The sequence below is a fragment of the Methylobacterium sp. J-092 genome (genome assembly GCF_022829325.1).
In the GTDB taxonomy this organism is placed as follows: Bacteria; Pseudomonadota; Alphaproteobacteria; order Rhizobiales; family Beijerinckiaceae; genus Methylobacterium.
In genome coordinates this window covers 55,292-109,878 of sequence record NZ_JAKSXU010000202.1, presented here as the reverse complement: position 1 = coordinate 109,878, position 54,587 = coordinate 55,292, and the positions used below count along the sequence as shown (strand labels likewise).

Sequence of the window (54,587 nt, the reverse complement as noted above, 5' to 3'; positions counted from 1 at the left end):
GGCGTTCTGGCAGAACGCCGTGCGCAACCCGTTCTACCGCCCGGTCAAGACCTCGACGACGGTGCGGATCGATGCCGACGTGCTGGGCTGGCTGCGGGCGCCCGGGCGCGGCTACCAGACCCGCATCAACGCGATCCTGCGCCGCGAGATGCTGGCGGCGTTGAAGAAGGGCTGAGGCCCTCACTCCGCCGCCTCGCGCGCGGCCGGCGCCTGGCCGGCGCCGTAGGAGCGGGTCGGCGCGACGAAGCCGCAGGACGTGCCGTCCACGACCTTTACTTGATCCTCCCACGGCAGCCTGTACCGGCCGGCGGCGAGGTCGTGCATGTAGGTGTAGGGGCAGTCCTGCGCGCCGCCCTTCACCGCTGTGTAGCCGCGGTGGCCGAGCTGGTAGATGTTGTTCTCGACGCCCCAGTGGATCCGCGCCTCGCGCACGAGGTCGGGCCGGACCTCGGCGGTGATGATCTCGTCGACGCGGCCGGTGGTGCCGTGGGCGAGGATCGCCCCGTCGAAGTTGCAGACCATGCCCTCGCCCATCGAGTCGAAGGTGCCGTCCGAGCCGCACAGGCAGACGTTGGCGGTGACCATCAGGTTGCAGAAGGCGTTCGACTGGTTGGTGAAGCGCCAGGATTCGCGGATCGGCGCGGTGTAGCCGGCCGTGCGGATCATGATCTCGGCGCCCTTGTAGGCGCATTCGCGCGCCATCTCCGGGAACATTCCGTCGTGGCAGATGATCAGGGCGAGCTTGGCGCCCTTCGGCCCGTCGATCACCGGGATGCCGAGGTCGCCGGGCTCCCACGGCTCCACCGGCACCCAGGGGTGCATCTTGCGATAGTACAGCTTCACGTCGCCGGCATCGTCGATGATCAGGCCGGTGTTGTAGGGCGCGCCGTGCGGGTTGAGCTCCATGATGGAGAAGCAGCCCCAGATCCGGTTGTCGACGCAGGCCTTGCGGAAGGCGGCGACCTCCGGCCCGTCCATCCGGCACATCAGCTCCGGCCGGGTGTCCATCGACAGGCCGTGGAGCGCGTATTCGGGAAACACCACGAGATCCATGCTCGCCATGTTGGCCCGCGCCTTGGCGACCATCGCCACGATCCGGTCGGCCTGCGCGCCCAGGTCGGCCGGCGTCTCGACCTTCGGCAGCTTCAGCTGCACGAGGCCGACGACGACGCCGTTCGGGGATTTGTTCAGCCCACCGAGACCGTTCATGCGAAACCTTATTTCGAGAGGGAGAGCTCGCCCGGCGCGCCGGCCAGCGCCCGGTCGGGCGACGAGGTGGCGATCAGCAGGGCCAGGGTGAGGACGTAGGGTGCGGCGTAGTACAGGTAGTAGCCCTGCGTGACGCCGACCGATTGCAGCGCCGGCCCGAGCGCCCCGGCGCCGCCGAACAGCAGGGCGGCGGCGAAGCACGCGAGCGGGTTCCAGCGGGCGAAGATCACCAGCGCCACCGCCATCAGCCCCTGGCCCGAGGAGATCCCCTCGTTCCACGAGCCCGGATAGTACAGCGACAGGTAGGCGCCGCCGATCCCGGCGAGCACGCCGCCGGCGGCGGTCGCGAAGAGCCTCACGCGGTCGACGTCGTAGCCCATGGCACGCGCCGCGTCGGCGCTGTCGCCGACGACGCGCACGATCAGCCCGGCCTTGGTGTTGCGGAACGCCCACCACAGGAACACCGCGAGCGCGGCGCCGACGAGGAACAGCACGTTGACGCGCAGCGCCGCCTGGATCTGCGGCACGTCCGACCAGAACCCGAACGGGATCGCCGGAAGCGGCGGCGCCGAGGGCTGGATGAAGGCCTTGCCGAAGAAGAAGGCCAGCCCGGTGCCGAACAGCATCAGGGCGATGCCGACCGCCACGTCGTTGACCCGCGGCAGGCGGCAGACGAACCCGTGCAGAAGCCCGAAGGCACCGCCGGCGAGCCCCGCCACCGCGACGCCGGCCCAGGGCGAGCCGGTGAGCACCGCGGTGGCGTAGGCCGACATCGCGCCGAACACGAGGGTGCCCTCGAGGCCGAGGTTGATCCGCCCCGAGCGCTCGGTGATGGTCTCGCCGAGGCTGACGAACAGGAACGGCGTCGAGACGCGGATCGCGCCGCCGACCACCGCGATCAGGACGCTCCAGAGCCCGAGATCGCCGCTCATCGCCCGCCCTCCGCCGCGCTCATGCGGGCGCTCATGCGGGCGCTCCCGCCGGCAGCGCGGCGGCGGCGCGCTTGGTGGCCCACAGGTGCGGGCTGAACAGGTGCAGGCGCCCGTAGAGCGTCTCGCTGGCGAGCACCACGAGGAACAGCAGCCCCTCCAGCACCAGCACGGTGGCGTCGGGCAGCTGCATCCGGCGCTGGATCAGCCCGCTCGACGCCTCGATCCCGCCGAGCAGGAACGCGACCGGCATGATCGCGATCGGGTTCTGGCGGGCGAGGAAGGCGACGAGGATGCCGGTGTAGCCGTAGCCGGCGGCCAGCGTGCCGTTGGCGGTGCCCTGAACCGCGACCACCTCGAAGAACCCGGCGAGCGCCGCGAAGGCGCCGCCGAGGGCGGTGAAGCCGACGATCAGCCGCCCGACCGGCAGACCCTGGATCTGCGCCGCGCGCACGTTGCCGCCGGCGATTCGCGCGGCGAAGCCCAGCGTCGTGCGGTCCATCAGCACGTAGGCGACGAGGCAGGATAGGACGCCGACGCCGAGGCCCCAATGCACCCCGATCCCCGGCATCGGCGCGAGCATGAAGGCGTCGCCGACGGGCAGCGTCGAGGGCTTGTTGAGGCTCGCCGGATCGCGCAGCCAGCCCTCGATCAGGTGGTTGGAGAGCGCGATGGCGATGTAGGACAGCAGCAGGCTCGAGATCGTGGCGTTGACGCCGCGATAGGCCTGCAGAAACCCGACGGCGCCGATCCAGACCGCGCCGACCAGCGCCGCGGCGAGCGCCATCAAGGGGATCGCGAGACCGGGCGGAAGGGCGGCCAGCGGCTGGGCCGCGGCGGCGGCGCTGAGGCCGCCCAGCACGATCGCCCCCTCCCCGCCGATCACCACGAGGCCGAGGCGGGCGGGCAACGCGACGCAGAGCGCGGCGAACAGCAGGGGCGCGGCGCGTTGCAGGCTGTTGCCGAGCGCGAAGGACGAGCCGAAGCCGCCGCGATAGACGATGTCGACGAACTGGAGCGGCGACTTGCCCAAAGCCGCCAGGAACAGCCCGAACAGGACGAAGCCCGCGAGCGCCGCGCCGACCGGGATCAGGAACGCCTCCGAGCGCCGCGCCAGCCAGGCCCGGGCCTGAAGGCCGCGCGCCGGCGGATCCGCCGTCTCGACCGGTGCCACAGCGGCGTCCGCGACCATCCCGCACCTCCGAACCGGTTCCACCATCCTGCGACGCGTGCGGCAGGAAGCGTGCCAGCCCCGCAACCGGGCCGGTGCAAGCCTTCGCCGCCCCTTCCCTCCCCCTCTGCGGGGGAGGGAGAGCGTCGAACCGTGCCTCAGACCGAGCCCTTCACGCCCGCGACCAGGTAGTTCGTGCTTTCCAGCTCGGCCGCCTTCTCGGGGTAGCCCTTTCCGGCGGCGAGGATCTCCTTGCCCGCATTGTCCTTGAGCGGTCCCTTGATGATCTGGTAGCCGCCCTTCATCATCTCGGCCTTGACCGCGTCCGCGTTCTTGCGCGCCGCGTCGCTGACGCCCGGGCCGTAGGGGCTCATCTTGACGTAGCCGTCGGCGAGGCCGCCGCGGACGAAGTTCTCCGGCACCTTGCCGGCCTGCATCGCCTCGACGAAGCCCTTGTAGATCGGCAGCCAGTTCCACTCCGCCCCGGTGAGGTACTTCTGCGGCGCCAGCGGCGACTGGTCGACGTGGTAGCCGCAGACGAAGGCGCCCCGGCGGGCGGCGGTCTCCACCGTCACCTTCGGGCTGTCGACGTGGCAGGTGACGACGTCGGCGCCGCCGTCGATCAGCGCGTTGGTCGCCTCGGCCTCCTTGACCGCGAGCGACCACTCGCCGGTGAAGATCACCTGGCAGGTGATCGACGGGTCGACGCTCTGCGCGCCGAGCAGGAAGGCGTTAATGTTGTTGAGGACCTGCGGGATCGGCTTGGCGGCGACGAAGCCGAGCTTCTTCGACTTGGTGGCGTGCCCGGCGGCGATGCCGTTGAGGTACTGCCCCTGCGCGATGTAGCCGAAGTAGGAGCCGGCGTTCTTCGGGTCCTTGTCGGTCCACAGGCCGCCGCAGTGCCGGAACTGGATCTTGGGGTTCTTCTTGGCCTCGGCGACCATGTAGGGGCTGTAGTAGCCGAACGAGGTCGGGAGCAGCAGCGTCGCCCCGTCGAGGTTGATCATGCTCTCCATGGTCTTCTCGACCGCGTTGGTCTCGGGGACGCGCTCCTCCTCCGTGACCTCCAGGCCGGGCATGCCCTTCAAAGCCTTGGCGGCGAGGGCGTGGGCCTGGTTGTAGCCGTAATCGTCCTTCGGCCCGACATAGATGAAGCCGGCGGTGAGCGTGCCGGCGGCGTGCGCCCGCGAGAGGGGCGTCAGCGCGAGCGCGGCGGCGCCCCCGAGGAGGTGCCTGCGCGAAAGCGAATGATCTGCCAAGGCCGTCTGCTCCGTCCCGAATACGGGGCGAAGTCTAGGCTTGGCCGCAACACCGGCGAAGCCGAGATTTTCGGCATAGTCGGCGTCGTCGCGGCTCAGCGCGACGCCTGATCGACTTGGATCAGGCGCCTAAAATCAGTCCTGCCACTGCGAATCTTTTCGGCAAAGCTCGTGGCGGCGTTCGGACCGACCTCAGCGGCTGCGATAGGCCCGCGCGTCGCGGCCGTCGCGCAGGGAACCGGTGACGAGGCCGTCGTCGACCCCGTAGACGCTCCGCGCGTCGCCACGCGGGGTGCGGCCCGCGGCGTCGAGGGCGTTCGGGATGGCGGCGCGGCCTTCGAGGCCGCCGGGCGCGAGCGCGGGCGGGATGCCGGCGGGCGCGTTGTAGCTCTGGGCGAAGGCGGTGGTGGACAGGGCGAGCCCGAGGGAGGCGGCGAGGATCAGGCGTGCGGTCATGGGAGGCATCCGAGGTTCGATCGGTCGGCGACCCCGTGGTCGCCGACGCTCTCGGACCTAGATTTTCACCAGACCTGCCTTTGGAAAGGGCCGTGAATGCTGAAGTTTTAGCCTGATTTCCAGGGAATACCCGCCGCGGGCGGATCGAACGGGCCGGCCCGGCCGAACTCTAAGATTAAAAGGCGCATTTAATCAGATACTTAACAGAGCGATCGGTCGCCGCTGCCCTGTTATTCGGCATGTGGCACGCTTCTTTCGCGGAGCGTGCGGTTCGGCACCCGGCTCGTCGCTGCGGGTGCCGGGCTAGCCCCGGCCGATGGTCGCCACGATCTGCCCGTGCGGCTCGTCGGTCGGCAGGAACACGGTGTTGGCGTTCGCAAGCCCGAACGGCGCCAGGTTGATCGGGATGTAGTGCTTGTTCGGCATGGCGAACCCGATCTCGCCGACCTCGGGAATCGCGGCCAGCACCGTCTCGCCCATCCGGTACATGCTGTCCTGCACGCCAAGGCTGTAGGTGGTGCCGAACACGGTGAGCAGGTGGGTGAGGATGTCGGCGTTGGCGGCGGCGTAATCGGCCGGCGGCCGCGTCCAAGTCCAGGTCGCGTCCATGGCGGTGGCGGCGATGCGGTCGGTGGTGTCGGGCAGGGTGCGGTAGCCGTCGTCGACGAAGTCGGACCAGCCCGATTGCGTGGTCTTCATGAAGGTGAAGTTGCGCAGGCCCGATTGCAGCGCGCGCGCGCCCCGGCTCGCGACGAGCCGGACGAAGCCGGTGCCGTTGGCGTCCAGCGTGAAGGTGTGGCCGTGCGGCTCGCCCGCGACGGCGTAGCGGAGCCAGCGCGTCTCCAGCCCCTCGATCGTGACCTCCTCGATCTGGGGATAGGTGTCGAGGAACACCGCCGCGACCGCCTCGACGAAGGCTTCCTTGTCGAGGGACAGGTTCTTGGCCGCGGTGACGTTGACGATGTTCTTGACGCTGTCGGTGGCGACGCAGGCGCGGTTGTCGCCCGCGGTCCAGGCGGCGTCGAAGGCGCCCTTCATCAGCACGGTGAGGGTGAGCTCGCGCGGTGTGTGGTGGTCGCCCTCGCGGGTCAACCGCATGACCCGGACGCGGCCCTTGCCGTAGGTCGAGGCGATGAGCGGCATGGAGGTCTCCGGTTCGGGTGGAGGTTCGTCGGAGCGTCTTCGCCGGATCGCGCGGACGGACGCGATCCCGCGACGGGCGTCAGTGCTCGGAGGCCGCGGCCTGGCGCAGGGCCGCGTCGCGGGCGTCGGCCGGGCTGCCGAGGCCGTTGAAGAACAGGTTGAGGACCACCGCGGCGATCGCGCAGAGCAGGATGCCGGATTCGAGCAGCGGATGCAGCGCGTGCGGCATCTGCTTGAAGAAGTTCGGCGCGACGAGCGGGATCATCCCGAAGCCGACCGAGACCGCGACGATGAACAGGTTGTTGCGGTTGCGAGCGAAGTCGACCGCGCCGAGGATGCGCGCCCCGGTGGCGCCGACCATGCCGAACATCACGAGGCCGGCGCCGCCGAGCACGCATTGCGGCACCGCCTCGACCAGGGCGGCGAGCTTCGGGATCAACCCGAGCCCGAGCATGATCACGCCGCCGACCACGGCGACGTAGCGGGTGCGCACGCCGGTGACGCCGACGAGGCCGATGTTCTGCGAGAACGAGGTGTAGGGAAACGTGTTGAACACGCCGCCGATGATCGTGCCGAGCCCGTCGCCGCGCAGGCCCTTGGTCAGGCGCCTCTCGTCGACCGGGTCGGCGCAGATCTCGGCGAGCGCCAGGAACATGCCGGTCGACTCGATCATCACCACGATCATCACGATGCACAGCGTGACCACCGAGACCGGGTCGAAGGTCGGCAGCCCGAAGGCGAAGGGGCGCACCACGTCGAACCACCCGGCGGCGGCCACGTGCGAGATGTCGACCAGCCCGAAGACGCCGGCCACCAGCGTGCCGACGACGATCCCGATCAGCACCGAGGCGGAGGCGACGAAGCCGGTGCCGTAGCGGGTGATCGCCAGGATCACGCAGAGCACGAAGGCGGCGATCCCGAGGAAGACCGGCGCGCCGTAGCTCGGGTTGCCGACCCCGCCGGCCGCCCAGTTCACGCCGACGCGCATCAGCGAGATGCCGATGACGAGAATGATCGTGCCGGTGACCACCGGCGGGAACAGCGGCAGCAGCCGCCCGACGAGCGGCGCCACCAGGAACGCGAACAGCCCGGCGGCGATCACCGCGCCGTAGATGCCGGTGAGCCCGATCTCCGGGCTCGCGCCCATGGCGATCATCGGCGTGACGGCGGCGAAGGTCACGCCCATCATCACCGGCATGCGGATGCCGATGCCGGGCAGGCCCCAGCTCTGCACCAGGGTGGCGAGGCCGCCGGCGAACAGGTCGGCGCTCACCAGCATCGCCACCTGCTCCGGCGCCAGCTTCAGGGCGCGCCCGACGATCAGCGGCACCGCGACGGCGCCGGCATACATCACCAGCACGTGCTGGAGGCCGAGGAGCCCGAGCGCGAGGGCGCCGACCCGGGCGACCGGCGCGGTGGCGGGCCCGAGCGGCACCGGACCGCTCTCGGGCAGGACATCCGGGTGGGCCGTGTTCGACATCGGCGAACGCTCCAGCAGGCCGCCGGATCGGTCCGGCTGCCGAGGACAGATCCTCGCGCAAGGCATGTGCCAGCGCAGGCCCCGCAGGGGCGGGCGATCGCGCGGCCGACGCGCCCGACGGACGCGCCGCTTGGCCCGTTGCCTGCTACCCTCGGCCGCGAGACCCGACGCGCGAGGCCCGATGACGATTCCCCTGGTCGACCTGAACGCGATGGCGGAGGCCGACTTCGTCGCCGCCCTCGGCGCGGTGTTCGAGCACGCGCCCTGGGTGGCGCAGCGGGCGGCCGCCGCGCGCCCTTTCGCCACCGTCGACGCGCTGTACGGCGCGATGCGCGCCGCGGTGGAGACGGCGCCCGACACGGCGCGCCTCGCGCTGCTGGCGGGCCATCCCGAGCTGGCGGGCCGCGCGGCGCGCGACGGCGCCATCGCCCCCGATTCGATCGCCGAGCAGGCGGCGGCCGGGCTCGACCGGATGTCGGACGCGGAATACGCGCGCTTCGAAGCGCTCAACGCGGCCTACCGCGCGAAATTCGGCCTGCCCTTCATCCTGTGCGTCAAGCGGCACGGGCGCGCCGCGCTGCTCTCCGCCTTCGCGACGCGTCTCGACTCCGACGCCGCGACCGAGCGGCGGACCGCCGAGGCCGAGGTCCTCCGCATCGCCGCGATCCGCCTGAACGCGCTGGTCTCCGGCGAGGGGCCGCTCAGGACGATGGGGCGGATCTCGACGCACGTGCTCGATACGGTGAGCGGGCGCCCGGCGGCCGGCGTCGCGGTGAGCCTCCACGAGATCGTCTCGGAGACCGAGACGGCCCTGGTGGCGCGGGCCGTGACCAATGCCGACGGGCGCACCGACGCGCCGCTCGTCGGCGGCCGGCCGGTGCCGATCGCGGTCTACGAGCTGCGCTTCGCCCTCGGCGACCATTACCGCCGGCTCGGGCTTCCGCTCGCCGAGCCGCCCTTCCTCGACGTCGTTCCGCTGCGCTTCGGCGTCGCGGAGCCGGAGGGGCACTACCACGTGCCGCTGGTGGCGACGCCGTGGAGCTTCCAGACCTATCGCGGAAGTTGAGCCGCACCGCGGAAAATCGTCTTCCTGGGGCGCACCGCGGCGGGGTTCGCGCGTTGTCGGCGCAGATCCCACGAGGAGCCGCCATGCTGCGTTCCGCCCAAGTCCTGATCCTCTCGCTCTGCCTCGGCTGCGGCTTGGCCGGCGCGGCCTCGGCCCAGTCCGTCGGCGCCCCCGCCGGGCGCGTCGCCGCGACCGCCCCGGGCGGCACGATCGGCAAGGCCGGGGCGCGCAACCGGATGGAGGCGATCCGCAGCGGCGACGCCTACGGCCGGCGCCGGATGCGCCACCACCGCCGCCACCGGCGCTGAGCCGCCCGCGCCCCTCACGCGATCACGGAGATCCCATCGATGCGCCTCGCCACCCTCACGGCCCTGACCCTCGCCGCCGGCCTCGGCCTCGGCGGCTCCGCCTTCGCCCAGTCGACGGGCGCCCCTGCGGGGCTCGACCCCGCGACGGCGCCCGGCGGCACCGAAGGGCGCGCGGGCCCACAGAACGAGATGAACGCCGTCCGCGACGGCGACGCGGTGGCGGTTCCGCCGCCGGCGGGCGGCGTCACGACGGAGGCGCCGCCGCGCCGGGACGACGTGCCGCCGCGGCCCCGCTACTGAACCGGACGCGCGGGCGGCCCCCCGCTCGCGCGCCGGAGACGGCGGCCCGCTACTGCGGCAGCTTGTCGTCGATGCCCTTCACGTACCAGTTCATGCCGAGGATCATCGGGTCGGGCGCGTCCTCGCCCGCCTTCACCGCGACCGTGCCGTCCTGCTTCGTCACCGGGCCGGCGAAGGGGTGGACCTTGCCCGACACGATGCCGGCCTTGGTCTCCTCGGCCATCGCCTTCACGTTGTCCGGCATGTTGGTGAAGGGCGCGAGCACGACCATGCCGTCCTTGATGCCGCCCCAGGTGTCGTGGCTCTTCCACGAGCCGTCGAGCACCGCCTTGGCCTCGCCGATCACGTAGCCGTCCCAGTCGTCGGTGATCGAGGTCAGCTGCGCCTTCGGGGCGAAGCGGAACTGGTCCGAGGACTGGCCGAAGGCGAGCTTGCCGGCCTTCTCGGCCTCCTGCAGCGGGGCCGCGGAATCGGTGTGCTGGGTCAGGATGTCGGCGCCCTGCGCGAGCAGGGCCTTGGCGGCCTCCGCCTCCTTGCCCGGGTCGAACCAGGTGTTCACCCAGACGATCTTGAGCTTGACGTTGGGGTTCACCGACTGCGCGCCCAGCATGAAGGCGTTGATGCCGCTCACCACCTCGGGGATCGGGAACGAGGCGATATAGCCGACCGTGCCGGACTTCGAGAGCGTGCCGGCGATCTTTCCGCAGACGTAGCGGCCCTCGTAGAAGCGGGCCGAGTAGGTCGAGACGTTGGCGCTGCGCTTGTATCCCGTGGCGTGCTCGAACTTCACGGTGGGGAATTTCTTGGCGACCTTCAGGGTCGGCTCCATGAAGCCGAACGAGGTGGTGAAGATCAGCTTGGCGCCCGAGCGCGCCAGCTTCTCGATCGAGCGCTCGCTGTCGGCCTCGGGCACGCTCTCGAGAAACGTGGTCTCGACCTTGCCGGGCATCGCCGCCTCGAGCGCCTTGCGGCTGAGGTCGTGCTGGTAGGAATAGCCGTAATCGGCCACCGGGCCGACATAGACGAAGCCGACCTTGAGCTTGTCGTCGGCCCGCGCGGCGGGTGCGAGCAGAAGAGCCGCCAGGATGGCGCCGGTGATCGTCCGCATGGTCGTCGATGTCCCCAAGGTCGATACCCCCAACATGGCCCCCGCCTTCTAGCGGTGGGGCGTGAATTCGCGGCCCAGGGCGGCGGGCGCCAGCGAGCCGCCCTGGCGCCGCCCGAGGGACAGCAAGACCAGGGCCAGGATCGTCGCAACGTAGGGCAGCGCCGACAGCGCCTGCCCCGGCAGGCCGAGGCCCGCGGCCTGGGCGTGGAGCTGGAGCACCGTCGCGCCGCCGAACAGCAGCGCCCCGGCGGCCACCCGCAGCGGGCGCCACGAGGCGAACACCACCAGCGCCAGGGCGATCCAGCCGCGCCCGGCGGTCATCCCCGGCGACCAGAACGGGGTGTAGGCGAGCGACAGGTAGGCGCCGGCGAGCCCGGCGCAGGCGCCCCCGAACAGGACCGCGAGGACGCGGACCTTGCGCACCGGCAGGCCGAGCGCGTGCGTCGCGGTGTGGTCGTCGCCGATGGCGCGCAGGACCAGCCCGGCGCGGCTCCGGCCGAGGAACCACCACACCCCGAGCACCAGGGCGACCGCGACGTAGACGAAGGCGTCCTGCCCGAAGAGCAGGTCGCCGACGACCGGCAGGTCGCTCAGCCCCGCCAGGTGGAGGTGGGGCGCCGGATCGCGCTTCATCCCGACGTAGCCGGTGCCGACGAGGCCCGAGAGCCCGAGGCCGAGGATCGTCAGGGCGAGGCCCGAGGCGACCTGGTTGGCGGCGAGCCCGACCGTGAGGATCGCGAACAGACCCGACAGCGCGAGCCCGGCGCCGGCGCCGCCGAGCGCGCCGGCGAGCGTCGAGCCCGTCTCGGTGGCGACCGCGAAGCCGGCGGCGGCGCCGAGCACCATCATCCCCTCGGTGCCGAGGTTGAGCACCCCGGAGCGCTCCGCCACCAGCTCGCCGATCGCGGCCAGGATCAGGGGCGTGGCCGCGGTCAGCACGGTGACGAGCACCATCTGGACGATGTCGAGGGTCATGGCCGCCTTCTCACCATGCCCGGCGCCTCACGCGGTCCGCCGGGGGCCGCCCGGCACGAGCCGGACGCGGTAGCGGGCGAGCACGTCCGCCCCGAGCACGAAGGCGAGCAGCAGCCCCTGGAACGCGCGGGTGAGGTCGAGCGGCAGCTTCAGGTCGATCTGGGCCGACTCGCCGCCGATCGTGGTCAGCGCGATCACCCCGGCGGCGACCAGGATTCCCGGGGGGGACAGCCGCCCGAGGAAGGCGACGATGATCGCGGTGAAGCCGTAGCCCGGCGAGATCGTCGGCTGCAGCTGGCCGATCTTGCCGGCCACCTCGCAGATGCCGGCGAGCCCGGCCGCCGCCCCCGAGATCGCGAAGACGGCGAGCGTCAGGCGCGCGTCGCTGAAGCCCGCGAACCGCGCCGCGCGCGGCGCGGCGCCGACGACGCGGACCTCGAAGCCGAACAGCGTCCGGGCGAGGACGAGCGTCGCGACGATCACGGCGGCGAGCGCGATGAGCACGCCGGCATGCAGCGTGTCGCCCTCCATCAGGTAGGGCAGCCGCGCCGCCGGATCGAACGGCACGCTCTGCGGAAAGTTGAAGCCCGCCGGATCGCGCAACGGCCCGCGGGCCATGTAGTCGAGCAGCAGCTCCGCGACGTAGACCAGCATCAGGCTGGTCAGGATCTCCGACACGCCGAGGCGGACCTTCAGGAGCGCCGGGATCATCGCGTAGGCGAGGCCCGCCAGCGTGCCGGCGGCCAGCATCGTCGGCAGGATCCAGGCCGTGAAGCCCTCCGCCCCTTGCGTCGCGACGCCGATCCAGCCGCCGGCCAGGCCGCCGACCACGAACTGGCCCTCGGCGCCGATGTTCCACAGGCTCGCCCGGAAGCAGAAGGCCAGCCCCGTGGCGACCAGCGCCAGCGGCGCCGCCTTCAGCGCCACCTCCTGCAGCGACCACACCTCGCTCAGCGGGGTGACGAAGTAGGTCGTGAACGCGGCCCCCGGCGCGACGCCGAGCAAAGCCACCGCGATCCCGCCGACGAGCACGGCGCCGGCGAAGGCGATGACCGGCGACAGCGCCGAGAGCACGGCCGAGCGCCGGGCGCGCGGGCTCAGATCGAGGCGCATGGGAGGCTCTGAACAGTCGGAAAGAATCGCGGGCGGCTCCTCCCTCCCCCCTCTGCGGGGGAGGGCGGGCCTCGCGTCAGCGAGGGTCGGGAGAGGGGAGCGACGGTGCCGGATACGGCGCTCCCCCCTGCCCCCCTGCTGCGCAGGGTACCCTCCCCCGCTTCAGGGGGAGGGAACAACGCCGCAGCTTCACGCATGCGATCCGCCCATCAGCAAGCCCACCGCCTCGCGGGTCGTCTCGCCCGCCGGGACCGGCTCGGAGAGGGTGCCGGCATGCAGCACCGCGATCCGGCTCGCGATCTCGAACAGCTCGTCGAGGTCCTGGCTGATCACCAGCAGCGCGGCGCCGCGGGCGGCGAGATCGATCAGCGCCTGGCGGATGCGGGCGGCGGCCGAGGCGTCGACGCCCCAGGTCGGCTGGTTGACCACCAGCACGCCGGGCTCCGCCTGGATCTCGCGCCCGACGACGAACTTCTGCAGGTTCCCGCCCGACAGGGTGCCGGCGGCGGGGTCCGGGCCGGCCTTGCGCACGTCGAAGGCCGCGATCACGGCGGCTGCGAGCGCGCGCGCCGCCCCGCGCCGGAGCAGGCCGAAGCGCGCGAGCGGCGCGGTGGCGTGGCGCGAGAGCACCGCGTTCTCGGACAGGCTCATGCCCGGGGCGGCCGCGTGGCCGTTGCGCTCCTCGGGCACGAAGGCCGCGCCGCGCCGGCGCCGCGCGTTGATGTCGAGCCGCCCGACGGCCGCGCCGTCGACGACGACCGCCTCGGCCCGCGCCGCGGCGGTCTCGCCCGAGAGCGCGGAGAAGAACTCCGCCTGCCCGTTGCCGGCGACGCCGGCCACGCCGAGGATCTCGCCGCCCCGGACGGTGAGGCGGATGTCGGCGAGCGCGGTGCCGTGCAGGCCGGGCGCCGGCAGGGACAGGCGATCGAGGACGAGGCGCGGCGGGCCGAGCGCGGCGCCGGCGCGGCCGGTCACCGCGCCGACCTGCGCCCCGACCATCAGGGCGGCGAGCGAGCGGGCGCTCTCCCCCTGCGGATCGCAGGCGCCGACGACGCGCCCGTGGCGCAGGATGGTGGCGCGGGTGCACAGGCGCCGCACCTCGTCGAGCCGGTGCGAGATGTAGAGCAGCGCCCGGCCCTCGTCGCGCAGCCGCTCCAGCACCGAGAACAGCTGCTCCGCCTCGCCCGGCGTCAGCACCGAGGTCGGCTCGTCGAGGATGACGAGGCGCGGGTCCTGCAGCAGGCAGCGCACGATCTCGATGCGCTGGCGCTCCCCGGCCGAGAGCGACCAGACCGGCCGGGCGGGATCGAGGTGCAGGCCGTAGGCCGCCCCGAGCGCGGCGATCCGCTCGGCGAGCGCCCTGCCCGAGAGGGTCTTCGGCATGACGAGGGCGATGTTCTCGGCCACCGTCAGGTTCTCGCAGAGCGAGAAGTGCTGAAACACCATCCCGATGCCGATGGCGCGCGCCGCCTCGGGGTCGGGCAGCTGCACGATGTCGCCCTTGTGGGTGACGACGCCCTCCGTCGGCTCCAGCAGCCCGTAGAGGATCTTCATCAGGGTCGACTTGCCGGCGCCGTTCTCGCCGAGCAGCGCGTGGATCTCGCCGGCGCGGATCTCGAGGTCGACGCCGTCGTTGGCCGTGAAGTCGCCGAAGCGCTTGACGATGCCGTAGGCCCCGTAGAGCGGCGCGGTGCCGGCGGCGGGCGACGGCACGGCCGCCATCAGGCGCCGCCGAGGAGGCTGAGGGCGAGCCGGCCGTGGTCCTCGCGCAGCTTCCGCGTGTCCATGCCGACGGGGTTTCCGTCGACCACCCGCCACCGGCCCGCGACCATCACCCGGTCGGCGCGGTGCGCGCCGCACAGCACGAGAGCGGCCAGCGGATCGTGCGCGCCGGAGAAGCGCAGCGCGTCGAGGGTGAACAGCGCGAGGTCGGCCTCGCGGCCCGGCTCGATCCGGCCGATGTCGTCGCGCCCGAGGCAGCGGGCCGAGCCCTCGGTGGCCCAACGCAGGGCGTCGAGATGCGTCACCGCTTCGGCGCCGTAGGTCAGGCGGTTGATCATCAGGGCGTGGCGCACGCCCTCCATCAGGTTGGAGCTGTCGTTCGAGGCCGAGCCGTCGACGCCGAGGCCCACCGGCGCGCCCGCCGCCTCCAGCTCGCAGGTGCGGCACTGGCCGGAGGCCAGCGTCATGTTCGAGGTCGGGCAGTGGCAGACGCCGACGCCGGCCTTGCCGAGCCGGCGCACCTCGTCGTCGTTGAAGTGGATGCCGTGCGCGAGCCAGGCCCGCGGGCTCATCCAGCCGACCTCCTCGAGGTAGTCGACCGGCCGCTGGCCGAACATCTCCAGGCAGTAGGCGTCCTCGTCCAGCGTCTCGCCGAGATGGGTGTGGAGCTGGCAGTCGTGGCGGTCGGCGAGCGCCGCGCTCTCGCGCATCAGCCGCTTGGTGACGTTGAAGGGCGAGCACGGCGCCAGCCCGATCCGCACCATCGCGCCGGGCTTCGCGTCGTGGAACAGGTTCAGCACCCGCTCACTGTCGGCGAGGATGGTGTCGTCGTCCTGCGTCAGGCATTCGGGCGGCAGGCCGCCGTCCTTCTCCGACAGGCTCATCGAGCCGCGGGTGACGAAGGCGCGGATGCCGAGGCTGCGCGCCTCGTCGACCTGCACGTCGACGGAATCCTCGAGCCCCTTCGGGTAGAGGTAGTGGTGGTCCCCCGCCGTGGTGCAGCCGGAGAGCAGCAGCTCGGTGTAGGCGAGCCGCGTCGCGAGCCGGAACGCGTCGGGGGTGATCTTGTCCCAGACCGTGTAGAGCGCCTTCAGCCACGGGAACAGCGGCTTGTTGATCGCCAGCGGGTGGGCCCGCGTCAGCGTCTGGAAGAAGTGGTGGTGGGTGTTGATCAGCCCGGGGATGACGACGTGGCGCGACGCGTCGAAGGTCTCGTCCACCGGCGCGGCGGGCTGCGCGCCGGCCGCCACGCGCTCGACGATGCGGCTGCCCTCGACCACGATGCCGCCGCCGGCGCCCTCGGCGAGGATCGCCAGCGGATCGCGAATCCACAGGCGCCGGAGCGTTTCGTCCCCTCGGGGCCTGGCGTCGGATCCCGTCATGCCGTCTCCCATCCCGTCACGGTCGTGCGATCGGCGATCCAACCGGCGATCAGAAGATGTGGAACGCGACGCCGGCGAGGAAGCTCTTCTCTTCCGTGCCCTTGAACGTCGCCGTCTCGACGTTGCCGAACTTGTTCAGCCAGTACTGGAAGCCGATGAAGGCGTCGACCTTGTTGGGCTGGTCGTAGATCAGCTTGCCCACGTCGAGCACCAGGTTGGTGCGCGACAGGAATTCGAGGCCGCGCTTCGGGTTGAAGGCGAAGTCGGCCACGTTCTGCACGCCGCGGCCCTTGGGCAGCACGATGTTGTTGAAGCCGGTCAGGCTCAGCGGCAGGCTGGTGAAGGCGAGGGGGAAATTGTAGACCACCTCGAATTCCGGCACCACGTCGAAGCTCTGGTCGCGATCGGGCTGCAGGTTGAAGCCGTTGCGATTCCATTCCTTGTAGGCGTGGACGAGAGGTTCAGGAACCCGGCCGGCACGTCGAAGGAGAAGTTGAGGCCGCCGACCACGTCGCGCTTCTTCGAGCCGAACGCGTCGTTCTGCGAGTTCGCGTCGAAGCCGAAGGCGAGGGAGATGTCCTTGACGATGCCCGGCAGCGTGAACGCCTTGGAGTTGGTCAGCGCGTTGAGGCTCAGGGTGCCGCGATAGAGGCCGTAGGCTTCGGTGTTGCCGTAATCGGCGAAGAACGGCGCGCCGACGCTGCCGGGCGGGTTCGTGGTGCCGGCCGGGAATTGCGACCCCGACTTGAGGATGTCGAGCGAGAAGAAGTTCGTGCCGTAGGCCCAGGCGTCGGCATGCGAGATGTTGTAGATCTGCTTGGGCGCCTCGCGGCTGACGAACGAGCCGTCGGCCTTCTGGATCTGGACGCCCGGCGACACGGTCGGGAACTGGTAGCGATAGCTGAACTGCGTGTCGGCGAAGAGGAAGAACGGCGCTTCCTTGGCCGGCGCCTCGACGGGCGCCTTGTCCTTCTTCGCGTCGAGATCGGCCGCCGCGCCGTATCCCACCAGACCGAGCGACATGGCCGCTGCAACGAGTCCCCGAGCGATCATGTCTGCCCTCTCCGTGCCGAAAATCCGGTGAGCAGGCAGCAACCGATATGCCAGCGCGTGCCACCTGGGCGAGAGGCGGCGGCCGAGTCATAATTCGGCAACAGGTTTGCCGGCCGAGCGCAGGCGCCCGCTCCGGCGGGTGCGGCGGCGGCAACCCTGAAACGCGCGACGCGGCGGCCGGGCTCCCACCTCCGGCGGCGCGTCGTCCGCCGACGAACGCGCCACCGCCCATGACGTCGGCAGCATACGCACAACATTCGAGCAATGTCGGGCAGTATTTGCGGATGCATTCCGCGCCATCGCCCGACATCGTCGCGTCGTGCGCCGCCGAGCCGGCCGCAGGACGGGAGATTCGCGCCGATGGTGACCGTGGATGCCGAGCCGGGCCCGCTGGCGATCGACCTAGCGACGACGGCGCTGGTCATCATCGACATGCAGCGCGACTTCCTCGAGCCCGGCGGCTTCGGCGAGAGCCTCGGCAACGACGTCTCGCTGCTCGCCGCCGCCGTGCCGCCGGCGCAGGCGCTGCTGGCGGCGGCGCGGCGGGCCGGCCTCCTCGTGGTCCACACCCGCGAAGGGCATCGCCCCGACCTGTCGGACGCGCCCGCCGCCAAGATCGCCCGCGGCACGCCGTCCGCCCGCATCGGCGCGCCCGGGCCGATGGGGCGCATCCTGATCCGCGGCGAGCCCGGCCACGACATCGTCGCCGACCTCGCGCCCGCCCCCGGCGAGCCGGTGGTCGACAAGCCGGGCAAGGGCGCGTTCTACGCCACCGACCTGGCCGAGATCCTGGCCGCGCGCAGCGTCGCCACGCTGCTCGTCTGCGGCGTTACCACCGAGGTCTGCGTCCACACCACCGTGCGCGAGGCCAATGACCGCGGCTACCGCTGCCTCGTGGTGTCGGATGCCTGCGGCTCGTACATCCCGGCCTTCCACGCGGCCGGCCTCGCGATGATCGTGGCGCAGGGCGGCATCTTCGGATGGGTGTCGGATTCGCATCGCGTCGTCGCCGCGATCGCCGCCGGCCGCACCGCATGATCGACCACGCCCCGAGCCGCCAAGCTTGGCCCGGTTATTGCCCGGCGAGCGCGACAGATGAAGCAGGAGTTCGTTGGATGCGTACGGTCTTGGCAAGCACCCTGTGTCTCGCGTTGCTGACGACGTCGGGCCTCGCGCAATCCTACACCGCGCCCGCGCCGACCGACGTCCCGTCAAGCGGCACGAAGAGCCTCAACAAGGCCGACCGCAAGATCGCCTGCACCCAGGAAGCCGACCGCCGCAACATGCGCGGCCTGAGCCGGCAGCAATATCGCGCCGCCTGCCGCAACCGCCCGATCCCGCGGGGCTGAGCGGCCGCGCCTTGCCGAGCGGGCGATCGGGTTCTATCCGCGCCGGGCCGTGACCGATCCACGCCCGAAGCGAGTGCCCCGGTGGACGCCCCGACACGCTACGCGCTCTACGTCACGCCGGAGCCCGGATCGGCGCTCGCCGCCTTCGGCGAGGCGGTCCTCGGCGATGCGCCCCTGCCCGGATGGGACGCGGCCGCGCGCGCGGCGCTCGCCGCCGTCACCGCGGCGCCGCGGGTCTACGGCTTCCACGCGACGCTGAAGGCGCCGATGCGCCTCGCCGCGGGCCGGACCGAGGGCGACCTCCTCGCCGCCTGCGCGGCGCTGGCGCAGCCCCGCGCGCCCCTGGCGGTCGGGCCCCTCGCGGTGACCCTGCTCGGGGACTTCGTCGCCCTGGTGCCCACCGCGCCGCCGCCCGGGCTCGGCCTGCTCGCGGCCGAGTGCGTTGCCGCCCTCGACCCGTTCCGGGCCGGCCTCACCCCGGCCGAGCGGGTGCGCCGCCAGCCGGAGCGCCTCGACGCGCGCCGCCGCGCGCTCCTCGACCGCTGGGGCTATCCCCACGTCTTCGAGGCCTTCCGCTTCCACATGACCCTGACCGGCCGCCTCGCCGGCGACGCCCGCGAAACCTGGCGCGCCCGCCTCGCGGCGGCCTGCCCCCCGACGTCGCTGACGATCGACGCGATCACGCTGCTGCGTCAGGACGGCGCGGCGCCGTTCCGCATCCTGCGCCGGATCCCGTTCAGGCCTGCACCGGCCTCGCCTTGAGCACCCTTCATCGGGTGGATGAGCGGTCCCGGCTGCGAAAGGTTTCCCTGCCGCCTGCCTGTCCGAGCATCGGCAAACGGCTTCAGAACGCCCTCAGCCGAAACTTTTGGATCTTGCTGTCGTCCTTGCTCCTTGCCGCCTGCACCTCCCGGTAAAACCCGAGAAAGGACGAGCCCGCGATCAAGCTGATACGGTCGCTTCCCCAGCCGTGACTCGGATCCGACAGCTTCGAACGGATCGACTGGAACTTGCCGGTGTAGGTCTCAGGGGAGGCATCGGTGCCCTCCAAGGTCACGAGGGCTTCGGCTTTCCGATTGGCGAGACGCCCCTCGATGCGCACGTCGGGAGAATAGCCCGGGGCACCCGGTTTCAGATGCGCGAAGAATCGGTTGGCCGACAGCGTGACGGCGGCGTCTCCTTCCACCGTCACCCAGCCCTTCTCGGTCGGCGTCACCCAAGTCCAGTGCCACGGTGCGTCCTCGGCATTCGCCGCGGCGGCGCGGCCGAGCACCAGGGCGGCGGCGAGGAAGCCTCCGATCGACGAGCGCGACAAAGCATCTCTTCCTGAAAAACTTTCAGGGATCGACGTTCGAGGCGATCGCTCCGCCTCCTTCGCATCCGAATCGAATAGCGTGCGTCGCAGGACCGCCGTCAGGGCGCTGGTTCGGAACATCGTGATCGTCATTCGACGGGAACGCGAATCGCGTGCACCGCCAGAGCGGTATATCCGACGACGGCGCCGAGCCAGACTAAAATCCTGCGCGCCGTCCGATCGGGCGCCTTCATCCCTTGGCACCGAAGGCCCATGATCCCGTCTCCGAAGCCGAGCGTCGGCGCGCGGGGCATGGGCTTTGCCGGAACGGCAGGATCGGCGCCCGTTCACGACGAAACCGCGGGTCGCGGCGCGGCTGTCATCCTATCGTCGCGCGCGACGGGTCTACCGGCGCATCCCTCGCGGCGGACGGCACGCATGCTCATCGTCGATAGCCTCACGCGGCGCTACGGACCGCACCTCGCGGTCGACCGGATCTCGCTGCGGATCGAGCCGGGCAGCTTCGTCGGGGTGATCGGGCGCTCGGGCGCCGGCAAGTCGACCTTCCTGCGCATGCTCAACCGCCTCGCCGAGCCCTCGGCCGGGCGGATCCTGTTCGACGGGCTCGACGTCACCGCGCTCCGGGGGCGCGACCTGCGCCGCTGGCGCGCCCGCTGCGCCATGGTGTTCCAGCAGTTCAACTTGGTCGGCCGCCTCGACGTGCTGACCAACGTGCTGATGGGGCGCCTCGCCCACGCCCCGAGCCACCGCGCGCTCCTGAAGCTGTGGTCGGCCGAGGACCGGGCGCGGGCGCTCGCGGCGCTCGAGGCGTTCGACATGGCGGGCTTTTCCGCCCACCGCGCCGACCAGCTCTCGGGCGGGCAGCAGCAGCGGGTCGCGATCGCCCGCGCGCTGGTGCAGGAGCCCGACATCATCCTCGCCGACGAGCCGGTGGCCTCGCTGGACCCGCGCAACACCAAGCTGGTGATGGATGCGCTCGCCGACGCCAACCGGCGCCTCGGCATCACCGTGCTGTGCAACCTGCACTCGCTCGACCTCGCCCGCGCCTATTGCGACCGGCTCGTCGGCCTCGCCGACGGCCGCGTCGTGTTCGACGGCGGCGCCTTCGACCTCACCGAGGACGTCGCCAAGCAGCTCTACGGCCTGGAGGCCGGCGAGGTGATGGACCGGGCGCCGCACGCGGTCGAGCCCGCCGCCCTCGTCGCCTGACCCCGGACGAACCCCGTGCCACGCCCCTTCCCGGAGATGATGATGCTCGACCGTCGCACCCTCGTCGGCGCCCTCGCGGGCGGCCTGGCCGCGCTCGCCCTGCAGCCCGCCCTGGCTCAGGATTGGAAGGCGACGGTGCCCGAGATCACCCTCGGCGCGATTCCCGTCGAGAACGCCACGGGCACCACCGACCGCTACGCGCCGCTCGCCGCCTACCTCACCAAGGCGCTCGGGGTGCCGGTGAAGCTGCGGGTCGCCAACGACTACGCCGCGGTGATCGAGGGCCAGCGCGCCGGCAACATCCAGATCGCCTTCTACGGCCCGGCCTCGTTCGCCCGCGCGGTGATGACGGGGGTGAAGGTCGACCCGATCGTCAACCAGAAGCACGATAACGGCGCCTCGGGCTACTACTCGGTGCTCTACGTGCGCGCCGACAGCCCGTACCGGACGATCGCGGACCTGAAGGGCAGGAACCTCGCCCTGGTCGACCCGAACTCGACCTCCGGCAACCAGGCCCCGCGCTTCTTCCTCAACAAGAGCGGCCACGACGTCGACGCGCTGTTCGGCAAGACCGTCTACGCCGGCAGCCACGAGAACGCGGTGCTGGCGCTGACCCAGGGCACGGCCGACGCCGCCGCCAACCTGTGGAACTCCGAGACCGATTCCGTCGTCACCCGCATGGCCGCCAAGGGCATGCTGAAGAAGCCCGACGGCACGCCGCTGAGCCCGTCCGACTTCCGCATCGTCTTCAAGTCCGCGTTCCTGCCCGAGGGCCCGTTCGCGATGCTGTCGAGCCTGCCCGCCGACCTGAAGCGCAAGATCGTCGAGGCCTTCGTCGCTTTGCCGACCGCCGACAAGGCCGCCTTCGACCGCCTCTCCGACGGCAAGGACCTCGGCCTCACCCCGGTGACGCTGGAGGATTACCAGCCGATCATCGAGATGCTGAAGTTCAACGACGCGCAGCGCCGCAAGTCCTGATCCCGGGACCGGACGGGTCGCCGCCGTGAGCGGGCGGATCGCGCCGCTGCCGCCCGAGCGGGCGGCGGCCCTGGCCGAGGCCTACGGGCGCGCGGTCGCGTCGACCCGGCGGCGGAGCCTGGCATTCCTCGCGGTCGTCGCCGGGCTGCTGGTCCTGTCGGGCCTGATGGCCGAGGTGCGCCCGCTGGTGCTCGCCGACAACATCGGCAACCTCACCGCCTATCTCGGCCGCATCCTGCCGCACCTGACCCTCGCCGACCTGCGCGGCGACCTCGCCGAATGGTACTGGGGCCTGCCGAAATGGGCGGCGCTCCTCGGCGAGACCGTGCTGATGGCCTATCTCGGCACGCTGCTCGGCGGCGTCGGCGCCTTCCTGCTGTGCTTCGGCGCGGCCGCGAACCTCGCCCGCACCCGCGCAGGCCGCTTCCTGACGCGCCGCGCCCTCGAGGTCCTGCGCACGGTGCCCGAGATCGTGTTCGCCCTGCTCTTCGTCATCGCCTTCGGCCTCGGCCCGATGGTGGGCGTGCTGGCGCTCGCCCTCCACACCACGGGGGCGCTCGGCAAGCTGTTCTCCGAGGTGGTCGAGAACATCGACATGAGGCCGGTCGAGGGGCTGACCGCATCGGGCGCCTCGCGGATCCAGGCGATCCGCTTCGCGGTGCTGCCGCAGGTGCTGTCGAGCTTCGCCTCCTACGGGCTGCTCCGCTTCGAGATCAACGTGCGCGGCGCCGGGGTGATGGGCTTCGTCGGCGCCGGCGGCATCGGCCAGGAGCTGCTGGTGGCGATCCGCAACTTCTACGACGCGGACGTGAGCGCGATCCTCCTGATGATCGTCGCGACGGTGATGGCGATCGACCTCGGCACCGAGCGGCTGCGCCACCACCTCATCGGGGCGGAGGGCGCGCGATGAGCCGGCCGCCGCGTCCCGTGGACGTCGCCGCCCTGCGCCGGCGCCACCCCGACGCGTTCCGGACCGCGTGGGGCGCGCGGCTCGCGACGCTCGCGACCCTGGCCGCTCTCCTCGGGCTCGCAGCGTTCGCGATGGTGCGCCTCGACTTCTCGGCCACCCGCATCGTGAGCGGCCTCGGGCGGCTCGCCGAGTTCTCGCTGATGATGCTGCCGCCCTCGGCCGGCGGCCGCTTCCCCGATTTCCTGCACGCGCTCGGCGAGACCCTGGCCATCGCCTTCCTCGGGACGCTGGCCGCGGCGCTGGTCGCCTTCCCGCTGGCGCTGCTCGCGGCCCGGAACGTGGTGCCGAACCCGTTCGCGCATTTCGCGGTGCGCCGCGGCCTCGACGTGGTCCGCTCGGTCGACGTGTTGATCTGGGCGCTGGTCTGGATCAACGTCGTCGGGCTCGGGCCGTTCGCCGGTGCGCTGGCCATCGCCTGCTCCGACGTCGGGGCGCTCGGCAAGCTGTTCTCGGAGGCGGTCGAGACCGTCGATCGCCGCGACGGCGAGGGCGTCGCGGCCTCCGGCGGCGGCGCGCTCCACCGCATCCGCTTCGGCCTCGTGCCCGCCGTCCTGCCGGTGCTCGGCAGCCAGGTGCTGTACTTCTTCGAATCGAACACCCGATCGGCGACGATCATCGGCATCGTCGGCGCGGGCGGCATCGGCCAGTACCTGAGCGAGCTGATCCGGGTGCTCGAGCTGCAGCAGGTCGCCTGCCTCGTGCTGATGATCCTCGTCGCCGTGGCGGCGATCGACGCCGTGTCCGGCCGGCTGCGCCGGGCGCTGATCGGCGGGCCGGCGCGGTAGGCCGGGTGCCGCTTCCCTACAGAAAGCGGCCGGGGTCGAACGGCGCCAGCGGGATCTCGGGCGCCTCGCCGCCGACGAGCTGGGCGACGAGGCGCCCGGTGCGCGCCGACCCGACGAGGCCGACATGGCCGTGGCCGAAGGCGTAGACCACGTCCCCGGTGCGGCGGGCGCGGCCGATGCAGGGCCGCCCGTCCGGCATGCTCGGGCGATGGCCGAGCCACATCCGGATCCGCTCGGCCGGCACGGTCGCGGGCAGGTCCGGGAACATGCCGGTCAGGTGGTCGCGCAGGATCTCGGCGCGCTTCCAGTTCGGCGCCGCGTCGAGCCCGGCGAACTCGACCTGGCCCGCCGCGCGCAGGCCGCCGTCCATGGCGTTGACCACCATCTTGGCGTCCGAGGCCATCACCGGGGTGCGCGGCCCCGCCTCGGCGCCGGCGATCATCACGTGGTAGCCGCGCTCGCTCTCCAGCGGCAGCCGGTCGCCGAGGCTCGCGGTCAGCGCGCCCGAGCGGGCGCCGGCGGCGACCACCGCCCGGTCGCACGGGATCGCGCCGGCCTCGGTCTCCACCGCGACGAGCCGACCCGCGTCGAGGCGGAACCCGGTGGCGCGGGTGCGGGCGTAGGTCGCGCCGCGGGCGCGGGCGAGGTCGGCGAGCCCGGCGACGTAGCCGCCCGGGTCGCGGCAATGGCCCGCCTCCTCGACCATCACCCCGAAGGTGTAGCGGCGATGCAGGGTCGGCTCGCGCTGGCGCAGCTCGTCGGCCGAGAGCTCGAGCCATCGCACGCCGACCGCGCGGCGGATCGCCCAGGCCGCGGCGTCGGCCGCGAAGGCCGCCCGGTCGGGATAGACGTGCAGCAGGCCGCGCCGCTCGATCAGGTGGCCGAGGCCGGCCTCCTCGGCGAGGCCGGCATGGAGGCGGGGCGCATCCGCCAGCAGGGTGCGCATCGCCCGCGCCGTCTCGGCGATCTGCCGCCCGGTGCGCGCCGCCCAGATGTAGCGCACCAGCCAGGGCAGCACCCGGGGCAGGTAGCGCCAGCGGATGGCCAGCGGCCCGAGCGGGTCGGCGAGGTAGGACGGCACGCGCTTCCAGATGCCGGGCTCCGCCGGCGGGATCACCGAGTGCGACGAGAGCCAGCCGGCATTGCCGTAGCTCGACGCCTGCTCCCCGCCGGGCACGCCCGGATCGACCACCGTGACGCGATGGCCGGCGCGCAGGCATTCGAGCGCGCTCACGGTCCCGACCGCCCCCGAACCGATGATCACGACGTGGCGGGCCGATGGCTCGGTCATGGGTTGCGTATCCTGCCGGGGGGGCGCGTGCGCCTCGCATCCGGGGTCAGTAGTCAACCCGGGCACCTGCGAGCAACGCCGCCCTCGGCGGCCCTGCCCATGCCGGGGAGCATAGGGCGTCGCCTTGCGCCGCGACGCGCTTGCTTCGAAGGCTGCCGACGAGGGAAGGGAAATTCCTTACCTCAAGCGGCCGAGGCCGCGATGGGTCCCCTCGTACGAGAGCGCAGCAAGATCACCGCGAAGGGCCAGACGACCGTCCCGAAGGCCATGCGCCAGGCCCTGGGCGTCAGCTACGGCGGCGAGATCGCCTACGTCGTCGACGAGGGCGGCGTGCGCCTCACCCGCGTCGAGGTCGAGGAGGCGGACCCCGTGATCGAGGGATTCCTGGCCTTCCTCGCCCAGGACATGGCGCGCCGGCCGCAGGCCATCACGCCCTTCCCCGCCGATCTGATGGAGCGCATGTCGGCCCTCGCCGAGGGGATCGACGCCGATCCCGGCGCGGACATCGACGGTCCCGTGGCGCTCTGATCGATGACGGTCGTCGGCGCGTGGACGATCTTCGCCCATCCGCTGCTGCTCGACCAGCTCGAGACGCTGACCGCCGCCGTGGAGAAGGCCAAGGCCGACGACCCGGACGGGTACCGCAGGACCGCCAACGCGAAGCTGCTCGCGGTCTTGCGGAGATTGATGTTCGAGACCGTCCCGCAGGACCCGTCCCGGGCCGAGTACCGCCAGGGCGCCCCCCTCGGCGCGTCCCGAAAGCATTGGTTCCGGGCCAAGTACGGCAACGGCCGCTTCCGCCTGTTCTTCCGCTACGACAGCCGGACCAGGATCCTGATCTATGCGTGGGTGAACGACGCGGAGACGCTGCGCACCCACGGCGCGAAGACCGACGCCTATGCCGTGTTCGAGCGGATGCTCGACATGGGCCATCCCCCCCGACGATTGGGCGACGTTGCTCGCGGCGGCGTCCGCAGGGCCGCCGAAAGCGCGCCTGAAGACCGCAGCAGCGAAATAGCCGACCGACGGTCCGCAAGGGCGCCCCTGCCGGGCGCTTCGCGCGCAGGAGCGGCACTCAGGCTTGGTTCAGTCCCTCGTCGCGGCCGGCGGCATCGCCGCTAATCCACCACCAGCTCGACCCGGTCGGCGACGAACACAGAGGCCGCGGCCAGGATGCGTTCGCCGGCGGCGTCGACGTTGACGCTGGCGACCGTGAGCAGGGTCCGCCCCGGCGCCACGTCGAGGCGGCTGGCCTCCTCCGCGGTGGCGGCGCGTGCCCCGATCCGCGTCGAGAGGCGGGTGTAGTCGGCGATGCCGAACCCGGCGAAGGCGCGGGTGATCGAGCCGGAGGCGGCGTAGGCCTCGGCGAAGCCGGCGAAGCGCGGCAGCGGCAGGGCGATCCGCGCCGCCGAGATCGGGGCGTCGTCGGCCCGGTGCAGGGTCAGCATCTCGATCACCGGATCGCCGGCCGCGAGCCCCAGGGCCTCCGCCGTCTCGAGGCTCGCCGGCACCGTCGCCGCTGCGACGAGGTCGCCCCAGGCCTGGCGGCCGGCCCGGGTGACGATCTCGGAGAACCGGGTGCGCGGCCCGATCGGATAGGGGATCGGCCCCGGCTCGACGAAGGTGCCGCGCCCCTGCGTCGCCCGCACCAGGCCGCGCTCGGCCAGCGTCCCAAGGGCGCGGCGCACGGTGTGGCGGTTCACCCCGAACCGGGCCGCCAGCGCCGCCTCGGTGGGAAGCTGGCTGCCGGCCGGAAATTCGCCGCCCGCGATCGCGCCGCCGATCGCGTCGGCGATCTGGCGCCACGCGGCCAGGCCCGCGCCGCGCTCGACGGGGCCGGCGCGGGCGGATGTCACCGGGGTGTCGCTCGCCTCGTCCATGACGGATCGCATCGTCCCTTGCGTCCACGTTCGGATTTGTCTATATCTATAGACAAATCGGAGGCCTTCGAACGCGAATGCCGCGCGCCAGCCAAACAGCACCCGACCCGGCAACGCCAGAGGTCGAAGCCCGTCGCGCCGCGATGGCGCGTGCCGGGGCGGCCTCGCTCGCCGAGCTCGAGGCCGTTCTCGCCGAGACCGGGCTGTCCTGCGAGGCCGAGGATCTGCGCGCGCCCGAGACCGGCCTCGTCATGGCGCGCGGCCGCATCGGCGGCGACGGGCGCGCCTTCAACGTCGGCGAGGCGACGGTGACCCGGGCGGCGGTGCGCCTGCCCGGCGGCGAGACCGGCTTCGCCTACCATCTCGGCCGCGACCGTCCGCGCGCCCGGCTCGCCGCCATCCTCGACGCGCATTGGCAGCACCCGGCGCGGCGCGGGGCGGTCGAGGCCGCCCTGGCGGGGATCGCCGAACGCCGCGCCTCGGAAGCGGCCGCCGCGGCGCGAAAGGTCGCGGCGACGCGGGTGAACTTCTTCACCCTGGCGCGGGGCGAGGATTGATGGCGCTCGCCCGCGGCTTCGCCAACCCGGTCCACGACGCGCAAGGGGCGTTCCGCACGCTGATGGATGCGCTCGCCCGGCCGGGCCGCATCGGGCGGCTCGCGAGCGACCTTTCTCCGCCCGCCCCGCTCACGCCGGAACTCGCCGCCGTCGCGCTGGCGCTGACCGATGCCGACACGCCGGTCTGGCTCGACGCGCCGCTCGCCGCGAACCCGGCGGTGGCCGCATTCCTGCGCTTCCACACCGGGGCACCGATCGTCGCCGAGCCCGCCGACGCGGCCTTCGCGCTGATCGCGGATCCTGCCGCCTGCCCACCCTTCGCGGCGTTCGCACAGGGCTCGCCCGACTATCCCGACACCTCCGCCACCCTGGTGCTGGCCCTCGACCGCCTGTCCGAGGATGGCGCCGCCTTCGAAGGCCCCGGCATCCGCGGCCGCATCCGGCTCGCCGCCGCGCCGCTGCCGGCGGACTGGCCGGCGCGCCTTGCGGCGAACCACGCCGCCTTCCCGCGCGGGCTCGACCTCGTTCTCACCGCGCCGGGCGTCGTCGCCGGGCTGCCGCGCTCGTCGCGGCCCGTCCCTTCGCCCGCCCCTTCGCCCGTCCCTTCGGAGGCGTAGACCGATGTACGTGGCGGTGAAGGGCGGCGAGGCCGCGATCGACAACGCCCACCGGCTGCTCGCCGAGACGCGCCGGGGCGACCCGTCGGTGCCCGACCTCACCGTGGCGCAGATCCGCGAGCAGATGCGGCTGCTGGTCGACCGGGTGATGACCGAGGGCTCGCTCCACGATCCGGATCTGGCCGCGCTCGCCCTCAAGCAGGCCCGCGGCGACGTCGTCGAGGCGGTGTTCCTGGTCCGCGCCTACCGCACCACCCTGCCGCGCTTCGGTGCCACCCTGCCGGTGGAGACCGCGGCGATGGCGGTGTCGCGCCGGGTCTCGGCGACCTTCAAGGACCTGCCCGGCGGGCAGGTGCTCGGCCCGACCTTCGACTACACCCATCGCCTGATCGACTTCTCCCTCGCCGAGGGCATGGCGCCCGAGCCCGGCGCGGAGGCCGAGCCCGGCCCGGACGCGGCCGCCTGCCCGCGCGTGACCGACCTCCTCGGCGAGGCCGGCCTGATCGAGCCGTCGCCCCGGGACGAGGGCGCCCCCGTCGGCGACCTGACCCGCGAGCCGGTCGACTACCCGGCCGACCGTGCGGTCCGGCTGCAGACGCTGGCGCGGGGCGACGAGGGCTTCGTGCTGGCGCTGGCCTACTCGACGCAGCGCGGCTACGGCCGCACCCATCCCTTCGTCGGCGAGGTCCGCTTCGGCACCGTGGCGCTGGAGCTCGTCCCCGAGGAGCTCGGCTTCCCGGTGGAACTCGGCACCGTGGCGATGACCGAGTGCCAGATGCTCGCCCAGTTCCACGGCGGCGGCGACGTCCCGCCCCGGTTCACCCGCGGCTACGGGCTCGTCTTCGGCCAGGGCGAGCGCAAGGCGATGGCGATGGCCCTGGTCGACCGATCGCTGCGCGCGGCCGAGCTCGGCGAGGCGCTGGTCGCCCCGGCGCAGGACCAGGAATTCGTGCTCGCCCATTGCGACAGCCTGCAGGCGACGGGCTTCGTCGAGCACCTCAAGCTGCCGCACTACGTCGACTTCCAGGCCGAGCTGGAGCTGCTGCGCCGCCTGCGCGCCGAGCACGCCGCCGCGCGGACGGGAGAGTCCGGGCCGGACGAAGCGCTTCGGGAGGCCGCCGAATGAGCACGCCCGCCGCGCGGCCGGAGACCGGCTACAACTTCGCCTACCTCGACGAGGGCACCAAGCGGATGATCCGCCGGGCGATCCTCAAGGCGATCGCGATCCCCGGCTACCAGGTGCCCTTCGCCGCCCGCGAGATGCCGATGCCCTACGGCTGGGGCACCGGCGGGGTCCAGGTCACCGCCGCGATCCTGGGGGCGTCCGACGTGCTCAAGGTGATCGACCAGGGCGCCGACGACACCACGAACGCGGTCTCGATCCGGCGCTTCTTCTCGGCCACCGCCGGCATCGCCACCACCACGCGGACGGTGGAGGCCACGGTGATCCAGACCCGCCACCGCATCCCGGAGGCGCCGCTGAGGGAGGGCCAGGTCTTGGTCTACCAAGTGCCGATCCCGGAGCCCCTGCGCTTCCTCGAGCCGCGCGAGACCGAGACACGCCAGCTCCACGCGCTCGCCGAGTACGGGCCGATGCACGTCAAGCTCTACGAGGACATCGCCCGCCACGGCCACATCGCCACCACCTACGCCTACCCCGTCGAGGTCGCGGGCCGCTACGTCATGGACCCGTCGCCGACGCCGAAGTTCGACAACCCGAAGATGGACGACTGCCCCGCCCTGCAGCTCTTCGGCGCCGGCCGCGAGAAGCGCATCTACGCGGTGCCGCCCTACACGCGGGTGCGCAGCCTCGACTTCGAGGACCATCCCTTCCAAATCCAACGCTTCGACCGCCCCTGCGCCCTGTGCGGGTCCGACGATGTCTACCTCGACGAGGTCGTCCTCGACGATGCCGGCGGGCGGATGTTCGTCTGCTCCGACACCGATCATTGCGAGGACCGGCGCCGGTGCGGGTTCGGGCCGGTGGCTCCCCCTCCCCCCTCTGCGGGGGAGGGTGGCCCGCCGAGCGGGTCGGGAGAGGGGAGCGCGGTATCCGGCACTGTCGTTCCCCTCTCCCGACCCTCGCTCACGCGAGGCCCACCCTCCCCCGCACCCAAGTCGGGCCTGCCCGACTTGGGCACACGGTGTGCGGATCTCGAGCAAGCCCGAGATCCGCCGGGGGGAGGGAAGAACGGAGCGGAGGAACGATCATGACCGCCCCCCTGCTCACGGTCTCCGGCCTGACCAAGCGCTACGGCGCGCGCACGGCCTGCGACGGCGTCGGCTTCACTTTGGAGGCGGGCGAGGTGCTGGCGGTGGTCGGCGAATCCGGCTCCGGCAAGTCGACCCTGCTCGGCCTGGTCGCCGGCGAGGTCGCGGCGGATGCGGGCTCGGTCGCCTACCGGATGCGCGACGGCGCCAGCCGCGACCTCGCGACCTTGAGCGCGGCCGAGCGCCGGGCGCTGATGCGGACCGACTGGGGCTTCGTGCGCCAGGACGCGTCGCAGGGCCTGCGCATGGCGGTCTCGGCCGGCGGCAACGTCGGCGAGCGGCTGATGGGCGTCGGCGAGCGCCATTACGGCCGCATCCGCGCCACCGCCCTCGACTGGCTCGGCCGCGTCGAGATCGCCGCAGACCGGATCGACGACCCGCCGACGCGGTTCTCCGGCGGCATGCGCCAGCGCCTGCAGATCGCCCGCAACCTCGTGACGAGCCCCCGCCTCGTGCTGATGGACGAGCCGACCTCGGGCCTCGACGTCTCGGTGCAGGCGCGCCTGCTCGACATGGTCCGCGGGCTCGTGGCCGAGCTCGGGCTCGCGGTGATCATCGTCACCCACGACCTCGCCGTCGCCCGCCTGCTCTCGCACCGGGTGCTGGTGATGCGCCACGGCCGGGTGATCGAGACCGGGCTGACCGATCAGGTCCTCGACGACCCGCAGGCCGCCTACACCCAGCTCCTCGTCTCCTCGGTGCTCGCCGCATGACCCCGCCGCTGATCGCCTTCGAGGACGTGGGCAAGCGCTTCACCCTGCATCTGCGCGGCGGCACGGTGCTGCCGGTGATCGCGGGCGCGAGCCTCGCCGTCGCGGCGGGCGAGTGCGTGGTGCTCGGCGGCGCGTCCGGCACCGGGAAATCCTCGCTCCTGAAGATGGCCTACGGCAATTACCGCTGCGAGCACGGCGCGATCCGGATCTGGGACGGAGCCCGCACGGTGGACGTCGCCACGGCCGAGCCGCGCGCGATCCTGGCCCTGCGCCGGCACGTCGTCGCCTACGTCTCGCAGTTCCTGCGCGTGATCCCCCGCGTCGGCGCCCGCGCGATCGTCGAGGCGGCGGGCATCGAGGGCGGCCTCGCCGCCGATGTGGCGCGCGCGCGCGCCGCGGCGCTGCTCGCGCGCCTCGACCTGCCCGAGCGCCTGTGGGACCTGCCGCCGGCCACCTTCTCGGGCGGCGAGCAGCAGCGGGTGAACATCGCCCGTGGGTTGATCGCCGACCGGCCCCTCGTGCTGATGGACGAGCCGACCGCCTCGCTCGATGCCCGCAACCGCGACGTCGTGATCGCGCTGATCCGCGAGAAGCGGGCGGCGGGCGCGGGCATCCTCGGCATCTTCCACGACGCCGACGTACGCGAGGCGGTGGCGACGCGGATCGTGGACGTGGCGGATTTCCGCGCGCCGATCGCGGCATGAGCGGGCGCGGCATGAACGGGCGCGGCATGAGCGGAGACGGCGGAGCGATGGCGGACCGGGTCGAGATCCTCGAGAACGCGCGCCTCGTCCTGGCCGACCGCGTCGTCGACGGCTGGCTCGCGATCGTGGACGGCCGCATCGCCGAGCACGGCGCGGGCCGGGCGCCGGAGCGCGGCCGGGACCTCCGCGGCGACCACCTCGTCCCCGGCCTGGTCGAGCTGCACACCGACCACCTGGAAAGCCACTACGCGCCACGCCCCGGCGTGCGCTGGCATCCGCTGGGCGCCGTGCTCGCCTACGATGCGCAGATCGCCGCCTCGGGGATCACCACCGTGTTCGATTCGCTGCGCGCCGGCACCGACCCGGACGGCAGCGGCCTCGGCTCCGAGCTCGACGCGCTGGCGCAGGCCATCGCCGACGCGCGCGCCGCCGACCTGTTCCGGGCCGAGCACCGGACGCACCTGCGCTGCGAGATCCCGTCGGCCGACGTGATCGACACCGTCCGCGCCTTCGTCCGGCGTCATCCCGTCGGCCTGATCTCGCTGATGGATCACACGCCGGGGCAGCGGCAGTTCCGCGACATGGCGAAGTATTATCAATATGCCGGCCGCGGCGGCCGGCCGATCGAGGCGATCCGGGCCGGCACCGAGCGCAAGATCCGCGACGGCGCCGCGCTCAACGCCCGCAACCGCCCGATCCTCGTGGCGCTGGCCCGGGAGCAGGGCATCCCGCTGGCGAGCCACGACGACACGACGCTGGCCGACGTCGCCCAGTCGCGGGCCGAAGCGGTCGCGCTCGCCGAGTTCCCGACCACCCGCGAGGCGGCCGAGGCTTCGCACGCGGCCGGCATCACCGTGATGATGGGCGCGCCCAACCTGATCCGCGGCGGCTCGCATTCCGGCAACGTAGCGGCGCACGCTCTCGCCGAGGCCGGCCTGCTCAGCATCCTGTCCTCCGACTACGTGCCGGCGAGCCTGCTGATGGCGGCGTTCCAGCTGCCCGAGCGCGTGCCCGGCATCGACCTGGCCGCCGCCATCGCCACCGTCACCGCCAACCCGGCCCGCGCCACCGGCCTCGACGACCGCGGCCGGATCGCGCCCGGCCTGCGCGCCGACCTCGTCCGCGTGCGGACGGCGCAAGGGGTGCCCGTCGTCCGCGAGGTCTGGCGCGCCGGCGCGCGGGTGGTGTGATGGCGGGCGGCTTCGTCCTCGTGGTCGGCCCGAGCGGGGCCGGCAAGGACACGGTGATCGCCGCCGCGCGGGCGCAGCTGGCCGGCGACCCGCGCTTCGTCTTCCCGCGCCGCCTGGTGACCCGGCCGCCCTCGGCGCACGAGGACAACGCCGAGATCGCCGAGGCGGAGTTTTCCCGCGCCGCCGCGGCCGGCGCGTTTCCCCTGCATTGGCGCGCGCACGGCCTCGGCTACGCGATCCCGGCCGAGGCGCTGACCGAGGCCGAGCAGGGGCGGGTCGTGGTGTGCAACGTCTCGCGCCGGGTGATCGAGGCGGCGCGCCGGACGCTCCCCGGCGTCCACGTCGTGGCGATCACGGCCGCCCCCGAGATCCTGGCCGCACGGCTTGCCGCCCGCGGCCGCCCCGAGGACGGCGACCTCGCCGCGCGCCTGGCCCGCGCGGTCCCGGCGGAGGCCGACGACACCGTCGCCAACGACGGCGACCGCCGCGTCGCGGCGGCCGGCTTCGTCGCGATCCTGCGCGACCGCGCCGGACGCCGCTGACCGTCTCGACGCGGCGGCCGGCGACGCGCCGTGGCCGCCGGCGGGAGCCTGGATAGGTCTTTCGATGGGCAGGCAACCAAGCGGCGGTCGATCGGTTATTCGGGCCACCATCTGCATTGGGAAAGAAGTCGACGCCATGCCGAACCGTCTCACCCTCACCGCCGGCCTGATCGCCGCCGGCCTGCTCGCCGCTCCGCTCGGCCTGACGCATGCGGCCAGGGCCGAGTCCGACCAGAAGGAGTTCCAGCTCGCCAAGACCACCAAGGTCGGTCTCGCCCAGGCGCTGACCACGGCCGAGGCCCAGGGCGAGAAGGGCCGCGCCATCGACGCGGATTTCGAGAAGGCGGACGGCAAGAACCCGACGCATTACAGCATCAAGGTCGTCTATCCGGACGGCAAGCTCGTCGAGTACGGCATCAATGCCGACAGCGGCGCGCTCTACAAGACCGAGAACCAGCCGATCGAGCGGTACTTCACCCGCCTCAAGCCGGCCGATTTCCAGAACGCCACCACGTCATTGAAGGACGCGCTGACGATCGCCGAGCAGAAGGCGGGCGGCGGCAAGGCCTACGAGGCCGAGGTCGAGCGCGACGGCAAATCGGTGCAGTACGAGATCAAGGTGGCGCTGGCCGACCGCGAACAGACCGTGAAGGTCGGCCCGGACGGCAAGGTCGTCGGCGACTGATCGCCCCGGTGCGCGGCGCGGCGCCGATCGGTGCCGCGCCGATCCGCGGATCGTGATACGGGGTCTGCCGGAGGCCGGATCGATGGCGGACCCCGAGCTCAGATCTGAACGGCCGCGAGCCATGCTGCGATGAACCCGACCGCCGTCGCCGTCATGCTCGGCATCGCCACGGGCGCGATCTCCCTGCTCGTGTTCGCGATCGTCGACGGCCACCCGCTGCTCCTGGCCAGCATGGTCGCCGTGTTCATCGCGATGTTCGTGCGCTGGGGCTGACGCGCCCCCTCGTCCCGGCAGCCGTCGGCTTCGAAGACCCCGCGATCCACCGATCTGTGGGTGCGGCGTCGGCCGCGACAGGGCGGAGCTTCACAAGGCTGTCACGCTGCTATTAGACTAAGCCCCGATGGAGAGGGCCTTTTCGTCACTTCGCGAAGGGCTGGGATCGACCGGATTGGCACCCGGACCCCGCCGCGAGCCGGATGTATCCGCCCCAGCCGGTCGCCGACCGCGCCCGGCGCGCCACGCGTGTCCCATGCCTCCGGCCGAAACGGTGCCGCCGCCGGGCCGCCGGATCCCGCGCCCGGACGCACGAGAGCCCCATCCCCCCGTCGACCCTGTCCTCGGGACAGCGCGCAATGTCGATCTCGCGCGTTGTCCCGTATGGCTTTCGTTCGAAGAGTCGCGCCGATGATGGATCTCCAGACCCTCGTCCTCAACGCGGATTACCGGCCGCTCTCCTACAACCCGCTCTCGTTGTGGAGCTGGAAGGACGCCTTCACCGCCCTGTTCCTCGACCGCGTGACGCTGGTGGCGAGCTACGACGTCGAGGCGCGCAGCCCGAGCCGGGCGCTCCGGGTGCCGAGCGTGGTGGCGCTGAAGAACTACGTGACGCTGGCCCGCAGCCCGGCCTTCACCCGCTACAACATCTACCTGCGCGACAGCTTCTCGTGCCAGTATTGCGGCCTGCGCCTGCCCTCGGGCGGCCTGACCTTCGACCACGTCAACCCGCGCTCCCGCGGCGGGCTCTCCACCTGGGAGAACGTCGTCGCCGCCTGCAGCCCGTGCAACCTGCGCAAGGCGAACCGCACCCCGCACGAGGCCGAGATGCCGCTGCTGACCGAGCCGCGCCGCCCGACCCGCTACGAGCTGCACCACCGCCAGCCCGAGTTCGACCACCGCGACTACCACCACACCTGGCTCGACTACCTGTACTGGGACAGCGAGCTGGAGAGCTGATCGGGAAAGGAGCGCGCATCCGGTCTCATCGGCACCGGCCGATGGGACCGCGTGGAGCGTGCGTCCTGAGACGCGTTCGGGCCGGTTCCCTGGCCGTGATCGGGCTCCGAGACGGGAGCGCCGAGGCCGATCTGGGCGCCGCGCGGCCATGTCGACTTCACGATGTCGTCGGTGTAGGGGCCCCTGCTCCTGCGCGAAAGCTGTATCGGCACGGCCGAGAACGGCCAGGACGGCAACCCAGCAAAGCCGCTGCACCCGCATCATCCGAGTTTCCTCCGAGGTGGAGGGCGAACCCTGGGCTGACCGGGTTCGGCCGAGTGGATCGGCAGCGGTTCCGTCGCCCCCGGAGGTCGGGTCCGGTCGCGCACCGAGCGAACCGCGGCGCGGTGGCGCGCGTTCGAGCATCGACCGGACCGATCCGGGACGACCTCGAGGATGGAACCGGCATGGCAGAACCGACCCGCATCGTGATCGTCGGCGGCGGCATCGCCGGGATCACGGTGGCGACCGGCCTCGGCCGCCGCCTCGGCCGGAACGGGGCGGCGCAGGTCACCCTGGTCGACCGGGCCCTGTCCCATGTCTGGAAGCCGATGCTGCACACCTTCGCCGCCGGCACCGCGCTGCCGGACCGGCAGAAGCTGAGCTTGCTCGCGCAGGCCAAGGCCAACCATTTCCGCTTCCGGCTCGGCTCGCTGCAGGCCGTCGACCGTGCCGCGCGGCAGCTGACCCTCGCCCCCTTCGACGCGGAGGGCGCCGGGGCGGCCCTCGCGCCGACGCAGCTCGGCTACGACGTGCTGATCCTCGCCCTCGGCAGCCGCGCGAACGATTTCGGGACGCCGGGCGTGGCCGAGCATTGCGCCACGATCGACGACCTCTCCGACGCGGAAGCGCTGCACCGGCGCCTGCGCGGGCAGGTGCTGGCGGCGCTGCGCTCGGAGGCCAGCCTGCGGATCGCCATCGTCGGCGGCGGCGCCACCGGCGTCGAGTTCGCGGCCGAGCTGAAGCACGCCGTCGACGTGATCGCCGGCTACGGCACCGGCGCCTTGCGCGAAAAGCTCCGCCTCACCCTGATCGAGAGCGGCCCGCGCCTGCTCGCCGCCTTCCCCGATCGCGTTTCCCGGGCCGCGGCGGCCACCCTGGCCGACCTCGCGGTCGACGTGCGCACCGGCGCCCTGGTGACCGGCGCCGACGCCGCGGGCTTCACGCTGAAGGACGGCGGACGGATCGAGGCCGACATCAAGGTCTGGGCCGCCGGGGTGCGCGCGCCCGCGGTGCTCGCCCGGATCGAGGGGCTCGACCGGTCGCGCACCGGCCAGCTCGTGGTCGGCGACACCCTCCAGGCCACGCGCGACCCGGCGATCTTCGCGCTCGGCGACTGCGCCGCCTGCCCGCAGCCCGGCGCGGAGCATCCGGTGCCGGCGACCGCGCAGGCGGCCCACCAGCAGGCCCGGCACCTCGTGCGCCATTTCGAGGCGTGGCGGCGCGGCGGCGCGATGGCGCCGTTCCGCTATCGCGACAAGGGCGCGCTCGTGTCCCTGGCCGACTACAACGGCTGGGGCACGCTCGGGCGCTACACCTTCGGCGGCGGCCGCCTGCGCGGCCTGTTCGCGCGGCTCGCCCACGACCTACTCTACCGCCGGCACCAGGTCGGCCTGCTCGGCCCGTTCCGCGGCGCCCTCGCCTGGCTCGCCGACGACCTCGCCCACGCCGTCGGGCCGCCGGTGCGGCTGGACTGAGACGCCCGGCTCCGGGATCGGCCGGGCGGGCACGTCCCCGTGCGAGGTCGAGCCTGCCGTCGGCCGGCCGCATTCCGGTGTCGGACCGGCTTATGCCGGCCGCTCTCCATCGTGCGGAGACGGCGCGATCACGCCGGCCGGCACGGCGGGTGAACCGGGGCCGGATCGGGTGCCGCGGGGGGGCGTGTCGCGGGTCAGCGGTCCAGGGGCTGGCCGTCGCGGGGCGTGATGCCCTGCGAGCGCAGCTGTTGGTTCTGCTCGTTGATCTGGATCGGGTCCGGGCGACGCTGCGGCGCGCCCGGCAGCGTGATCGACGGACCGGCGACCGATTGCGCGGCAGCGGAGGGCGGGCACAGCAGCTGGCAGATCGGCACGTTGTCGGCGGTCGAGGAGCATCGCGCGACGGCGGTTCCCTGGACACAGGTGCAGCTGCACAGGGCGAGCGCCGGGACGGGCGCGATCGTGATGGCAAGCGCGAGGATGACGGTTCGCATGTCGCTGGTCCTGGGTGGCGCCTCCGGAGCCTAGAGCATCATTTCGCCCGAGGCGCCATCATCCCCCATCCGCGCGGCCGACGGGGATCGGAGCCCGAGGATCGCACGGACCGACGCGGCGCCGGCATCTCGTGGAGCGATCCGCGACGCCGGTCGCCGAGGCGCTTCCGAGGATCGAACGCCCGCTGGGTCCGACGACCCGCCCCGAGCCGTCGTGACGATTGGTGGGCGGTGAGGGACTCGAACCCCCGACCCTCTCCGTGTAAAGGAGACGCTCTACCAACTGAGCTAACCGCCCGCGCCCGCGTGGTACGGCATGCCGCGGCACCGAGGCAAGGCCGAGGCGCACGCGGCGCCCCCCCTACGCGCTGGCCAGGAGCTGCGCCAGGGCCGGGGACAGGCCGGCGCTGTCGATCGCCGGGCGGTCGGGCGGCGTGGGGCCGGGTCGGGCCGCGGCGGCGAGGACCGCGCGGGTGCCGGCCTCCACCGAGCACAGGACGGGGACCGGAACCGCGGGCTGGATGCGCTCGGCGAGGCCCGCCAAGCCGGCGCCGCCGAGGATCACCGTATCGGCCCCGTCCTCGTCGGCGCAGGCGCGGCAGGCGGCGATCAGGTCGGCCAGGGCCGCGTCCGGGTCGCGGTGAATCTCGCCGCCGGTGGCGTTTGTCGTGCGGAGACCGGCGAGCCGATCCGACAGGTCGAGGAGCGCGACGAACTCGCTCAGCATCGGCCGCCACGCCGTCCCCCCGGTGACGATCGCGAAGCGCCCGGCCGAGGCCGCCTCGCGGCAGGCGGCCTCGGCCATGCCGACGACCGGGACGGGGGCGATCTCGCGCAGCGCCAGCAGCCCGGGATCGCCAAAGCAGGCGAGGTAGACCGCATCGCATCCGGCCCCGTGCTCGGCGAAGGCGTCGAGCGCGGCGTGGCCGGCGATCGCCGCGGCGCTCCGGCTGGCGATGTAGCGGGCCCCGAAGCGGCCGGTCGCCGCCACGATCGTGGCGGCGGCCCCCGCGATCCGGCGGACATGCGCGGCGACGCGCTCGGTCACGGCCTCGGTGGTGTTGGGATTGATCACCAGGATGCGCATGGGCGGCCTTTCGCGGGGGACCATGCAAGCGAAAGGCCCCGGAGCGGTGCTCCGGGGCCTCGTCGTTCATGCTTGGGCGGTCAGTGGGCGACGAAGGCGGCGCCGTCCTCGGCCGACTTCTTGACCGGGATCACTTCCTCCCAGGCGATCGCCTCGGGCTGGCGCACCAGGGCGTGCTTGAGGACCTGATCCATCATCGCGACGGGGATGATCTCCATCCCGTTCTTCACGCTGTCGGGCACCTCGGCGATGTCCTTGGCGTTCTCCTCGGGGATCAGCACCGTCTTGATGCCGCCGCGGAGCGCGGCGAGCAGCTTCTCCTTCAAGCCGCCGATCGGCAGCACCCGCCCGCGGAGCGTGACCTCGCCGGTCATGGCGATGTCGCGGCGCACCGGGATGCCGGTGAAGGTCGAGACGATGGCGGTCGCCATGGCGATGCCGGCCGAGGGCCCGTCCTTCGGGGTCGCCCCCTCTGGCACGTGGACGTGGATGTCCCGGCGCTCGAACAGCGGCGGCTCGATGCCGAAGTCGAGCGCCCGCGAGCGGACGTAGCTCGCCGCCGCCGAGATCGACTCCTTCATCACGTCCTTCAGGTTGCCCGTGACCGTCATCTTGCCCTTGCCCGGCATCATGACGCCCTCGATCGTCAGCAACTCGCCGCCGACCTCGGTCCAGGCCAACCCGGTGACCACGCCGACCTGGTCGTCGGCATCGATCTCGCCGTAGCGGAACTTCGGCGGGCCGAGGAAGACCTGCAGGCGCTCGACGTCGATCTCGACGCTCTTCACCTTGGTGATGAGGATCTCCTTCACCGCCTTGCGGATCAGGTTCGACAGCTCGCGCTCGAGGTTGCGCACGCCCGCCTCCCGCGTGTAGCGGCGGACGAGCATCAGCAGGGCCTCGTCGTCGATCGACCATTCCTTGCTGTCCAGGCCGTGCTTCTTCAGCGCGTTCTGGATCAGGTGCTTGCGCGCGATCTCGACCTTCTCCTCCTCGGTGTACCCGGCGATGCGGATCACCTCCATGCGGTCCATCAGGGGCCCAGGGATGTTGAGGGTGTTGGCGGTCGTCACGAACATCACGTTCGACAGGTCGTAGTCGACCTCGAGGTAATGGTCGTTGAAGGTCGCGTTCTGCTCGGGGTCGAGAACCTCCAGCAGGGCGGCAGAGGGGTCACCGCGGAAATCCATGCCCATCTTGTCGATCTCGTCCAGCAGGATGAGCGGGTTCGAGGTCTTGGCCTTGCGCATCGACTGGACGATCTTGCCGGGCATCGAGCCGATGTAGGTCCGGCGGTGGCCGCGGATCTCGGCCTCGTCACGCACGCCGCCGAGCGACATCCGCACGAACTCGCGACCCGTCGCCTTGGCGATCGACTTGCCGAGCGAGGTCTTGCCGACGCCGGGGGGCCCGACGAGGCAGAGGATCGGCCCAGTGAGCTTGTTGGCCCGCTGCTGCACGGCGAGGTACTCGACGATCCGCTCCTTGACCTTCTCCAGACCGAAATGGTCGCCGTCGAGCAGGACCTGGGCGCCGAGGAGATCCTTCTTGATCTTCGAGCGCTTGTTCCACGGGATGCCGAGCATCCAGTCGAGGTAGTTGCGCACCACCGTCGCCTCGGCCGACATCGGCGACATCTGGCGCAGCTTCTTCAGCTCGGCCGACGCCTTCTCGCGGGCTTCCTTGGTGAACTTGGTCTTCTCGATCTTGTCCTCGAGCTCGGCCAGCTCGTCGCGGCCGTCCTCGTCGCCGAGTTCCTTCTGGATCGCCTTCATCTGCTCGTTGAGGTAGTACTCGCGCTGGGTCTTCTCCATCTGCCGCTTGACGCGGGTACGGATGCGCTTCTCCACCTGCAGCACGGAGATCTCGCTCTCCATCAGCGACAGCACGCGCTCCAGGCGCGCGGCCACCGTCGGCGTCTCCAGGATCGCCTGCTTGTCGGCGATCTTGACGAGGAGGTGCGAGCCGATCGTGTCGGCGAGCTTCGAGGGCTCCTCGATCTGCGTGACCGCGGAGACGACCTCGGGCGAGATCTTCTTGTTGAGCTTGACGTAGTTCTCGAACTCCGAGAGCACCGAGCGCGCGAGCGCCTCGGCCTCGACCTTGTCGCCGAGCTCGTCGACCAGGGCCTCGGCCTCGGCCTCGTAGTACTCGTCCGAGCGGGTGAAGCCGGTGATCTTGGCACGGCCGCCGCCCTCGACCAGCACCTTCACGGTGCCGTCGGGCAGCTTCAGGAGCTGCAGCACGGAGGCGAGCGTCCCGATCGTGTAGATCGCGTCGGTGGCCGGGTCGTCGTCGCCGGCGTTGATCTGGGTGGCGAGCAGGATGTGGCGGTCGGTCTTGACCGCCTCCTCGAGCGCGCGGATGGACTTCTCGCGACCCACGAACAAGGGCACGATCATGTGCGGGAAGACGACGATGTCGCGCAACGGCAGGACGGCGTAGGAGCCGGTCGAGCCCGGAACGACCGGCTGGCGGGATTTCGATTGGGTCATCGTTGACTTCCTCATGAGGGACGCCGGGCGGTCGCTCCTCCGATTCGGAGCAAGCTTCCTGCCAGGGGCCGACCGGGCCGCGAGGGTCGGGATAGGTCTGCTGGAGACTTTGCGGCTGGTGGCGCGGCACCGCCCCTCAAGGGAGGCAGCGGCCACTGCGCTGAGCCTCAGGTGGTTTTCCAGGAGCCCCGTTTCAAGGTGCCCACCTGTCGCGGGCCGATCCGTGATCGGCCCGCTCCATCAAGGACTTAGCGCATGTGCGCCGGCGCACGTCAGGCGCTGACGCTGGCCGGCGCTTCCTTGTTGCGGTCGCCGTGGATGAAGAGCGGGCGCGACTTGCCCTCGACCACCTCGGGGCCGATCACGACCTGCTCCACCGAGTCGAGGCCCGGCAGGTCGTACATCGTGTCGAGGAGGATCGTCTCCAGGATGGAGCGCAGGCCGCGGGCGCCGGTCTTGCGCTCGATCGCCTTGCGGGCGACGAGCGACAGCGCCTCGTCCTGGAACGTCAGGTCGACGTTCTCCATCTCGAACAGCCGCTGGTACTGCTTCACCAGGGCGTTCTTCGGCTCCTGGAGGATCTTCTTGAGGGCGTCCTCGTCGAGGTCCTCGAGCGTCGCCAGCACGGGAAGGCGGCCGACGAACTCGGGGATGAGGCCGAACTTCAGCAGGTCCTCGGGCTCGACCGAGCGGAACACCTCGCCGGTGCGCCGGTCGTCGGGGGCCTGCACGGTCGCGCCGAAGCCGATCGAGGTGCCCTTGCCGCGCGCCGAGATGATCCGCTCGAGCCCGGCGAAGGCGCCGCCGCAGATGAACAGGATGTTGGTCGTGTCGACCTGCAGGAACTCCTGCTGCGGGTGCTTGCGGCCGCCCTGCGGAGGCACGGAGGCGACGGTGCCTTCCATGATCTTCAGGAGCGCCTGCTGCACGCCCTCGCCCGAGACGTCGCGGGTGATCGAGGGGTTGTCGGACTTGCGCGAGATCTTGTCGATCTCGTCGATGTAGACGATGCCGCGCTGCGCCCGCTCGACGTTGTAGTCCGAGGCCTGGAGCAGCTTGAGGATGATGTTCTCGACGTCCTCGCCGACGTAGCCCGCCTCGGTCAGCGTGGTCGCGTCCGCCATGGTGAACGGCACGTCGAGGATGCGGGCCAGCGTCTGCGCGAGCAGCGTCTTGCCCGAGCCCGTCGGCCCGATCAGCATGATGTTGGACTTGGCCAGCTCGACGTCGTTGTGCTTGGTCGCGTGGGCGAGGCGCTTGTAGTGGTTGTGCACCGCGACCGAGAGGACCTTCTTCGCGAAGTCCTGGCCGATGACGTAGTCGTCGAGGACGCGCCGGATCTCCTTCGGCGTGGGCACGCCGTCGCGGCTCTTCACCAGGGAGGATTTCGACTCCTCGCGGATGATGTCCATGCACAGCTCGACGCACTCGTCGCAGATGAACACCGTCGGGCCCGCGATCAGCTTGCGGACCTCGTGCTGGCTCTTGCCGCAAAACGAGCAGTACAGCGTGCTCTTGGAGTCGGTGCCGCCAGTCTTGCTCATATCGGTCTCCGATTCGTGCGTGCGCTGCCAGCCGGGGGCACACGCGCATCGTTTACAAGTAAGGGAATCCGCTTAAAGAAAAAGTCACCTGCGCGTCTTTGCCTGGGGTCCCTCGCGAACCGGTCGCCGCGAACCCCGATGCAAACACGCGGCCGCGGCGGGATCAAGGCCGCGATCGCCACACCCCTCCCCCGGCGACGCCGCGGCCGCCGGGCGAGGGCATGCGGCCTCCTCAGGCGGCGGCCGGCTCGGGCCGCTTCTGGATGACCTCGTCGATCAGGCCGAACTCCTTGGCCGCATCGGCGGTCATGAAGTTGTCGCGCTCCAGCGCCTGGACGATCGAGTCGTAGTCGCGCCCGGTGTGCTTCACGTAGATCTCGTTGAGGCGCTTCTTCAGCGCCTCGATCTCGCGGGCGTGGATCAGGATGTCGGTGGCCTGGCCCTGGAACCCGCCGGACGGCTGGTGGACCATGATGCGGGCGTTGGGCAGGGCGAAGCGGTGGCCCGGCTCGCCGGCGGTGAGGAGCAGCGAGCCCATCGAGGCGGCCTGGCCGACGCAGAGCGTCGTCACCGGGCAACGGATGAACTGCATCGTGTCGTAGATCGACAGGCCCGAGGTCACCACGCCGCCGGGCGAGTTGATGTAGAAGGAGATCTCCTTCTTCGGGTTCTCAGCCTCGAGGAACAGCAGCTGCGCGACGATCAGCGACGCGCCGTAATCCTCGACCGGTCCGGTGAGGAAGATGATCCGCTCGCGCAGCAGTCGCGAGTAGATGTCGAACGCCCGCTCGCCGCGGCTCGACTGCTCGACCACCATGGGCACGAGCGCGCTGTTATAATAGTCGACCGGATCTCTCATCATGGCCTTTTGGGCTCCAAGGGGCCCAGCCCTCCGCGAATCACGGAGAGGCCGGGCGCGTCAGCGAACGACGGCATTCCTTAACGCCGCCTAACCATATGCCCGCCGCCTCGAGACGAGCGCGGGCTCAGTCGGCCTTCGATTCAGCCGGCGCCGCCTCGGCGGACGTCGAGTCGGCCGACTTGGCGTCGGCCTTCCCGTCGCCGGCGTCGTCGGCTTCCTCGTCGGCGAAGAGCGTCTCCTTCGAGACGGGCTCCTCCACCAGCTTGACCTGGCCGAGGACGTGGTCGACGACCTTCTCCTCGAACAGCGGCGCCCGAAGCTCGGCGAGCGCCTGCGCATTCTTCCGGTAGAAATCCCAGACCTGCTGCTCCTGGCCCGGGAACTGCCGGACCCGGGCGATGAGGGCCTGGTTCACCTCTTCGTCGGAGACCTTGATATCGGCGCTCTCGCCGACCTGCGCAAGCACCAAGCCGAGGCGCACGCGACGCTCGGCGATCTTGCGGTACTCGGCGGTGGCCTTCTCCTCGGTGGTGTCCTCGTCCTCGAAGGTCTTGCCGCGGGCCTTCAGGTCCTGCTCGACCTGGGCCCAGACGCTGGCGAATTCCTGCGCGACGAGCGAGGGCGGCAGGTCGAAGGCGTAGCGGCCGTCGAGCGCGTCGAGGAGCTCCTTCTTGAGCTTGCGGCGCGAGGCCGCCTCGAAGTCGGTACCGATCGCCTTGGCCACCGCCTCCTTGAGCGCGTCGAGGGAGTCGAGGCCCATGCCCTTGGCGAAGTCGTCGTCGATCTTGGCCTCGCCCGGCGCCTGGATCTTGGTGACGGTCACGTCGAACTCGGCGTCCTTGCCGGCGAGTTGCTCGGCGCCGTAGGCCTCCGGGAAGGTCGCCTTGACGAGGCGCTGCTCGCCGACCTTGGCGCCGACCAGCGCCTCCTCGAAGCCGGGGATGAAGGAGTTCGAGCCGAGCTCGAGATCGATGCCCTCGCCCTTGCCGCCCTCGAACTCGGTGCCGTCGATGCGGCCGACGAAGTCGATGGTGAGGCGGTCGCCGGTCTCGGCGGCCGCGCCGGCGTCGCGCTCGGTGAACGGGCGGCTCTGGCCGGCCATGCGCTCCAGCGCCTCGTTCACTTCGGTGTCCGAGGGGGTGGCGACCAGCTTGGTCAGGCTGACGTCGGAGAGGTCGGCGAGCTCGAAGCTCGGCAGCACCTCGAGGGCGACCTTGAACGAGAGGTCGGCCTTGGCGTCGAGCGCCTTCTCGACCACCGACCGGTCGGAGGGGAACTCGATCTGCGGCTCGAGGGCGAGCTTGAGGCCGTTGTCGGCGACGATCTTCTGGTTCGCCTCGTTGACGGCGTTCTGCACCACGTCGGCCATCACCGAGCGGCCGTAGACCTTGCGCAGGTGCGCCACCGGCACCTTGCCCGGCCGGAAGCCCTTGAGCTGGACCTTGTCCTTCATGCCCGACAGCTCGGTGTTCAGGCGATCCTCGAGCTCGCTCGCGGCGAGGGACACCTGAAACGTGCGCTTCAGCCCCTCGGAGTGTGTCTCGGTCACCTGCATCGTCGTCGCTCTCAAAGTCCGTGTGATCGTATGCGCGAGCATCCGGGTGCGGCCCTTGCTGAGGCCTGACGGAGTCGCGGGTTCGGTACGGGGAAGCGGGACCGCGCGAGGCGAACGGCATCCGCTGGGCGGAGCCGGCCGCCCGCGTCCGCACAGGGATCGGCCGTTTCCGTTTCCGACGGCGGAGCTGGTGCGGGCGGAGGGGCTCGAACCCCCACGTCTTGCGACACTGGAACCTAAATCCAGCGCGTCTACCAGTTCCGCCACGCCCGCGAGCGCCGATGCCCGGCGCGTGTCCGGCCGCCGGAGGGCGGGTCTATAGCATGCGAGGCACAGGCCGCAGCAAAAAACTTGCGGGTCCGAAACGGTGGCGCCGCGCGGGGGCGGCGGCTACAAGCGGCGGCCCCGGAATCCGCCCCGGATTCCGCGCGCGCGCCCCGCCGCTCCGAGGTTCCATGCCGACAGCCCGATCCGCGCCGCCGACCGAATCTCGACACGGCGCGTCGCGTCGGGCGCTCTTCCTGGGAAGCGCCGCGTTCCTCCTGCTCCCGCGGGCCGGCCGGGCCCAGGGCAAGCCCGCGGCGCCTGCGCCGGGGGCGCCGACCGCGCCGCTGCCGGAGCCGCGCGCCGCGAAGGCGGCGCCGTCCAAGACGCGCTTCCGGCCCGAGCCCGCCCCCGAGACCGCCGTATGGTCGTTCGACGGGACCTCGGCGCCTCCGACGTTCCGGGTGAAGCTCGGCGAGGCCGTGCGCGTGCGGGTCGAGAACAGGACCGACAAGCCGCTCTCGCTGCACTGGCACGGGGTGCGCAACAAGAACGCCATGGACGGCGTCGGCGGCGTGACGCAGGCGCCGATCGCGCCCGGCGCCGACTTCACCTACGATTTCGTGCCGCCCGACGCCGGCACCTTCCTGGTCCGTCCGCTCGTGGTCGGCGGATCGAGCGAGCCGTCCGGCCGGGGGCTCGCCGGCTTCCTGGTCGTGGAGGAGAAGGCGCCCCCCGCGGTCGAGGCCGACGTGTCGCTGCTGATGCAGGACTGGCGCCTGCAGGACGACGGCGCGCTGCTGCCCTTCGGCCAGACCGCGTTCGCGGCGAGCAACGGCCGGCTCGGCAACCTCGTGACCATCAACGGTGCCAACGTGCCGGCCACCTTCGAGGCGCGGCCGGGCAGCCGGATCCGGGTGCGGCTCGGCAACGCCTGCAACGCCCGGGCGACCCGCATCCGCTTCGAGGGCCTGAAGGTCTACGTCGCGGCCGTCGACGGCCAGCCGACCGACACGTTCGAGCCGCTGCGCGCGACGCTGCCGTTCCCGCCCGGCACCCGCTACGACCTGCTGATCGACCTGCCGGCGGAGGCCGACGCGAAGGGGGCGATCACCGCGCTGGTCGGCCAGGGCCTGCAGCTCGCCACCGTCGTCACCAAGGGCTCGGCCATCACCGAGAAGCGGCCGCCGATCGGGCCGATCGGCGAGAACCCGCTGCTGCCGCGCGAGGTCAAGCTGCAGAACGCGCTGCGCCGCGACGTGGTGATCACCGGCGGCGCCAGCCTCTCGAAGGACAAGCCCGAGGCGGAGCCGGCCTATTCCGGGGACGCCAACCGGATCTGGTCGGTCAACGGCACCAGCGCGACCGCGGGCCTCGCGCCGATCTTCACGGTGAAGCGCGGCCAGGTGGTGGTGCTGGCCTTGCGCAACGAGACCGCGTTCCCGCAGGCGCTGCACCTGCACGGCCACGTCTTCCGCCTGCTCCACCCCCTCGACGACGGCTGGGAGCCCTACTGGCTCGACACCTTCCAGCTCCTCGAAGGCCGCACCGCCCGCATCGCCTTCCAGGCCGACAATCCCGGCCGCTGGCTGATCAGCGCGACGGTGCTGGAGCGGTTCGACACCGGGCTGTGGACCTGCTTCGAGGTGACGTGACGCATCCCGCTTCTTCCCTCCCCCTTTGCGGGGGAGGGAAAAGACCGTCGTCACCCTCCAAGCTCTTCCAGAACCGCCGCCAGCACCGCCGGCATCAACTCCGGAATATCCTCGGCGATCAGCCCCGGGCCGTGGCGCAAGCCGGCATCGCCGTGGAGCCAGGCCGCGGCGCAGGCCGCCTCGAACGGCGGCATGCCCTGGGCCAGGAGCCCCGCGACCAGGCCGGCGAGCACGTCGCCCGAGCCGGCGGTGCCGAGCCACGGCGTGGCGTGGTCGTTGATCGCGGCGCGGCCGTCGGGGGCGGCCACCACCGTGTCGGGGCCCTTGAGCACCACCACGGCGCCGACCCGTGCGGCGGCGCGGCGGGCCTGCTCGAGCTTGCCGACCTCCGCAACGGCGTCGGTGCCCGCGAACAGTTTCGCGAACTCGCCCGCATGCGGGGTCAGCACCGCCTTCGCGTCGCCGTCGGCGAGGTGGGCGGCGAGCAGGGCCGCCTGCTTGGAAAAGCTCGTCAGCGCATCGGCGTCGAGCACGAGGCCGCGCCCGGCGGCGGCCGCCACCGCGACGAGGTCGCGCGTCGCCTCGCCGACGCCGAGGCCGGGACCCGCCAGGATCGCGTTGATGCGCTCGTCGGTGAGCAGGTCGTCGAGGTCGTCGGCGGAGTCGCACGGCCGCAGCATGATCGCGGTGAGGTGGGCGGCGTTCTCCGCCAGCGCCCGCTCGGGCGAGGCCACCGTGACGAGCCCGGCCCCGATCCGCAGCGCGCCGCGGGCGGCCAGCCGCGCCGCGCCGGTGCGGGTGGCCGGCCCCGACAGCACGAGGGCGTGGCCGCGGGTGTACTTGTGGCTCGCATCGGCGAGCCGCGGCAGGCGCGCGCCCCAGACCTCCGGTCCGTTGCGGAACGCCGGCGCGCCGACCGCGAGCCCGGCCGCGAACGCCGCCGGGCCGGTGCCGATCCCGGCGACGTGCAGCCGGCCGCACAGGCCGCGGCCGGGCTGAAGCCGGTGGCCGGGCTTCTCCGCGACGAACGTGACGGTCTCGACCGCCCGGACCGCGAAGCCGCGGACGGCGCCGGTATCGCCGTCGACCCCGCTCGGCACGTCGACCGCCAGCACCGGGCGCCCGGACGCCGCGACCCGCTCGAGCGCATGGCGGGCCGGCCCTTCGAGGTCGCGCGACAGGCCGGCGCCGAACAGCGCATCGACGACGAGGTCGGCGCGCGACGGCTCGGCCTCCGCCAAGCCCAGCACCGTCCCGGTCCACGCCGCCGCGGCCTCGGCCGCATCGCCCGAGAGGGCGTCGCGGGGGCCGAGCAGGGCGAGATCGACGCCGTGCCCGGCCTCGGCGAGCAGGCGGGCCGCGACGAACCCGTCGCCGCCGTTGTTGCCGGGGCCGCACAGGACGAGCACCCGGCCGCCCGGGGTCAGGTGCGCCCGCGCCCGCTCCGCCACCGCGGCGCCGGCCGCCCGCATCAGGGCGATGCCCGGCGTGCCCCCGGCGATCGCCGTCGCATCGACGGTCCTCATCGCGTCGACCGTCATCAGGCGTGAGCCGTCCATCGCGTCACTTCCGTCCCGTTCGAACCCACGCTGCCCGTGCACGGTCCAGCCGATGCCCAAACAATCGGCCCTCACGGTGAAATTGCCTAAACGATTTGCATTTCATGCAACCAGAATGGGCAGTTTCCCCGGGGGCGGGTTGAAAACGGCGTGGCGGCCGGACCGGCGGAGTGATAGAAATTCGGCATCATAGAGCGCAGGTTGGGCCGTCCGGCATGAAGAAGATCGAAGCGATCATCAAGCCCTTCAAGCTCGACGAGGTGAAGGAGGCGCTCCAGGAGGTCGGCCTCCAGGGCATCACCGTGATCGAGGCCAAGGGCTTCGGCCGCCAGAAGGGCCACACCGAGCTGTATCGCGGCGCGGAATACGTCGTCGACTTCCTGCCCAAGGTGAAGCTCGAGATCGTGCTCTCGGACGCGCTGGTCGAGGGCGCCGTCGAGGCGATCCGCAAGTCGGCCCAGACCGGCCGCATCGGCGACGGCAAGATCTTCGTCTCGACCATCGAGGAGGCGATCCGCATCCGCACCGGCGAGACCGGGCCGGACGCGATCTGAGCCCCGCGCCGGGAGGCGGCGCGTGAGCCTCGCTCCGCACCTGCGCAGCGTGGTCGAGGAGATCGCCTACGAGATGCGGCAGCGCTCCGACCGGGGCACGGTCGCGCGCTACATCCCCGAGCTCGCCCGCGTCGACCCGCAGGCCTTCGGCCTCGTCGTGATCGATGCCGACGGCACCATCGCCGCGGCCGGCGACAGCGAGACCCCGTTCTCGATCCAGAGCGTGTCGAAGGTCTTCACCCTGACGCTCGCGCTCGGCATGGTCGGCGACGCCCTGTGGAAGCGCGTCGGGCGCGAGCCCTCGGGCAGCCCGTTCAACTCGATCGTGCAGCTGGAGCGCGAGCAGGGCGTTCCGCGCAACCCCTTCATCAATGCCGGCGCGATCGCGGTGACCGACGTGATCCTGTCCGGCCACCAGCCGCGCGAGGCGCTGGGCGAGATCCTGCGCTTCATGCAGGCGCTCGCCAACGACCCGACCATCGCCATCGACGAGGCGGTGGCGGCGTCCGAGAAGCGCACCGGCTTCCGCAACGTGGCGCTGGCCAACTACATGAAGTCCTTCGGCGTGGTCGAGAACCCGGTCGACTACACGCTCGGCGTCTACTTCCACCATTGCGCGATCAGCATGTCGTGCCGGCAGCTCGCCACGGCGGGGCGCTTCCTGGCCCATTCCGGCCGGAACCCCGCCACCGGCCTGTCGGTGATCCCGCCCGAGCGCGCGCGCCGCATCAACGCAGTGATGCTGACCTGCGGCCACTACGACGGCTCGGGCGAGTTCGCCTACCGGGTCGGCCTGCCGGGCAAGAGCGGCGTCGGCGGCGGCATCCTGGCGATCGCCCCGGGCCGGGCCTCGATCGCGGTCTGGTCGCCCGGCCTCGACGAATCCGGCAACTCGCATCTCGGCCGGATCGCGCTGGAAAGCCTGACCAAGCGCATGGGCTGGTCGATCTTCGGCGCGTGAGCTCTCCGCGAAGCGCCGAAGGGCCTCTTCTCCCCTCCGGGAGAGGGGGGTCCGCGTTCCGACCGGCACGCGCCCGGGGAACGAAAGACGGCGCGGATCCGAAGACCCGCGCCGCCGCGTAAGGCCGAAATCCCGGACCTCAGTGGGTCGGAACCGACTCGACCGTCTTCAGGATCTGCGAGGCGATCTGGTAGGGGTCCCCCTGGCTGTTGGGACGGCGGTCTTCCAGGTAGCCCTTGTAGTCGTTGTTGACGAAGGAGTGCGGCACGCGGATCGAGGCGCCGCGGTCGGCCACGCCGTAGGAGAACTGGTTGATCGCCGCGGTCTCGTGCTTGCCGGTCAGCCGCATGTGGTTGTCGGGGCCGTAGACGGCGATGTGGTCGTCGAGGTTCTCCTTGAACGCCGCCATCAGCTTCTCGAAGTATTCCTTGCCGCCGGTCTCGCGGAGGTAGGTGGTCGAGAAGTTGGCGTGCATGCCCGAGCCGTTCCAGTCGGTGTCGCCGAGCGGCTTGCAGTGGTACTCGACGTCGATGCCGTACTTCTCGCACAGGCGCTGCAGCAGGTAGCGCGCGACCCACATCTCGTCGGCGGCCTTCTTGGAGCCCTTGCCGAAGATCTGGAACTCCCACTGGCCCTTGGCCACCTCGGCGTTGATGCCCTCGTGGTTGATGCCGGCGTCGAGGCAGAGGTCGAGGTGCTCCTCGACGATCTGGCGCGCGATCGGGCCGACGTTCGAGTAGCCGGCGCCGCAATAGTACGGGCCCTGCGGCGCGGGGTAGCCGGTCGACGGGAAGCCGAGCGGGCGGCCGTCCTTGTAGAAGAAGTATTCCTGCTCGAAGCCGAACCAGGCGCCCGGGTCGTCGTGGATGGTGGCGCGCTTGTTCGACGGGTGCGGGGTCTTGCCGTCCGGCATCATCACTTCGCACATCACCAGCACGCCGTTCTTGCGCGTGGAATCGGGGAAGTGGCGCACGGGCTTGAGCATGCAGTCGGACGAGCCGCCCTCGGCCTGCAGGGTCGATGAGCCGTCGAAGCCCCAGAGCGGGAGCTGCTCGAGGGTCGGGAAGCCGTCGAAGTCCTTGATCTGGGTCTTGCCGCGAAGATTCGGGACCGGCGTGTACCCGTCGAGCCACAAATACTCGAGTTTGTATTTCGTCATTCCGAGTCTCTCGTCCGTTAACGATGAAAAGCCAGCGGGAACGGCAGCCGCTCCGGGGCTTCCGACGACCGAGACCCCGCTAGCAGGGACCGTGCCAGCGAAACGCCGTCCCGCCGGCGGTTCCCGTCCCCGCGCGGCCGAGGCAGTCAACTCCGCGTGAGCGTCGGGCTCGGAGGGGGCCGGTTCGCGTGACTCGGGCGCGGGCGATGCGGCGGCACCGCCCGTCGTCCAAGGCGACGACGATTTCCCGGCCCCTTCGGTTGGCACGACGGCGTCGCGGGCTGTATGGAGCCCACGTCCGGCGCACTGCACGGTGCGGCGGCCCACGAATGTCAGGAGGACGTCCACGATGACGACAGCGGCCGAGGTGCTCAAGACCATCCGGGACAACGACGTCAAGTATGTCGACTTCCGGTTCACGGACCCGCGCGGCAAGTGGCAGCACGTCACCTTCGACGTCAGCCTGGTGGACGACGAGATCTTCGAGGAAGGCACGATGTTCGACGGCTCGTCGATCGCCGGCTGGAAGGCGATCAACGAATCCGACATGCTGCTGATGCCTGACCCGGCGACCGCCACGATGGACCCGTTCTTCTCGGCGGCCACCATGGTCATCGTCTGCGACGTGCTCGAGCCCTCGACCGGCGCGCCCTACCCGCGCGACCCGCGCGGCACCGCCAAGCTCGCCGAGGCCTATCTCAAGTCCACCGGCATCGGCGACACGATCTACGTCGGCCCGGAGGCCGAGTTCTTCGTCTTCGACGACGTGAAGTTCGGCGCCGACCCGTACCACACCGGCTTCCAGCTCGATTCGACCGAGCTGCCCACCAACGGCTTCACCGACTACGAGGGCGGCAACCTCGGCCACCGCGTCGCCACCAAGGGCGGCTACTTCCCGGTGCCGCCGCAGGATTCGGCCCAAGACATGCGCGGCGAGATGCTGGCCGCGATGCAGGGCATGGGCGTGAAGGTGGAGAAGCACCACCACGAGGTCGCCAGCGCCCAGCACGAGCTCGGCATGAAGTTCGACACGCTGACGCTGCTCGCCGACCACATGCAGATCTACAAGTACTGCATCCACAACGTGGCGCAGAGCTTCGGCAAGACTGCGACCTTCATGCCGAAGCCCGTCTTCGGCGACAACGGCTCGGGCATGCACGTGCACCAGTCGATCTGGAAGGACGGCAAGCCGATCTTCGCCGGCGACAAGTATGCCGGCCTCTCCCAGGAATGCCTGTGGTACATCGGCGGCATCATCAAGCACGCCAAGGCCCTGAACGCCTTCACCAACCCGTCGACCAACTCCTACAAGCGCCTGGTGCCGGGCTACGAGGCCCCCGTGCTGCTCGCCTACTCGGCGCGCAACCGCTCGGCCTCCTGCCGCATCCCGTGGACGAAGAGCCCGAAGGCCAAGCGCGTCGAGGTCCGCTTCCCCGATCCGATGGCCAACCCCTACCTCGCCTTCTCGGCGCTGCTGATGGCCGGGCTCGACGGCATCCTCAACAAGATCGATCCGGGCGCGGCCATGGACAAGGATCTCTACGACCTGCCCCCGCGCGAGCTGAAGAAGATCCCCACCGTCTGCGGCTCGTTGCGCGAGGCGCTGCAGAACCTCGACCGCGACCGCGCCTTCCTCAAGGCCGGCGACGTCTTCACCGACGACCAGATCGACTCGTTCATCGCCCTGAAGATGGAGGAGGTCATGCGCTACGAGATGACCCCGCACCCGGTCGAGTTCACGATGTACTACTCGCTCTGAGGCCGGGGCGGGCTCGACGCCCGCTCCCATCGCCCACGACGAAGCGCCGGAGCCTCTTCGAGGCTCCGGCGCTTCGCGTTTGAGAACCGCGATGAGAGTCTTCTGACTATATTCCTATACAGGAATATAGGAAGATCCGAGGGGTGCAGTCCATGGCGTCAGGCGCGACGGGCCTTTTGCGGGCGAGATGGCTGATCGCCGCGTACCGCGTGGAGGTCGCCTTCCTGCGGTTGCGCCTGTCGCTGCGTGCGTATCACGCCGACCAACCCCGCGTGCCGGCCGGGAACCCGAACGGGGGCCAATAGACGGATGGCGATACGGGCGACGGGCATGATTCCGCCGACGATGCGCGGATCGTTCACGTCTCGGACGATGCCGACCGCCGGTACAGGGTCTTGCTCTCCGAGGAAGAGGCGCGCGGCGGGCATACGCTTCGCGAGCATGTGGCAAGACGGATGCGGAGATGATGGGTCGCGTCCTGGCCAGCAGAAGGACGTTCCCGGTCATCAGTTACGGCCTGAAGCGCGATGGCTCGTTCGAGTCGGTGGAGACTGCGAACGACTTTATCAATCGGACACTGGAGCAGAATGCTGCGGAGGTCGATGACGTCGCAACCGGTAGAAGAGACGATGCCTTCATGACATCCCGTTTCGGATACAGAACCGGGCGGGAAGCCTACACGGCGGGGCAGCTCGAGCCGTATCTGCGCACGACCTACGGTGTCGGAATGTTCATCGTTCACGATCCGGGCAGTCCCCGCGGGTACCGCATCCATACCGCCTATCCGCGCAACGACTGAGATCGACATGCAGGCCGCCCCGGAATTCCTGACCTTTGCCCGCTGGTACATCCAGGACATCGATCGCATCGCGCCGACGCTCGAGGAGATGTACGATTTCGGTCTCAGACGTTTTCGTGGCGAGGAACGCGTCCGCCTGCGGCAGTTCATCGACCGGGCCGTCCGCGAGGCGTCCGACGCGACGTTGGAACGGCTGTGGAATGAGACGGACGCCGACATCTACTTCCCCACCGTGCAGGATCTCCGCGCCTTCCTGGCCGGCGCCCGCGACCGGCTCTGACCAGAGAATCCGAGGGATCGGGTCCGGACGCCGCAGAGGGAAGAAGGAAGACGCCACGGCGAAGCCGCGCCTCGAACCCACGTCGGAATTCCATCGGCTCGGCCTGGGTTTCTCCAGGACCTCGACACAACCGGGAAGACGGAAGACGAGGTCTGTGACATCGTGCTCGATCCGTTCACCGGCCAGGAGCGGATCCGCCTGCAGGACTTCCTCGACGGGATCACACGCGACGACGCCTCGGATGCCGAGCTGCTGCAATTAAGGTAGCTTGTATATCAAATATAATCGCAGTGCTGGTTTTTACTTGATCCATGACCTGAATTCGGCGCGTGGCTCTTGCGTCCGAGCCGCATATCCACGGAGTGACGGGGATCGACATGCAGCTGCCACGGGAATTCGAAAAATTCTCACGCCAATTTTATTCGGGCATATTGGACGACGTTGAAACAGAAGCGGAATTAATCGATTCGGTCTTGTCCCCATTCTCAAATCCGCAACAACGTGCGCGCCTGCGTTCGTATCTCGATGAGACAACGCGGGATCATGTAGACGATAGGGAGCTGCAAGAAATCTGGTGGTCGTCGTCCGCAGACACCGTGTTTCGCGATAGCGCTGGGCTGCGCGAGTTATTGAGAAGAGCGCGAGATCGGCTCTGATATCTGGCCCGAATTCATCCTTGCGATGCGCGATCCCTCCTATAAAATCTCCATATCCCGCACGATCCGCCATCAATTGCAGATTTTGTTTTCCATTTAAAGAAGGCTGGAGTTGCTGCATCTCGATGATTGCATAGCTAAAATTCGCGAATCACACATATGAGAGCGCTGTTTATCTGCGCAATAAACGTGGTGTCGGCGGCGA

At 71.2% G+C, this 54,587-nt stretch carries 53 protein-coding genes, 2 tRNA genes and 3 pseudogenes (1 of these 58 cut by a window edge); 31 read left to right on the top strand and 27 right to left on the bottom strand.

Going from position 1 to position 54,587, the window contains the following annotated elements; all coding sequences use genetic code 11:
• Nucleotides 1-175, top strand: the 3' portion of a protein-coding gene (locus MKK60_RS25430) for a BrnA antitoxin family protein (RefSeq protein WP_243988965.1). The gene continues 140 nt to the left of window position 1, outside the view; the window shows 175 of its 315 coding nt (coding positions 141-315); its start codon lies beyond the left edge, outside the window; the stop codon is at nt 173-175.
• A 5-nt stretch (nt 176-180) separates the two neighbouring features.
• Here the strand turns inward: MKK60_RS25430 and MKK60_RS25425 are convergent, their stop codons facing one another.
• The 7 genes from MKK60_RS25425 to MKK60_RS25395 all read right to left on the bottom strand — a co-directional run bounded on the left by MKK60_RS25425 (nt 181) and on the right by MKK60_RS25395 (nt 7,647).
• Nucleotides 181-1,209, bottom strand: a complete 1,029-nt coding sequence (locus MKK60_RS25425; RefSeq protein ID WP_147728578.1) for a formamidase — start codon at nt 1,207-1,209, stop codon at nt 181-183.
• A gap of 8 nt (nt 1,210-1,217) precedes the next feature.
• Nucleotides 1,218-2,141: an ABC transporter permease gene (locus MKK60_RS25420; protein ID WP_147728579.1), complete on the bottom strand. Its 924-nt coding sequence runs from the start codon at nt 2,139-2,141 to the stop codon at nt 1,218-1,220.
• Between the two features lie 31 nt (nt 2,142-2,172).
• On the bottom strand, nt 2,173-3,330 hold the full coding sequence (locus MKK60_RS25415) for an ABC transporter permease (protein ID WP_243938103.1): 1,158 nt from the start codon (nt 3,328-3,330) through the stop codon (nt 2,173-2,175).
• Nucleotides 3,331-3,467: 137 nt separating this feature from the next.
• Complete coding sequence (locus tag MKK60_RS25410; RefSeq protein ID WP_243988964.1) at nt 3,468-4,568, bottom strand: BMP family ABC transporter substrate-binding protein; 1,101 nt, start codon at nt 4,566-4,568, stop codon at nt 3,468-3,470.
• 192 nt (nt 4,569-4,760) lie between these two features.
• Nucleotides 4,761-5,024, bottom strand: coding sequence for a hypothetical protein (locus MKK60_RS25405; protein ID WP_147728710.1), 264 nt, complete (start codon nt 5,022-5,024; stop codon nt 4,761-4,763).
• Between the two features lie 303 nt (nt 5,025-5,327).
• Nucleotides 5,328-6,167, bottom strand: a complete 840-nt coding sequence (gene pucL, locus MKK60_RS25400; protein ID WP_243938105.1) for a factor-independent urate hydroxylase — start codon at nt 6,165-6,167, stop codon at nt 5,328-5,330.
• A gap of 79 nt (nt 6,168-6,246) precedes the next feature.
• Nucleotides 6,247-7,647: a nucleobase:cation symporter-2 family protein gene (locus tag MKK60_RS25395; protein ID WP_243988963.1), complete on the bottom strand. Its 1,401-nt coding sequence runs from the start codon at nt 7,645-7,647 to the stop codon at nt 6,247-6,249.
• A 181-nt stretch (nt 7,648-7,828) separates the two neighbouring features.
• On the opposite strand from MKK60_RS25395, the gene uraD reads away from it, so the two are divergent.
• From uraD to MKK60_RS25380, 3 genes are all read left to right on the top strand, one after another.
• Nucleotides 7,829-8,713, top strand: coding sequence for a 2-oxo-4-hydroxy-4-carboxy-5-ureidoimidazoline decarboxylase (uraD, locus tag MKK60_RS25390; RefSeq protein ID WP_243988962.1), 885 nt, complete (start codon nt 7,829-7,831; stop codon nt 8,711-8,713).
• 83 nt (nt 8,714-8,796) lie between these two features.
• The gene (locus tag MKK60_RS25385; RefSeq protein ID WP_243950602.1) at nt 8,797-9,021 is read left to right on the top strand and encodes a hypothetical protein; all 225 of its coding nucleotides are present in this window, start codon (nt 8,797-8,799) and stop codon (nt 9,019-9,021) included.
• 39 nt (nt 9,022-9,060) lie between these two features.
• Nucleotides 9,061-9,321, top strand: coding sequence for a hypothetical protein (locus MKK60_RS25380; protein ID WP_147859448.1), 261 nt, complete (start codon nt 9,061-9,063; stop codon nt 9,319-9,321).
• Nucleotides 9,322-9,370: 49 nt separating this feature from the next.
• Here the strand turns inward: MKK60_RS25380 and MKK60_RS25375 are convergent, their stop codons facing one another.
• The 6 genes and pseudogenes from MKK60_RS25375 to MKK60_RS25350 all read right to left on the bottom strand — a co-directional run bounded on the left by MKK60_RS25375 (nt 9,371) and on the right by MKK60_RS25350 (nt 16,674).
• The gene (locus tag MKK60_RS25375) at nt 9,371-10,429 is read right to left on the bottom strand and encodes a BMP family ABC transporter substrate-binding protein (RefSeq protein ID WP_243988961.1); all 1,059 of its coding nucleotides are present in this window, start codon (nt 10,427-10,429) and stop codon (nt 9,371-9,373) included.
• A 48-nt stretch (nt 10,430-10,477) separates the two neighbouring features.
• Nucleotides 10,478-11,404 carry an ABC transporter permease gene (locus tag MKK60_RS25370; protein WP_243938113.1) on the bottom strand — a complete coding sequence of 309 codons (927 nt, stop codon included), beginning with the start codon at nt 11,402-11,404 and terminating at the stop codon, nt 10,478-10,480.
• A gap of 27 nt (nt 11,405-11,431) precedes the next feature.
• Nucleotides 11,432-12,517, bottom strand: a complete 1,086-nt coding sequence (locus MKK60_RS25365; RefSeq protein ID WP_147843784.1) for an ABC transporter permease — start codon at nt 12,515-12,517, stop codon at nt 11,432-11,434.
• A 189-nt stretch (nt 12,518-12,706) separates the two neighbouring features.
• On the bottom strand, nt 12,707-14,239 hold the full coding sequence (locus MKK60_RS25360; RefSeq protein ID WP_243988960.1) for an ABC transporter ATP-binding protein: 1,533 nt from the start codon (nt 14,237-14,239) through the stop codon (nt 12,707-12,709).
• The gene (locus tag MKK60_RS25355) at nt 14,239-15,621 is read right to left on the bottom strand and encodes an 8-oxoguanine deaminase (protein WP_243950608.1); all 1,383 of its coding nucleotides are present in this window, start codon (nt 15,619-15,621) and stop codon (nt 14,239-14,241) included. The genes MKK60_RS25360 and MKK60_RS25355 overlap by 1 nt, the downstream gene beginning before the upstream one ends.
• A gap of 49 nt (nt 15,622-15,670) precedes the next feature.
• Nucleotides 15,671-16,674: pseudogene (locus MKK60_RS25350) on the bottom strand (hypothetical protein).
• Between the two features lie 360 nt (nt 16,675-17,034).
• Here MKK60_RS25350 and MKK60_RS25345 point away from each other — a divergent pair.
• From MKK60_RS25345 to MKK60_RS25335, 3 genes are all read left to right on the top strand, one after another.
• Nucleotides 17,035-17,712: a cysteine hydrolase family protein gene (locus tag MKK60_RS25345; protein WP_243938120.1), complete on the top strand. Its 678-nt coding sequence runs from the start codon at nt 17,035-17,037 to the stop codon at nt 17,710-17,712.
• 77 nt (nt 17,713-17,789) lie between these two features.
• Entirely contained in the window at nt 17,790-18,023 is a 234-nt protein-coding gene (locus MKK60_RS25340) for a hypothetical protein (protein ID WP_147844746.1), read from the top strand.
• An 81-nt stretch (nt 18,024-18,104) separates the two neighbouring features.
• Nucleotides 18,105-18,785 (top strand): DUF1045 domain-containing protein, encoded by a 681-nt coding sequence (locus MKK60_RS25335; protein ID WP_243988959.1) that lies wholly within the window; start codon nt 18,105-18,107, stop codon nt 18,783-18,785.
• 82 nt (nt 18,786-18,867) lie between these two features.
• On the opposite strand, the gene MKK60_RS25330 is transcribed toward MKK60_RS25335, so the two are convergent.
• Complete coding sequence (locus MKK60_RS25330; protein WP_243988958.1) at nt 18,868-19,470, bottom strand: hypothetical protein; 603 nt, start codon at nt 19,468-19,470, stop codon at nt 18,868-18,870.
• 285 nt (nt 19,471-19,755) lie between these two features.
• On the opposite strand from MKK60_RS25330, the gene phnC reads away from it, so the two are divergent.
• The 4 genes from phnC to phnE (MKK60_RS25310) are packed head-to-tail and all read left to right on the top strand — an operon-like array spanning nt 19,756 to nt 23,280.
• Nucleotides 19,756-20,547 (top strand): phosphonate ABC transporter ATP-binding protein, encoded by a 792-nt coding sequence (phnC, locus tag MKK60_RS25325; protein ID WP_243988957.1) that lies wholly within the window; start codon nt 19,756-19,758, stop codon nt 20,545-20,547.
• Nucleotides 20,548-20,589: 42 nt separating this feature from the next.
• Nucleotides 20,590-21,525, top strand: a complete 936-nt coding sequence (gene phnD / locus MKK60_RS25320) for a phosphonate ABC transporter substrate-binding protein (protein ID WP_147729660.1) — start codon at nt 20,590-20,592, stop codon at nt 21,523-21,525.
• A 25-nt stretch (nt 21,526-21,550) separates the two neighbouring features.
• Entirely contained in the window at nt 21,551-22,435 is an 885-nt protein-coding gene (gene phnE / locus MKK60_RS25315; RefSeq protein ID WP_243938124.1) for a phosphonate ABC transporter, permease protein PhnE, read from the top strand.
• The gene (gene phnE / locus MKK60_RS25310) at nt 22,432-23,280 is read left to right on the top strand and encodes a phosphonate ABC transporter, permease protein PhnE (protein WP_147843794.1); all 849 of its coding nucleotides are present in this window, start codon (nt 22,432-22,434) and stop codon (nt 23,278-23,280) included. The genes phnE (MKK60_RS25315) and phnE (MKK60_RS25310) overlap by 4 nt, the downstream gene beginning before the upstream one ends.
• Nucleotides 23,281-23,296: 16 nt before the next feature.
• Here the strand turns inward: phnE (MKK60_RS25310) and MKK60_RS25305 are convergent, their stop codons facing one another.
• Nucleotides 23,297-24,571, bottom strand: a complete 1,275-nt coding sequence (locus tag MKK60_RS25305) for an NAD(P)/FAD-dependent oxidoreductase (RefSeq protein ID WP_147859456.1) — start codon at nt 24,569-24,571, stop codon at nt 23,297-23,299.
• A 201-nt stretch (nt 24,572-24,772) separates the two neighbouring features.
• Here MKK60_RS25305 and MKK60_RS25300 point away from each other — a divergent pair, with 201 nt between their 5' ends.
• Together MKK60_RS25300 and MKK60_RS25295 are read left to right on the top strand one after the other, a co-directional pair.
• Nucleotides 24,773-25,099 (top strand): type II toxin-antitoxin system PrlF family antitoxin, encoded by a 327-nt coding sequence (locus tag MKK60_RS25300; RefSeq protein WP_243988956.1) that lies wholly within the window; start codon nt 24,773-24,775, stop codon nt 25,097-25,099.
• Nucleotides 25,100-25,102: 3 nt separating this feature from the next.
• Nucleotides 25,103-25,589 (top strand): annotated as a pseudogene (locus tag MKK60_RS25295) (type II toxin-antitoxin system YhaV family toxin).
• 100 nt (nt 25,590-25,689) lie between these two features.
• Here MKK60_RS25295 and phnF read toward each other — a convergent pair.
• Entirely contained in the window at nt 25,690-26,451 is a 762-nt protein-coding gene (gene phnF, locus MKK60_RS25290) for a phosphonate metabolism transcriptional regulator PhnF (protein ID WP_243950618.1), read from the bottom strand.
• A 77-nt stretch (nt 26,452-26,528) separates the two neighbouring features.
• Here phnF and phnG point away from each other — a divergent pair, with 77 nt between their 5' ends.
• The 12 genes and pseudogenes from phnG (at nt 26,529) to MKK60_RS25230 (ending at nt 36,699) form a co-directional block, all read left to right on the top strand.
• On the top strand, nt 26,529-27,008 hold the full coding sequence (gene phnG / locus MKK60_RS25285) for a phosphonate C-P lyase system protein PhnG (RefSeq protein WP_279604248.1): 480 nt from the start codon (nt 26,529-26,531) through the stop codon (nt 27,006-27,008).
• A complete protein-coding gene (phnH, locus tag MKK60_RS25280; protein WP_243988954.1) occupies nt 27,008-27,625 on the top strand; it encodes a phosphonate C-P lyase system protein PhnH in 618 nt (205 codons plus the stop codon). Before phnG ends, phnH begins: the two co-directional genes overlap by 1 nt.
• A 4-nt stretch (nt 27,626-27,629) precedes the next feature.
• Nucleotides 27,630-28,751 carry a carbon-phosphorus lyase complex subunit PhnI gene (locus tag MKK60_RS25275; RefSeq protein WP_243988953.1) on the top strand — a complete coding sequence of 374 codons (1,122 nt, stop codon included), beginning with the start codon at nt 27,630-27,632 and terminating at the stop codon, nt 28,749-28,751.
• Nucleotides 28,748-29,599 (top strand): annotated as a pseudogene (locus MKK60_RS25270) (alpha-D-ribose 1-methylphosphonate 5-phosphate C-P-lyase PhnJ); the annotation flags it as partial. The gene MKK60_RS25275 and the pseudogene MKK60_RS25270, both read left to right, overlap by 4 nt.
• 236 nt (nt 29,600-29,835) lie before the next feature.
• A complete protein-coding gene (phnK, locus tag MKK60_RS25265; protein WP_147729897.1) occupies nt 29,836-30,609 on the top strand; it encodes a phosphonate C-P lyase system protein PhnK in 774 nt (257 codons plus the stop codon).
• Entirely contained in the window at nt 30,606-31,313 is a 708-nt protein-coding gene (gene phnL / locus MKK60_RS25260; protein ID WP_243988952.1) for a phosphonate C-P lyase system protein PhnL, read from the top strand. Before phnK ends, phnL begins: the two co-directional genes overlap by 4 nt.
• A 47-nt stretch (nt 31,314-31,360) precedes the next feature.
• Complete coding sequence (locus tag MKK60_RS25255) at nt 31,361-32,503, top strand: alpha-D-ribose 1-methylphosphonate 5-triphosphate diphosphatase (RefSeq protein ID WP_147729705.1); 1,143 nt, start codon at nt 31,361-31,363, stop codon at nt 32,501-32,503.
• A complete protein-coding gene (gene phnN / locus MKK60_RS25250; RefSeq protein ID WP_187274845.1) occupies nt 32,503-33,045 on the top strand; it encodes a phosphonate metabolism protein/1,5-bisphosphokinase (PRPP-forming) PhnN in 543 nt (180 codons plus the stop codon). The genes MKK60_RS25255 and phnN overlap by 1 nt, the downstream gene beginning before the upstream one ends.
• 136 nt (nt 33,046-33,181) lie before the next feature.
• Nucleotides 33,182-33,730, top strand: a complete 549-nt coding sequence (locus MKK60_RS25245; RefSeq protein ID WP_147729214.1) for a PepSY domain-containing protein — start codon at nt 33,182-33,184, stop codon at nt 33,728-33,730.
• 129 nt (nt 33,731-33,859) lie between these two features.
• A complete protein-coding gene (locus MKK60_RS25240; RefSeq protein WP_187274846.1) occupies nt 33,860-34,003 on the top strand; it encodes a hypothetical protein in 144 nt (47 codons plus the stop codon).
• Nucleotides 34,004-34,414: 411 nt separating this feature from the next.
• Nucleotides 34,415-34,963: an HNH endonuclease gene (locus MKK60_RS25235; protein ID WP_147729215.1), complete on the top strand. Its 549-nt coding sequence runs from the start codon at nt 34,415-34,417 to the stop codon at nt 34,961-34,963.
• 446 nt (nt 34,964-35,409) lie between these two features.
• Entirely contained in the window at nt 35,410-36,699 is a 1,290-nt protein-coding gene (locus MKK60_RS25230) for an NAD(P)/FAD-dependent oxidoreductase (protein ID WP_243988951.1), read from the top strand.
• Nucleotides 36,700-36,893: 194 nt separating this feature from the next.
• Here MKK60_RS25230 and MKK60_RS25225 read toward each other — a convergent pair whose 3' ends face one another.
• From MKK60_RS25225 to MKK60_RS25190, 8 genes are all read right to left on the bottom strand, one after another.
• Nucleotides 36,894-37,193, bottom strand: a complete 300-nt coding sequence (locus MKK60_RS25225; protein ID WP_243988950.1) for a hypothetical protein — start codon at nt 37,191-37,193, stop codon at nt 36,894-36,896.
• 222 nt (nt 37,194-37,415) lie between these two features.
• A tRNA-Val gene (locus MKK60_RS25220) sits at nt 37,416-37,491 on the bottom strand.
• A gap of 63 nt (nt 37,492-37,554) precedes the next feature.
• Nucleotides 37,555-38,280: an aspartate/glutamate racemase family protein gene (locus tag MKK60_RS25215; protein ID WP_243988949.1), complete on the bottom strand. Its 726-nt coding sequence runs from the start codon at nt 38,278-38,280 to the stop codon at nt 37,555-37,557.
• 80 nt (nt 38,281-38,360) lie between these two features.
• Nucleotides 38,361-40,775 (bottom strand): endopeptidase La, encoded by a 2,415-nt coding sequence (lon, locus tag MKK60_RS25210; protein WP_147843594.1) that lies wholly within the window; start codon nt 40,773-40,775, stop codon nt 38,361-38,363.
• 272 nt (nt 40,776-41,047) lie between these two features.
• Nucleotides 41,048-42,319, bottom strand: a complete 1,272-nt coding sequence (gene clpX, locus MKK60_RS25205) for an ATP-dependent Clp protease ATP-binding subunit ClpX (protein WP_147727615.1) — start codon at nt 42,317-42,319, stop codon at nt 41,048-41,050.
• A gap of 232 nt (nt 42,320-42,551) precedes the next feature.
• Nucleotides 42,552-43,178, bottom strand: coding sequence for an ATP-dependent Clp protease proteolytic subunit (locus MKK60_RS25200; RefSeq protein WP_147843596.1), 627 nt, complete (start codon nt 43,176-43,178; stop codon nt 42,552-42,554).
• A gap of 127 nt (nt 43,179-43,305) precedes the next feature.
• Nucleotides 43,306-44,736 (bottom strand): trigger factor, encoded by a 1,431-nt coding sequence (gene tig, locus MKK60_RS25195; RefSeq protein ID WP_243988948.1) that lies wholly within the window; start codon nt 44,734-44,736, stop codon nt 43,306-43,308.
• Between the two features lie 188 nt (nt 44,737-44,924).
• Nucleotides 44,925-45,009, bottom strand: a tRNA-Leu gene (locus MKK60_RS25190).
• A 182-nt stretch (nt 45,010-45,191) separates the two neighbouring features.
• Here MKK60_RS25190 and MKK60_RS25185 point away from each other — a divergent pair.
• Complete coding sequence (locus tag MKK60_RS25185) at nt 45,192-46,655, top strand: multicopper oxidase family protein (RefSeq protein ID WP_243988947.1); 1,464 nt, start codon at nt 45,192-45,194, stop codon at nt 46,653-46,655.
• A gap of 50 nt (nt 46,656-46,705) precedes the next feature.
• On the opposite strand, the gene MKK60_RS25180 is transcribed toward MKK60_RS25185, so the two are convergent.
• The gene (locus MKK60_RS25180) at nt 46,706-48,214 is read right to left on the bottom strand and encodes an NAD(P)H-hydrate dehydratase (RefSeq protein WP_243988946.1); all 1,509 of its coding nucleotides are present in this window, start codon (nt 48,212-48,214) and stop codon (nt 46,706-46,708) included.
• Nucleotides 48,215-48,429: 215 nt separating this feature from the next.
• Between MKK60_RS25180 and MKK60_RS25175 the strand changes: the two genes are divergently transcribed.
• Entirely contained in the window at nt 48,430-48,768 is a 339-nt protein-coding gene (locus tag MKK60_RS25175) for a P-II family nitrogen regulator (protein WP_147727910.1), read from the top strand.
• Between the two features lie 22 nt (nt 48,769-48,790).
• A complete protein-coding gene (locus MKK60_RS25170; RefSeq protein ID WP_147727911.1) occupies nt 48,791-49,729 on the top strand; it encodes a glutaminase in 939 nt (312 codons plus the stop codon).
• Between the two features lie 139 nt (nt 49,730-49,868).
• On the opposite strand, the gene MKK60_RS25165 is transcribed toward MKK60_RS25170, so the two are convergent.
• A complete protein-coding gene (locus MKK60_RS25165; protein ID WP_147727912.1) occupies nt 49,869-50,888 on the bottom strand; it encodes a glutamine synthetase beta-grasp domain-containing protein in 1,020 nt (339 codons plus the stop codon).
• Between the two features lie 349 nt (nt 50,889-51,237).
• Here MKK60_RS25165 and glnA point away from each other — a divergent pair, with 349 nt between their 5' ends.
• Nucleotides 51,238-52,647: a type I glutamate--ammonia ligase gene (gene glnA / locus MKK60_RS25160; RefSeq protein ID WP_147727913.1), complete on the top strand. Its 1,410-nt coding sequence runs from the start codon at nt 51,238-51,240 to the stop codon at nt 52,645-52,647.
• Between the two features lie 158 nt (nt 52,648-52,805).
• Here the strand turns inward: glnA and MKK60_RS25155 are convergent, their stop codons facing one another.
• Nucleotides 52,806-53,090, bottom strand: coding sequence for a hypothetical protein (locus MKK60_RS25155; RefSeq protein ID WP_243988945.1), 285 nt, complete (start codon nt 53,088-53,090; stop codon nt 52,806-52,808).
• Between the two features lie 20 nt (nt 53,091-53,110).
• Here MKK60_RS25155 and MKK60_RS25150 point away from each other — a divergent pair, with 20 nt between their 5' ends.
• Nucleotides 53,111-53,446, top strand: coding sequence for an RNase A-like domain-containing protein (locus tag MKK60_RS25150; RefSeq protein ID WP_243988944.1), 336 nt, complete (start codon nt 53,111-53,113; stop codon nt 53,444-53,446).
• Nucleotides 53,447-53,453: 7 nt separating this feature from the next.
• Nucleotides 53,454-53,726, top strand: a complete 273-nt coding sequence (locus tag MKK60_RS25145; RefSeq protein WP_147727914.1) for a hypothetical protein — start codon at nt 53,454-53,456, stop codon at nt 53,724-53,726.
• Nucleotides 53,727-54,587 lie beyond the last annotated feature (861 nt).

Excerpts from the sequence above, each read along its gene's own strand:
- MKK60_RS25425 (WP_147728578.1), bottom strand. The coding sequence starts at position 1,209 with ATGAACGGTCTCGGTGGGCTGAACAAATCCCCGAACGGCGTCGTCGTC.
- MKK60_RS25420 (WP_147728579.1), bottom strand. The coding sequence starts at position 2,141 with ATGAGCGGCGATCTCGGGCTCTGGAGCGTCCTGATCGCGGTGGTCGGC.
- MKK60_RS25415 (WP_243938103.1), bottom strand. The coding sequence starts at position 3,330 with ATGGTCGCGGACGCCGCTGTGGCACCGGTCGAGACGGCGGATCCGCCG.
- MKK60_RS25405 (WP_147728710.1), bottom strand. The coding sequence starts at position 5,024 with ATGACCGCACGCCTGATCCTCGCCGCCTCCCTCGGGCTCGCCCTGTCC.
- pucL (WP_243938105.1), bottom strand. The coding sequence starts at position 6,167 with ATGCCGCTCATCGCCTCGACCTACGGCAAGGGCCGCGTCCGGGTCATG.
- MKK60_RS25395 (WP_243988963.1), bottom strand. The coding sequence starts at position 7,647 with ATGTCGAACACGGCCCACCCGGATGTCCTGCCCGAGAGCGGTCCGGTG.
- uraD (WP_243988962.1), top strand. The coding sequence starts at position 7,829 with ATGACGATTCCCCTGGTCGACCTGAACGCGATGGCGGAGGCCGACTTC.
- MKK60_RS25385 (WP_243950602.1), top strand. The coding sequence starts at position 8,797 with ATGCTGCGTTCCGCCCAAGTCCTGATCCTCTCGCTCTGCCTCGGCTGC.
- MKK60_RS25380 (WP_147859448.1), top strand. The coding sequence starts at position 9,061 with ATGCGCCTCGCCACCCTCACGGCCCTGACCCTCGCCGCCGGCCTCGGC.
- MKK60_RS25375 (WP_243988961.1), bottom strand. The coding sequence starts at position 10,429 with ATGCGGACGATCACCGGCGCCATCCTGGCGGCTCTTCTGCTCGCACCC.
- MKK60_RS25370 (WP_243938113.1), bottom strand. The coding sequence starts at position 11,404 with ATGACCCTCGACATCGTCCAGATGGTGCTCGTCACCGTGCTGACCGCG.
- MKK60_RS25365 (WP_147843784.1), bottom strand. The coding sequence starts at position 12,517 with ATGCGCCTCGATCTGAGCCCGCGCGCCCGGCGCTCGGCCGTGCTCTCG.
- MKK60_RS25360 (WP_243988960.1), bottom strand. The coding sequence starts at position 14,239 with ATGGCGGCCGTGCCGTCGCCCGCCGCCGGCACCGCGCCGCTCTACGGG.
- MKK60_RS25355 (WP_243950608.1), bottom strand. The coding sequence starts at position 15,621 with ATGACGGGATCCGACGCCAGGCCCCGAGGGGACGAAACGCTCCGGCGC.
- MKK60_RS25345 (WP_243938120.1), top strand. The coding sequence starts at position 17,035 with ATGGTGACCGTGGATGCCGAGCCGGGCCCGCTGGCGATCGACCTAGCG.
- MKK60_RS25340 (WP_147844746.1), top strand. The coding sequence starts at position 17,790 with ATGCGTACGGTCTTGGCAAGCACCCTGTGTCTCGCGTTGCTGACGACG.
- MKK60_RS25330 (WP_243988958.1), bottom strand. The coding sequence starts at position 19,470 with ATGACGATCACGATGTTCCGAACCAGCGCCCTGACGGCGGTCCTGCGA.
- phnC (WP_243988957.1), top strand. The coding sequence starts at position 19,756 with ATGCTCATCGTCGATAGCCTCACGCGGCGCTACGGACCGCACCTCGCG.
- phnD (WP_147729660.1), top strand. The coding sequence starts at position 20,590 with ATGCTCGACCGTCGCACCCTCGTCGGCGCCCTCGCGGGCGGCCTGGCC.
- phnE (WP_147843794.1), top strand. The coding sequence starts at position 22,432 with ATGAGCCGGCCGCCGCGTCCCGTGGACGTCGCCGCCCTGCGCCGGCGC.
- MKK60_RS25305 (WP_147859456.1), bottom strand. The coding sequence starts at position 24,571 with ATGACCGAGCCATCGGCCCGCCACGTCGTGATCATCGGTTCGGGGGCG.
- MKK60_RS25300 (WP_243988956.1), top strand. The coding sequence starts at position 24,773 with ATGGGTCCCCTCGTACGAGAGCGCAGCAAGATCACCGCGAAGGGCCAG.
- phnF (WP_243950618.1), bottom strand. The coding sequence starts at position 26,451 with ATGGACGAGGCGAGCGACACCCCGGTGACATCCGCCCGCGCCGGCCCC.
- phnG (WP_279604248.1), top strand. The coding sequence starts at position 26,529 with ATGCCGCGCGCCAGCCAAACAGCACCCGACCCGGCAACGCCAGAGGTC.
- phnH (WP_243988954.1), top strand. The coding sequence starts at position 27,008 with ATGGCGCTCGCCCGCGGCTTCGCCAACCCGGTCCACGACGCGCAAGGG.
- MKK60_RS25275 (WP_243988953.1), top strand. The coding sequence starts at position 27,630 with ATGTACGTGGCGGTGAAGGGCGGCGAGGCCGCGATCGACAACGCCCAC.
- phnK (WP_147729897.1), top strand. The coding sequence starts at position 29,836 with ATGACCGCCCCCCTGCTCACGGTCTCCGGCCTGACCAAGCGCTACGGC.
- phnL (WP_243988952.1), top strand. The coding sequence starts at position 30,606 with ATGACCCCGCCGCTGATCGCCTTCGAGGACGTGGGCAAGCGCTTCACC.
- MKK60_RS25255 (WP_147729705.1), top strand. The coding sequence starts at position 31,361 with ATGGCGGACCGGGTCGAGATCCTCGAGAACGCGCGCCTCGTCCTGGCC.
- phnN (WP_187274845.1), top strand. The coding sequence starts at position 32,503 with ATGGCGGGCGGCTTCGTCCTCGTGGTCGGCCCGAGCGGGGCCGGCAAG.
- MKK60_RS25245 (WP_147729214.1), top strand. The coding sequence starts at position 33,182 with ATGCCGAACCGTCTCACCCTCACCGCCGGCCTGATCGCCGCCGGCCTG.
- MKK60_RS25240 (WP_187274846.1), top strand. The coding sequence starts at position 33,860 with ATGAACCCGACCGCCGTCGCCGTCATGCTCGGCATCGCCACGGGCGCG.
- MKK60_RS25235 (WP_147729215.1), top strand. The coding sequence starts at position 34,415 with ATGATGGATCTCCAGACCCTCGTCCTCAACGCGGATTACCGGCCGCTC.
- MKK60_RS25230 (WP_243988951.1), top strand. The coding sequence starts at position 35,410 with ATGGCAGAACCGACCCGCATCGTGATCGTCGGCGGCGGCATCGCCGGG.
- MKK60_RS25225 (WP_243988950.1), bottom strand. The coding sequence starts at position 37,193 with ATGCGAACCGTCATCCTCGCGCTTGCCATCACGATCGCGCCCGTCCCG.
- MKK60_RS25215 (WP_243988949.1), bottom strand. The coding sequence starts at position 38,280 with ATGCGCATCCTGGTGATCAATCCCAACACCACCGAGGCCGTGACCGAG.
- lon (WP_147843594.1), bottom strand. The coding sequence starts at position 40,775 with ATGACCCAATCGAAATCCCGCCAGCCGGTCGTTCCGGGCTCGACCGGC.
- clpX (WP_147727615.1), bottom strand. The coding sequence starts at position 42,319 with ATGAGCAAGACTGGCGGCACCGACTCCAAGAGCACGCTGTACTGCTCG.
- MKK60_RS25200 (WP_147843596.1), bottom strand. The coding sequence starts at position 43,178 with ATGAGAGATCCGGTCGACTATTATAACAGCGCGCTCGTGCCCATGGTG.
- tig (WP_243988948.1), bottom strand. The coding sequence starts at position 44,736 with ATGCAGGTGACCGAGACACACTCCGAGGGGCTGAAGCGCACGTTTCAG.
- MKK60_RS25185 (WP_243988947.1), top strand. The coding sequence starts at position 45,192 with ATGCCGACAGCCCGATCCGCGCCGCCGACCGAATCTCGACACGGCGCG.
- MKK60_RS25180 (WP_243988946.1), bottom strand. The coding sequence starts at position 48,214 with ATGGACGGCTCACGCCTGATGACGGTCGACGCGATGAGGACCGTCGAT.
- MKK60_RS25175 (WP_147727910.1), top strand. The coding sequence starts at position 48,430 with ATGAAGAAGATCGAAGCGATCATCAAGCCCTTCAAGCTCGACGAGGTG.
- MKK60_RS25165 (WP_147727912.1), bottom strand. The coding sequence starts at position 50,888 with ATGACGAAATACAAACTCGAGTATTTGTGGCTCGACGGGTACACGCCG.
- glnA (WP_147727913.1), top strand. The coding sequence starts at position 51,238 with ATGACGACAGCGGCCGAGGTGCTCAAGACCATCCGGGACAACGACGTC.
- MKK60_RS25155 (WP_243988945.1), bottom strand. The coding sequence starts at position 53,090 with ATGCTCGCGAAGCGTATGCCCGCCGCGCGCCTCTTCCTCGGAGAGCAA.
- MKK60_RS25150 (WP_243988944.1), top strand. The coding sequence starts at position 53,111 with ATGATGGGTCGCGTCCTGGCCAGCAGAAGGACGTTCCCGGTCATCAGT.
- MKK60_RS25145 (WP_147727914.1), top strand. The coding sequence starts at position 53,454 with ATGCAGGCCGCCCCGGAATTCCTGACCTTTGCCCGCTGGTACATCCAG.